The organism is Vibrio sp. SG41-7 (assembly GCF_014164465.1).
Classification (GTDB): Bacteria; Pseudomonadota; Gammaproteobacteria; order Enterobacterales; family Vibrionaceae; genus Vibrio; species Vibrio splendidus.
This window is the reverse complement of the sequence record NZ_JACJFF010000032.1, coordinates 1-48,084: the sequence shown is the minus strand read 5'-3', so window position 1 is coordinate 48,084 and position 48,084 is coordinate 1. Positions and strand designations below refer to the sequence as shown.

Below are 48,084 nucleotides of genomic sequence, written 5' to 3'. Positions count from 1 at the left end.
CTTCAAGGAAGCCATAGACCAATTTTTTACTGTAACTCTTCCAGAGATTGCAGGTTCGTTGACGTCTCGAATCAATGACAATTTTCAGGTGTTTAAGCCTGCATCTTCAAGTTGATTGGGTATATTTTAAACTCCTGTCACCTTTGCTCCACAAAACCACGATTTAAGCAGCTTATTACCTAAGCGTGTTAGTCTCATTAAGAGCAATAAATGATGCCCTTTCTAGCAATTCATCGTACGTTATGATTTCAATGTTTCGAGAATCTCTTCTAAAAAGCTCGAGCGTTTTGCGTTTCATTTTTTTGATTCCAGCAGGCTCAGACACGTCGTCTATTTGATCCCAACTACCAACAATTAGAACAGCTTTAGAGTCATACGCACTTTGATTGATTTCACTATAATCATCGGCATAGAGTTCACGAGTAGTTTCAATTTTCAATATACCGCTCGCTTTTTGCTCCAAAATTTGAGAATAAGCCTCCATCAAATCTTTGGAAAGTTTCCAACTTTGTGCTCTGTTTTTTGTTGTTCCAAAAAGCGGGGTCGTAGGTAACTTTAACTCAACAAAAGTAGTGAACCTATGATCACCCATTAGAAAATCGGCAATGACGCCTTCACTTCCTCCAGCATTAGTATCAGATGCATGGAACTCTTTCTGCAGTACTCCTTGAAATCGATAATCCAAACCATATCCAAAGATCCATTGATTAATGGAAAAAAAGTGCTGCCATGCGGTTTCATCTTTTGTTTCTGGTCTTCCAATATCATGTTTATATTGTGGTAAATAGTTGGAGTAGAGAAGCTTTTTGAATATATCAAGCTGTGCTTTACGATAACCAGTATTAACCAAGTCTTGAGTGGTTATCATACCTTGAGATAATAAATCCCTGACAACCTCCCCTCCATCCGATCCAGAGAGCAATGTGGTGATTTTCTGCTTTGTTTCAGCATCAAGGATATCCATGGAATCTTCAGAAAGCCGAATACGACGCTCTGCTACTCCTTGAAGGTCGAGTTCTTGAATGAAATTGAGAAAAGTTTTTAGCTGCTGCATATTGAATTTCGAAAACTCAATAACTTGCTTTTCTTGCCCACTCACTAACTTACACAGCTTTATTCCCTCGATATCATCTTTATCTTTGAGATACACAACTTTCATCATTGTCCGAGGAGCTAACTGAATGTGAAACTCTCTTTCATCAGAAAAAATTACTTGGAAAAACCGACCTTTTTCAAAAGTATGATTATAGAGCGTCTCTAGCTTCGAGTTTCTAATCACATCTTCTTCTGTTGGTTTAAAACTTGATACGTCAAACACCGATTACCCCCTGATACATAGTCAATTTTGAAGTTGCTAAAGCTCTGAGCAAAAAACCAAATTACACCAAAATAGTTAAATAACATCCAATCTCGCGAACTCTAAACCAGATATGCATATAGAGTCACCAACAGAATGATAAATCTGCATTTCTTTTGTCCAAAAACAAAAAGCCCCGGTTATAGGAACCGGGGAAACAGGGTGGGATGAGTTTGGCGCGTGCCCGAAACCAAACTCTCCCCAAGCCTCACCTAAGACTCATGCTCTTAGGTAAAGGATTCACATCATTATTGCAGCGTAGCGCCTTGCTCTACCCATGTGCCGATGAGTGCGCGTTCTTCGTCGGTCATTTGAGTCATGTTGCCAAGCGGCATCACCTTGGTTGTTACGGTTTGAGCAACAATCCTTGGTACGTTGGCTTTGATCTCTTCTGGAGTATCAAACATCACACCGGCTGGCGCAGCAGCAAAAGCGGCATGGCTCGGGGTTGATGAGTGACACACAGAACAGCGCTCTTGAATGACTTTGTTGATGGTTTCAAAGCTTACGCCTGCGCTAGCCGCTTGCATTGCGTGGTCTGCTGGTGCGGCCTGAGAACTAGTCGTCGTTGACGCGGTGTCGTTTGCAGCAAGTTCTTCTGTCGCCGATTCAGTCGCGCTTACTTGCACTTCTTGAACCACTGGTGCTTGTACAACCGGAGTCATCTGTTTTTTCGCGTAAGGTGAGGTAACAAACGCGAGCGTGATCATACCCAATGCCGCTACAGGTACTGTCCAGGCAAACTTCTGGCTACCATGACGGGTGTTGAAGTAGTGACGCACCAAGATACTGAAGATCGCTAAGCCAGCAAGGATCAGCCAGTTGTATTCCGAGCCATAAGTGCTTGGGAAGTGGTTACTGATCATGATGAACAGCACTGGCAGTGTCATGTAATTGTTGTGACGAGAACGCAGTAAGCCCTTCGCTGGCAGTGCCGGATCCGGTTCGCGCTTCTCTTCAATCGCTTTCACCAGGTTGCGCTGTGCAGGCATGATAACGCGGAATACGTTACCCACCATGATGGTACCAATAATTGCACCAACATGAATGTAAGCACCACGGCCACTGAACACTTGGGTTAGGCCATATGTCGCAGCAACAAGCAGCACGAACAGCACAACGCCAAGCAGCACGGGGGTTTTACCTAATGGTGAGTCACACAGTAAGTCGTAGATAAACCAGCCGGCAACGAATGAACCAATACCAATCGCGATTGCCGTTGTTGAATCAAGGCCAGAGCCCGGTGCAATCAGGTAAATCTCAGCGTTTAGGTAGTAGACCACACCCAGTAGACACACACCGGTGATCCACGTGAAGTAGGCTTCCCATTTAAACCAGTGCAGGTGCTCTGGCATCTCTGGTGGCGCAAGTTTGTACTTCTCTAGGTGATAAATACCACCGCCGTGAATTGCCCATAAGTCGCCTGAAAGGCCCGTTTTTGGGTTTACTCGGTTAAGGTTGTTCTCTAACCAAACAAAGTAAAATGATGCGCCTATCCACGCAACACCAACAATCATGTGAGCCCAGCGTATTGCTAGATTCAACCATTCTGTAATATGCGGATCCATAATAAACTCCTGTATCACAACGCTTTAGCTAAGCGTTGCTCTTCCTTATTGTCGTCCGTTGGCAGATCGTCCAAATGCAATGCCACTCGGTCGCTGTCGAAATAAACTTCATCACAGTTGTGCCCTTCGCCGCCTCTATCGACGATCAAGAACTGGTCTTGATCAGTAAGCGCGAGAACTGGGTGATGCCACACCCCTTTGTGATAGTTCACTCCTTGACGGCCGTTGCTCAAGAAAGCTCGGCTCTTGGCTAATGTTGGATCATCGCCTTTTGGCGCAACAACAATTAAATAGGGTTGACCAAGTAATGGAATGAATGCCTGAGAGCCAAGTGGATGACGCTCTAACATTTTGATGGTCAGTGGGTAGCTCAACGGTGTGGCTTGGAAGATGCTAATGATCGCTTCTCCGTCTTGGTCTTGCACATCCGTTGTCGCTAGCTTGTGGTAGCGACGTGTTGATCCACTGTTGATCATGAAGAAATCACTATTATCGGACTCGATAACATCGCCAAACTCAGCAAAAGCCTGCTTGGTTAACGGTTCGATTGATAAACGACGTATTCCATTACTCATACTCATTTCCTTACCTATTTCGCTTTCGTACCAAACAGACGCAAACGGCTGATACCACCATCTGGGAATATGTTTGCACGTACGTGGGTAATCGCACCAAGGTCGTTTACCTCAGAAATGAATTCGTGAATTTCGTGCGCTTGCAGCTTTTGTGCTGGCAACAGTTCACGCCAGAATAGGCTTTGTGTTTCTACTTGGTCGTCGGTACCACCTTTCACGTAAGCGGCTTGAATTGAACAGCTGTCAGGGTAGTTACCTTTGAAGTGGGCCGTATCAACGACGATGCGTTCGATGTTACCTGGGTGACCTAGTGCCACGATAACCCAGTCGTTACCCGGTGTACGACGACGCGCTGTTTCCCAACCGTCACCCATATTTTCACCGCGGCCAGGACCTAAGATGTTGGCTTTGTTGCCGTAGTGCTCATCGCTACATGCCAATGCTCGGCCACCGTGTTCAACCGATGCTAGGTCAACTTGTTGCTGAGAATCTATTGCTTCCCAATCCACACTTGGTCGGCCATAAACACGTAAGCGCGCTACACCGCCATCTGGATAGATATTCAAACGTAGGTGCGTAAATACTTGGTCACTTTCAATCGCTTCAAGATGATGATGATCACCTTGTAGTGCCATTGAAGGCAGAATTTCTTGCCACTCTGTTGCGTCTGTTGGCTCACCTTGTGGTGAATAACACGCGTCAATTGATGCCGAAGGTGGGAAGTTACCTGTGAAGAATGAGGTATCAATATCAACGCCAGCAATAGTGCCAGCTAGGCCAAGGCGAACGACACAGTAGTCGTAACCTTCACCGCGTTTGCGTCTGCTTTCCCAACCGTCCATCCACTTGCCGTTATCGTCGTATAAGTCGTCTTTCCACTCTGGCGCAGCGTGGCTGAGAAGACGGCTTTTATCGGCGAAAAAATCGTCTGTTGCGAAGATAGCTTCTGCGCCGAGTTTTTCGTCTGCAAGGTTTATGTATTGTTCAAATGTTTGGGTCATGTCCGTGTAATCCTATCCAATTAATCAAGTAATAATAAAATGAGAACTCAGTGGCTTATTCGCTTATAAAGCGTGCTCTTAGCGCACTAAGACTGGGCTGAGATAGCTGTTAACTCCGTTAACTTACATATCCCAGAGACGAAACATCGCGATCTTGTTGATCTCTTGAATCGCCGTAGCAAACTCAGTTTCACTATCATTTCCTAATCGCATCTCGAACGACTCAAGAATTTGGTAACGATTGGCTCCCTTCACCGCCATGATAAAAGGGAAATTGAAGCGACTTTTGTAGCTGTTGTTGTAAGAAGTGAATTTTTCAAATTCTTCGGCGTTGCACTGGTCGATGCCCGCCCCCGCTTGTTCTTTGGTCGACGACTCGGTGAGTTCGCCGTTTACTGCTGCTCGACCGGCTAAATCCGGGTGAGCGTTGATCAAAGCCAACTGTTTGCCTTGGTCTGCACCTAACAAGGTCGATGCCATTTTCAGATGAAGATTCTCGATATGGTCGTCTTCGGCATTCAAACCTTGGTCATACACCACTTCTGCAACCCACGGGCTGTGTTCGTAGACATCAGCAAAGTGAGCGACAAAGGTATCGCGGTCCATGGTTGTTGGTTGGCATGATCGAAATTCAGTCACGTTAAGCCTCCTTGCTTCACTGCTACTTTTGCTGTTGATGATTAGCGTTATTTGGTTGATATGGATGATGTTGGTGCCAATGGTTGGCGATATCGATTCGACGACATAACCACACGCTGTCATGCTGTTTTACGTAATCTAAGAAACGTCTTAATGCAGCAATACGACCGGGGCGACCAATCAGACGACAATGCAGCCCAACCGACATCATTTTCGGTGCGGTTTCGCCTTCCATATAAAGGGTGTCAAACGTGTCTTTCAGGTATTGGAAGAACTGCTCACCAGAGTTAAAGCCTTGCGCTGTTGAAAAACGCATGTCGTTCACATCGAGTGTGTAAGGGATCACCAATTGTGGATGACCGGTTTCGGTGTGCCAATAAGGCAGGTCATCGTCATAGGCATCCGAGTCATAAAGAAAGCCGCCTTCTTCTGCGACTAAGCGACGCGTATTTGGACCCGTTCGACCTGTGTACCAACCTTGCGGGCGCTGACCCGTCACTTGTTGGATGATCTCAATCGCTTTAGTCATGTGGTCGCGCTCTTCAGACTCATCAATGTATTGATAGTCGATCCAGCGATAACCGTGGCTACAAATTTCGTGACCCGCTTCGACCATGGCTTTGGCAACGTCTGGGTGACGCTCAATCGCCATTGCAACCGCAAAGACGGTCAGTGGGATTTCATATTCATCGAACAAGCGAAGAACACGCCATACACCCGCACGGCTACCATATTCATAGATGGACTCCATGCTCATGTGACGTTCGCCTTTGATCGGCTGTGCTGACGGGATCTCTGAAAGAAAGGCTTCAGACTCGTCATCTCCATGTAACAAACAACGCTCACCGCCCTCTTCATAGTTCAATACAAAAGAAACCGCGACGCGCGCATTACCTGGCCATTGAGGGTTTGGAGGGTTAGCTCCGTAACCGATCAAATTTCTTGAATAATCCTTATTCATCCAAGTACTCCTAACATAAGTGGTTGGCTTAGCCGCTCTTTAAGTAAGTCACCAAATGATTCAACCAAATGGATTCTCGATAAACAGAGCAACCTTACCCCTGTACATTTATTGTATACAATTATTTATCTCAATGTAAAGATTTTGTTATTCAAGTTAAATTTATGCACTATTTACAATTAAAAACAAAAACTTAACAAAACAAAAACTCACCAAAAAACGATAATCAAGATCTATAAAGTCAGAAAAAACGACACAATAGTTAACATTTTTCCAACAATTAGCTTTACTAATTGTGTACAGTTCGTACATAGTTAGTGATAACAAAGTGACCAGTTGCATTCTTTGCAAGGTCGAAACAGACAGATAAACCACGGAACAGAGGAGCGCCAAAAGCGCTATTAAAGGACTATGGGAAGATTAACAACACACGTATTAGACACGACTCACGGCTTACCGGGTGCAGAGATCAAGGTAGAGCTTTATAAGGTCAATGAAGACTCAACAGAAAAGTTGGCGACGGTAATTACTAACTCCGATGGCCGAACCGATGCGCCGATTCTGGCAGGGAATGATTTCCGACCGGGGAAATATCAATTGGTGTTTTACGTAGCCGATTACTACAGAAGTAAAGGCGTGGAATTGGATGGCGTGCCTTTCCTAGACGATGTTGTTATTCGCTTTGGTCTAGATGATCCAGAAGCGCATTATCACGTTCCTCTTCTCGTCTCGCCTTACAGTTTCTCAACCTATCGGGGCAGTTAGTCTCGTGACCTAGAGCTTCTAACTAGGCTCACCGACAAATATTAAGCAGATTAGTGCGTGCATCTAAAATGATGCGCGCTCATTAAACACGCTCATATAAAAATACTAATAACGTTATTAGTTAGAGAGTTGATGACTAATCAACTGATAGCTAAAGAAATAGCGGCTAGGAAAAAACCTTAAAACTTAATATTGAAATCTCGCTGTATTCAATAAATGGATCACAACATAAAAGGACTTGCTGACATGAGTGAGAGTAAAACAGAAATACTCAACCAAGATGCGAATAACGGAATTTTAGAGAAACTCTTTAAAATTAAGGCCCACGGAAGCAGTGTGAAAAATGAGTTGGTCGGCGGTGTCACCACCTTCGCAACCATGGCTTACATCATATTCGTTAACCCACAAATTATGGCCGCATCGGGTATGGATGCAGGAGCGGTATTCGTCGCAACTTGTATTGGTGCAGCTATCGGTTGTTTGTTAATGGGGTTATTTGCGAACTGGCCTGTCGGCCTTGCGCCGGGCATGGGCTTGAATGCCTTCTTCTCGTTCACGGTAGTAAGCGAAATGGGCTACAGCTGGGAAGTGGCACTGGGTGCGGTGTTTATCTCAGGTATCTTGTTCGTCGGGATGAGCTTCTACAAAGTTCGCCAATGGATCATTGAAAGTATCCCTGTGAGTTTACGTTACTCCATGACTGCGGGCGTTGGTTTGTTCTTAGGTCTAATTGGTCTTAAAACAGCAGGTATCGTCGTCGAAAACCCAGCAACACTGGTATCATTAGGTGACTTCACTAAACCTGAAGCGCTACTGGCCGCTATCGCGTTCCTTATCATCGCGGTTCTCAGTGAACGCAAAGTGTTTGGTGCGGTGCTAATCGGTATTTTGAGTGTAACTCTGGTCGGCATGATGCTTGGCTTAGTGCATTACAACGGCTTCTTCGCAGCTCCACCAAGCTTAGCGCCTACGTTCCTAAAAATGGACATTATGGGCGCTCTCGATGTTTCAATGATCAGCGTTATCTTAGCTTTCCTTTTTGTAAACATGTTCGATACCGCGGGTACTTTGATGGGCGTGGCCGAGCGTGCAAACCTAACTAACCCTGAAACAGGAAAAATTGAAGGCCTAAGCAAAGCGCTGAAAGCCGACAGTATCTCAAGTGTGGCAGGTGCGTGTGTGGGTTGTCCGCCAGTAACCAGTTACGTAGAAAGTGCAGCGGGCGTTGCAGCAGGCGCACGAACAGGCCTATCTGCGATTGTGGTTGGTGTGTTGTTCTTAGCGGCGATTTTCCTATCTCCACTTGCTGGCATGATCCCCGCTTACGCAACCTCTGGCGCGTTAATTTACGTAGCGTTCGTGATGATGAGCAGCATGCAGCACGTGGATTGGAAAGACTTCACCAACGGTGCTCCCGCAGCCATTACAGCGTTAATGATGCCTCTGACCTTCTCTATCGCGAATGGTATCGCACTGGGTTTCATTACCTACACAGTGCTGAAACTGGCGACAGGTAAAACAAAAGACGTCTCGATTTCGATGTACTTCTTAGCGGCTATTTTTGTCGCGAAGCTCGTGTTCATCGGTTAATCAACCAACGTAACTATCGCTTGGCTTGTTCGCAGGCCGAGCTATCAAGACACATGCTAGAACAACATTTTTAAGAAAAAGCTAATTGTACTAATCAGCGGAACACACAAATATCAGCTCGGTTAGTGCACCTTTTTTATGACCCTACGCAGTTTGTAGAAGTCATTATTTGACCGCCAGTCGCCTGTAAACGGAAACACAGGCAGAGGAATATCAAATGAAACTTCTGTACACCCTAAATGAAAGACCGCCTCACGGCTTAACCTTCCTACTCGCATTACAGCACATGCTCGCCTCGATTGGTGGCATCGTCGCTGTTCCCCTTATTGTCGGCGCGTCAATTGGCCTACCTAACACCGAGATCGTTTCGCTGATCAATGCTGCGCTGCTGGCGTCAGGTATTGTGACCGTCGCTCAATGTCTCGGTTTTGGCCCTGTTGGCATTCGACTGCCCGTGGTGATGGGTTCGAGCTTTGCCTTTTTGGGCGTAGCCATTTCAATCGGTAACGAAGGTGGCGTCGCCGCGATCATGGGCTCAGCGCTTATCGGCTCGTTCGTGGTGATTGGTGCCAGCTTCTATATGGACAAGGTTAGGAAACTGTTCCCAACCGTGGTAAGTGGTGTAGTGGTTACCTTAATCGGCTTAACCATTTTACCGGTTGCCATGAACTGGGTCGGAGACTCTCCTGCCAACACAGAACAATTCGCCACGCTGCCAAAGCTGTTTCTAGCACTGATCTCTTTGGGGATTGTGGTTGGCGTATCGGTTTACTGTAAAGGCGCGGTTGCCGCTTCGGCCATCGTGATTGGTTTAGCGGGCGGTTACATTGTGGCGCTATCACTCGGCATGGTCGACCTTGAGCAAATCAGCTCTGCCGCTTGGGTTGGCGGACCTGAGCCCTTCAAATATGGCTTTACCTTTTCTGCGAGTGCCATCATCAGTATGAGCTTGGTGTACATCGTGGTTATCGCCGAAGCTACGGGTGATTTCATGGCATTAGGCAACAACTGCCAAACCCAAGTCAGCGGTAAAGACTTAAAACGTGGTCTATTGGGCGATGGCCTTGGCAGTACCTTATCTTCGATTTTAACGGCAATGCCACTGGCATCGTTCAGTCAAAACGTCGGCATTGTAGGCATCACAGGGGTAGCAAGTCGCTATGTAGTGGCTGCAACCGGTGGTTTACTAATTTTAGGCGGTTTATTCCCGAAATTAGCCGCTATTGCCGTCACGATTCCGAAACCTGTTCTAGGTGGTGTGGGTTTTGTGATGTTCGGAATGATTGCCTACGCGGGTATCCGCATGTTGATCAAGGCCGCAGACACCAAGCGAAATGCCTTGGTAATCTGTGTTGGTTTAGCGTCTGGCTTAGCCGTCACTTTCGAACCAAGGTTGCTGCAACACTTGCCGCATGACCTTGCGAACTTTCTTCACTCTGGCATTACAACAGGCACCATCATGACGGTTCTTCTAAACCTTGTGTTGCCGAAATCTTCACGCGCAGAAGAGCAAGAAGCGTTAGCCGAGAGCCAAGCGCAAGTTGAGCTAGAAATGAAAGAGCAAGCTGAAGAAGAACGACACTCAGACGAGCAATTAGATATTCAACAAGCAAGCACAGAAGCAGATGTTCAAGCGGCTTCAGAAAAACCTGAGCCCAAAGCGAACTGACTAGCTAACTCTCGAACTAACTGGTTCATTAACTAATGTAAAACCGATTTCCGTAGGGTCAGGGCTGATTAGAGCATTGAACGTTTTAACGCCCTGATTCGAATTTATCTTTCAACAGCAAATACCAATAAAGACCCTCTTCCCTGAAAAGGCTGAGATGGCTAAGGACTACTATGAATGGAAACCATCTGGATTAAGAATCCTCTCGCAATCTACACTGGCTCGCTGGCTGATGCAGAAGGCGGTATTGTCATTAAAGGTAATAAGATCATTGAGCTGGTTGGCAAACACAAAGAACCGACCTTACCCGTAGATTACAGCGTCGACGCCTCTCGTCATGTTGTGACTCCTGGGCTTATCAATGCGCACCACCACTTCTATCAAACCCTAACGCGTGCCTACCCCTGCGCACTGAATAAAGAACTCTTCCATTGGCTACAAAGCCTCTATCCAGTTTGGGCCAACCTCGATTCGGAGATGATGAGCCTTGCCACAGAGTTAGCTCTGGTTGAGTTGATGATGTCGGGCTGTACCACAGCGTCAGACCACCATTACTTGCTGCCAAACGGACTAGAGCACGCCATCGATTTACAAGTCGAGGCGGCAGAGAAACTAGGTGTAAGAGCAATATTTACGCGCGGCTCCATGAGCCTAGGGGAAGATGAAGGTGGGCTACCTCCACGACACACCATTCAAACCGAACAAACCATTATAGATGACAGCCAACGCTTGATTCGCGATTACCACCAGCGCGATGAAGGGGCGATGATTCAAATCGCACTCGCGCCTTGTTCGCCGTTCTCGGTCACCACCGATCTAATGAAAGAGACCGCTAAGATCAGTGAGCGTGAGAACGTGATGATGCACACTCACCTATGCGAAACGCTCGATGAAGAGGACTTCTGTATCGAGAAGTTCGGTCTACGCCCTGTCGATTACCTAGAAGATGTGGGCTGGCTGAATGAACGCACTTGGCTTGCACACGGCATTCACTTCAATCCAGAAGAGATCAAACGATTGGGCAAAGCAGGCATTGGCATCAGCCACTGCCCGACGTCCAACATGATGCTGGCTTCCGGTATTTGTAAGAACAACGACCTTGAAGCCGCTGGCGTTAAAGTCGGGCTAGGTGTTGATGGTTCGGCCTCCAATGACGGCTCGAACATGATTGCAGAAGTGCGCATGGCGATGTACTTACAGCGCCTGCAGTATGGCTCTGCCAACGTTTCACACTTCGACGCACTGCGCTGGGCAACGTCAGGCTCAGCACGCGCAATGGGTAGAACGGATATCGGTACACTAGAAGTCGGAAAACAAGCCGACATCGCGATGTTCAAACTCGATGATATTCGTTTCTCTGGTAGCCACGATCCACTGGCTGCATTACTACTTTGTGGTGCTCAACAAGCGGATAAAGTGATGGTAGCCGGAAAATGGCGAGTTAACGATGGTGCCGTGATTGGCGTAGACATGGAGCAACTGATGCACCGCCACCATGCTGCCGCCATGAAGCTCGGTAAGCTGGCGATGAATAACAACTAACTAAGACACTTGCCCATCAAACACTGCAAGCAGAAGTGAGTGGTTTTGATGGGCAAACACCCAGAACATCCTAAAGATTCGAAAATATCGCAAACATTCTAAAACCCTATGAACATGATGTCCTCTCAACCTACGTATCCATCTATTTCCTTAAATAATTCCAGATTTAATAAATCCAAAACAATGTCATTAATTAAAGAGAATCTAATTTAACTTCATCTAATATAATTTCCACTAATAAAACACTCGCTAATAAAAAGCCACTAACAGAAACTTTCCTTAATATAAAACCCGTACATTATTTGGCACAGATCAAATTTAAAACGCTCGTTCTATTTATATATTCAACAGGTTAATCAACAGATTTAGTAATAATGGAAATCATGAGGATAATTATACTTTTATCACTTATCGCATTTATGAATAGAATAAAAACCTCTCGAGACCTTTCCATACCTAGCCTGACAAAAGGCACAAGAGTAGTGATTTAAATATCATTAAATTCAAGTAACTATTCACCCGCGAGGCCTTGACACTAAAGTTATGTGACCGGGTTAACTTGATCCCACATTCAACTTGAGTGATCTTTTTTCGGTGGCAATCTGGAGGTATGAATAAGAAAACATTACCACCTCCGCCAGATTTCGATTCGCCTGAAGAAGCGAAAGATATCATCCATTTTTTATGGAATAAGTTGGCTGAACTTGAAGACCGACTAAATCAAAATAGTCGAAACTCTTCTGTGCCACCATCACAGCAGCCTTTGCATAATAAAGCTAAGAATACTTCACCTAATCGGAAGAAATCAGGAAAAAAGCAAGGAGCTCAACCAGGTCATAAAGGCCATCGCCGACTGCTTCACCCCGTTGAAGACAGTGCCTCGGTTGAGCAATACTTACCAAACAAGACATGCCATTGCGGTGGCTGTGTTGTTCCAAATCGACATCCCTACAAACGACATCAAATCTTCGATTTGCCTGATATTTCGTACACACTTATTGAGCATCAAGTCTTTAAAGGCGAGTGCTCATGGTGTGGTGATAAGCATCAAGCGGAGCTTTCAGAGTATGTGCCTGATGTTCAAATGGGGCCAAATCTACATAGCTTTATCGCAATCCAAGCAACCCAGCACCACCAAAGCATAGGTAAAATACAATCTATGTTGAAAGATGTCTTCCAACTTAACTTCTCAACAGGTGCAATCTCTGCGGCACAAGGGCGAGTCACGGAATACTTAGCCGGTACGCATGCTCAAATCCATGAAACAGTCAAAGCATCTAAACTGATTATGGCTGATGAGACTTCGCATCAGCGCAATAAGGATAAAAGCTGGATGTGGGCCGCACTAAGCAATGATGTCGCCTTTTTCCAAATTAACAGCGGAAGAAGCCAACATGCTGCCAAACGACTACTTGGTGAAGCGGTTTTACACCTTTTAGTGACGGATCAATATTCTGCCTACAAATATATCGACGAATCTAAGCGGCAATTATGCTGGGCTCACATATTAAGGAACGTCATTGCAATCGAGGAGAGCGTTTGTCCTGAAAACCAAAAAATCGGAGAAAAACTCGCTTTAATCGCTCATAGCGTATTCAGGTGTCACCACCGGTATATCGAAGGAAAAATTACCGAAAGCCAGTATTACCGCCGACTCCGGCGGTTACGAAAGAGCTGGCTTCATTGGCTCAAATTGGGCAGTTATCAATGCTCAAAACGATATCGAGGTAGATGTCGAAACCTCATCGCTGATGACACTATGGTCTGGCGTTTTATGGATGACTCCAAGTGCCCGTTAACAAACAACGCTGCAGAGCGAGTCCTGCGTAATTATATATTGATGAGAAAGTGCTGTTACGTGACTCGCTCATATCGAGGAGATCTGTTCCGTGAGCGAATGTTCTCACTGATAGAAACCGCCAAGCTTCAGAAAATCTCAGCTTATAAGTGGCTGCGTAAAATCGTCGAACACCATATGCTTAAAGAGGATTATCAGACGCCAGTATTCTTAGCATAAACCGACGTCAATAGCTCGCGGGTGAATAGTTACAAATTCAATAGATCAACAATCAATCAATATGAATCCAAATATGTGATCTAAATAGAACTTTTAATTATAAATCTACTATAGATTGACCGAATCTTATAAAAACAAAAAACACATTAAAGGGGTCTATTTTAAAAACAAAAAAATAATTATAAGAATAACAATATAAAACTATTCAATAACCCTTCATAAATATTTAAAAATGCCATCGAATGGTAGGGGGATTATTGTCTTTGTAAAAAGCTAATAACAAATCTAACAGGGCTAAACGATGAAAAAAATCACTAAAACACTCGTACTATCTTCGATTTCAATTGGGCTACTTTCTTCTTTTGCTTTCACTTCTCAAGCAGCGCCAGTTCAAGTTAACCAAGCGTCAGCTGAACAAAACATACCTCAAGTCACCTACGATACGATAATCGGTGAGAATGGCGTCTTTATTGATTTAGATACCGACAACTTTATTCTCAAACAGCAAGAGTGGTATCAGATCCAAGCCTATGTCGAAGGTGCTTTAGCACTGCCTGTGACAGAAGCCAGTATGAAGTCGACTTTAAGTATTCCTAACGACATTCCTTTCTCTAATTTTCAAGCACTGGTCGAGCAATACTCAAACATTCACGATACTGCCTTTTATTGGAAAAAAGACCTTTACCCAAGCATCGTTGGCCTTTCATTGAGCTTGGCCAATTACGCACAAATTAAAGACTACATGCTCACCCCTTTGAGCGATGCTTTGAATGAAATGTTGGCCAAAGCATTCTCGCCACTGCCGGAAGATATAGAAGCAGTAGAACGCAACAGAAAAATGGCGATTGCTTACCTAAAAAGCCTGCAGAACTTTTCGATGAAATACCAACAAGAAGTGTCTGACGTTGGCGGAAGCCTATTGGAATTTTCAGCCACACTGGACACGCAAAAATTGCAGCTAGATGTGTTGGAAGGTACCCATAACGATTATCTAAGCGATGATGGCAGTGCGCTTCAGCAACGAGTGAATGACATCAATGCACGTATCACTCAACTCAACAAAGATTACACTCACTACGTTACGGTCGCCTCTACCGCAGTGACTTATGCTTGGTTCCCTCTGGTTGCAGGGCCAATTATGGGCGTCTACGGCGATAAAGCAGAAAAAGCACGCAAACTTCGTAACGAATTACAAAACGAAGTAAAAGAGCTTCAAGAGCAGTTAACTTACACGCAAAAAATATATAACTCTTATCATCGCTCTTCGGAGAGTATCGAGATAATTTCTCAGCAAATTGAAAATGCGATTCCACATATTAATAAGCTGAAACTGAATTGGCAGAAAATGAATGCCGACTTCACTTCACTGCTCGTTGCACTAGAACAAGCTCAAGATAATGCCGATATCATGAGAGACGATACCATGCTTGGTGCGATAGGCGCTCTTGCGAATACAACAGTTGCAGAAAGTAACTGGAGTAATATTAGTGAGAAAGCAAAAGCGTTCGCAAACAATGCATATATCCAAAAAATGGATTAGTCCCTATACCTATCGAAAAGTAGCGCGACAGATAAAATCGACGCTATATACAGAAACGCTATACACAGCAACGAAACTGCTAAAAATATAACAAGATAGCCAAATTACCTTCCGAATAAGAAGCCTCACCTTAAGCAAATTAAGGTGGCGGCTTCTGCTACCCAAAATTTGGTGACTACTAATTTCGACAGGACATAAATATGAGACTTCTACCTATTATTATTTCTCTTTCATTTCTCCACAGGCTTTTTCTAGCGACTGGCTTGAACTGAACAATTTACCCAATTCAACCGAATACCCAACCTGGGTTCAATCTGCCTATTCCGATGTTGGCGTCTTATCGCGTTCAACATCCGATTTACACATCAACCTAAGTGACTGGATTGCAGAGCAGAACCTCTATGTCACTAAGCCTTCAAAAGTTGTCATTTTTGCAGATACGATTGAGGTTCCAGAAAACTTCAACTTGCTCGTAAATAACCAAAATATCCTGATTTTTGCACGCAAAATCGTTGGTCAAGGCACGCCGACATTTGTGCTAGGACAACAAGGCTCTGCTGCCTCAATTTCTGTGATTGCGGGCGAGATAGAGACACCGATTAATGTGCTCGCTTTCCAAAGCGATGGCAGCATTACACGAGACGCTCTAACAGGGAAAATCGGTGATGGCGAATCCGTTGTCTTAGCAGGAGAGCACTACCGAAGAACCACCATCGACTCGAACATCACAGGGCAAATGAAATTGGCTTCTGAGCCTTTTACAGACATTGTTAATCGTTCTTTTGATATGGCTGCTAGCTTGTTCGATACCAACCCAGAGCTTAGCCTCGACCTCATCAACTGGGTTGAACAGAGCTTACGTTACTCAGGTTCAGTGGTAGAAGAGGATCCAATCCTTTCAGACCTTTACTTGCAAACCGTCGCGTTCAAACAATTCATTAGCTTCAGTACCAAAGAGAGCCACTATGTGCCTTATCTCGATAAGGTGTTGTACCAAGATAAATACGAAGCGTATCTGAAAGCGATGGTCGCGTATCAAGCTCAATGGAACATTATTCAAGATAGAAACACGGTCATTGAAGACAAGATTGAAGCGGCTAAGTTAGCGCTCGCTAACATCGAAGACGTTCTTCGCGCTCAAAGCTCGATTATCACACAAACCCAATCCAACATAGACAAGATAGGCGATAGCCTGACCGAGGTAGATAGCCAATACAAAGCTCAGGAGTTAGTGACTCTCGATGCAAGAACGACTTATCTAGTTGGCGTAGAGAATTGGAAAACCCAGCAGCAACTCAACGCAGCTTTGGCGATTTTCAAAGCAATAGCCGAGATTGGCAGTGCAGTGAGCGGCGTGTTCACAGGCAACCTTTCAGGGGTCAATGACCTAACCGAGCAATTGGCTAAAACCCCAGAAGCATTAGAAAAAGCGAAAAACCTCGTCACCAATATCAAGTCTGTCACGGGCATTATTGATAGCGTCACCAAAACGATTTCTGGTATCTCTCAGCTCACCGCGGATATTAAATCAACCATCAAGTTCCAGAAGATATCCGAAGCGATGGATGGCTTTAACTTCAACATCCCAACCATCAATGAAAGCAACCTAGCGTGGGATCTGATGATCACCGAGATCCGCAGCAACTTAAGATATGCCGATAGCTTAGGCATTAAAGGGACGAGACAGTACTTACTTGAGCTTGAGAAACAGGTGCTTCTGGGTAAGGCAATTAACATCACCCAGCTTAACTTTGCTCAGGAACAAGCAAAGCTGGTCGACTTGTTGTTAACCAATAACATAACCATCAATCAACAGCAAAGACTGAATGATGCAATTGGGGGTTATCAGATAGATACCGACAACTTCGATTCGATTGAACGTGAACTGTCGAGAGTGTTGATGCACTTCAAACGTCCAATGTACGTTGCTTTATCTAACTATGTTCAGGCATACGAATATTGGGCATTGAAGCCAAGCGAGATCACGCCTTCTCTCAACAAAAGCTACTTGGACTACCAATTTGATTTGGCGTCCATCGAAAGTGAGTATGTGAATGCTCTGTCTTCTTTCCAACCCGCGCCACAAGATTTCACCATCGATAACTACACCATTTCCAGCCCAGAACAACTCGAAAGCTTTGCAACAACCGGACAGCTCAACTTCTCTATTCCATTAGAGCAAGTCCAACTCTGTTCGTTTGACCGCGTTAGGCTATCCACGGTACGAGTGTTCTTAGAGGGTGAAAACTTACCTTATGGCAAGCAACTCAACCTGCGTGTCTCCAGCTCAGGCAACTATGCCGATCGATACGAAAATCAAGATTACCAGTTCAGCTCTAACCCCGTGTCACGCGCGTTCTACTATCGCATAGATGATCCAACTACCAACGACATCAGCATCATTAGCGATGGCGCCGTAGCGAATAAGTTCGAATACGCGTACTTCCAGCCCACCCCATTCACTTCATGGAATGTCACGCTTAACAACTTTGATAAAACCGAGCAAGCGAACAACCAGTATCTAAAAGATATCGAACAGATTCGCGTCGAATTCTTAGGTAGCGGTATCCCTAATGGCAATAGTTGCTCTAATTAGTTAAGTGCTACTTTAATTAATCAAGATCTTCTCTAACTAACCAAGTGCAACCTCAATTAACCAAGTGTTGCTGTCATCCAAAGAACTGAGGTTCAAGGAGTAAGGTTCTGGAGAGAGTTCGTAACAAAATAAGGCCGACATGATGTCGGCCTTGTTACTTCTATTCGATTTTGGAATCCGATTTACTTCCTAATCCATCAAGCTCTTAGATTTAATCGCCTTCTTTGAAAGCTCTTTGGCAAACGCTTTGATATCTGTTTCAAACTCATCGACACTTTGGCGGATTTCATCCAGTTGAACCGTCTGCATCACGCGGTTCTCCATCACGACTTGGCCGTTAACGATAGTGGTGTCGATGTTGCTTGGATTCGCTTGGTAAACCAGTGTCGCGTATGGGTCGTAATTAGGCATCATGTTCGCCGATTGTGTTTCTACAATCACGATGTCTGCTTTCTTACCCACTTCAAGAGAACCAATTTGGTCTTCCATGTGTAGGGCTTTCGCGCCACCTAAGGTTGCCATTTCAATCACTTGCTCAGGGATCATAATGGTGCGGTCTGAATGCTTTAAGCGCTGCATGTTAGCTGCGTAACTTAGAGTACGCATGATATCGACTTGGTTTGAGCTCATTGGGCCGTCAGTTCCTAAGCCAATGCGCATGTCGGCACGGTACATCTCCCAAGCAGGTGCAATGCCTGTCGCGCCTTTAGCGTTCGCCATTGGATTGTATGAGATACCCGCGTCAGCTTGTTTCAGTAGCTTTTGGTCGTTTTCTGAAAGGTGGATACCGTGAGCAATCACTACGCGCTCGTCTAGCACACCGATTTCATCCATGTATTCAACTGGCGATGTCGCTTTGGTTTCGTCTTTGATGCGCTTTTCTTCATTCGGGAATTCAGCAACGTGAATCAACACGGGTACATCGTATTGAGCCGACAGTTTATTAATTTCTTGCAGCTTATCTTTACTCACGGTGTACACCGCGTGTGGTGCATAAGCAGGTGTGATTAACTCGTCGCTTTTGTATTGCTCAATAAAGCCTTTGGCATACTCAATCCCACCGTAAGGTTCTTTAGCATCGACCACCGGGAACTTAATCACGGTTTCGCCGAGCACGGCGCGCAAGCCAACTTCTTTGGTCGCCTTGGCCATTTCGTCCATGTGGTAATACATGTCGGCATAAGTGGTTACACCGCTTTGTGCCAATTCGATAGAGCCAAGCTTAGTTGCGTTGTAAATCAGTTCACGGCTTAGCTTTTCGGCTTCTAGAGGGAAGAAGTAAGCGAACAAGCGGTTCGAAATACCCTCTTCCCCTAAGCCACGAAACGCAATCATAGGTAAATGGTTGTGCGCGTTCACCATGCCTGGCATAACGATTCCGTCTTGAGCATCAATCACCTTTTCAGCGCGATATTGAGTGATCAAATCCTCGTTACCAACTGCGATAATCTGGTCGTTTTTCACTACCACAACGCCATCTTCAATCACATCCATTTCAGAGTTGATGGTGAGAACCTGTCCGTTGGTGATGATCAGATCAGCGTTGTATGTTTGCGTCGCGACCGTTGAACCGCAGCCTGCCAGTAGAACTGCGCTGATGGTGCATGCCAAGCTTTTAAGCGTCATTGCTAAACCTATATGTTGTGCGTGTAATAAATATAGAAGTCTAATATTAGCTTCTAGCTTTGATAAAAATGAGGGAATTGAATTTTTGCCGATACTATAACGCTAACTTTAAATAAAATGGCATACCTAACCGAGCCAAATTCAAGATAAATAAGTTATTGCACAACAGGTCACAAAAGTAGCTTTGCACATATGCTCACTCACACGCACAAACAAAAAAGGCCTGCAATCGCAGACCCAAAAAAACGTTCAAATAACGTTAGCTTTTCACACCGCACCCTTTAATCACCAACTGGGTGATGAATTCAGCGGCATCTTCATAGTCTTTATCATCGAGCTGATCTTTCTGCATCACGCTGCAAATCTGCCAGCCAAAATCAGCATAGGTTTGGGTGGCTGCCCAGATGGTGAACATTAAATGATGTGCAGGAACATCGTCCATTAGACCTTGCGCCGACCATGTCGAGAACTTATCAAGAATCATCTGGGATTGCTTATACAGCTCATCGCCAATCTCTTTCGGCAGCACTTTCGCGCCAGACATCACTTCATTGGCAAACACTTTAGAGGCATGTGGATGGTCGCGAGAAATGATCAGCTTGGTTTGAATATATTGAGATAGGGCTTCAACAGGATCGCTGAGCTCTTCAATTGGACGAGACGCTTCCAGTAATGGCTGAGTGACGGTTTCTAAAACGGCATTGTAGAGCTTATCTTTTGAGCTGAAGTAATAGAATACGTTGGGTTTGGGAATGTCGGCCGCTTTCGCGATATCGGCCATTTTTGTTGCGGCATAACCATGAGTAGCGAATTGTTCACACGCGACTTCGATGATTAAATCTTGATTCTTTTGTCTGATCCTAGACATATTGCATCCTTTACAGCTCGTTACTAAAATCATAGTAATCAACGTGCTTCATTAGTCCAGAAGATAATCTCAGAACTCAAGGTCACCGCATTGATAACAATAAAATGGCCGCTCTATTTGTTAAGAAGCGACCATTCCATACCGTGTTTTTGAACTGTTCAAGTTAAAGAATCAATATTGCTCTGAAGTCATTCACATTGGTCAGCGTTGGTCCCGTGGTAAGAAGCACATCGACTTGCTTGAAAAAGTCGTAGCTATTGTTGGCATCGAGGTAGTCTTGCGCCTTAAGCGACAGGCTCGAACCTTGTTGCCATGTTTGAGGCGTGATCCACGCACCTGCATTATCTTCAACACCATCAATCCCGTCAGTATCGGCAGCTAATGCAAATATGTTGTCTTGTCCCTTAAGCTCGTTATACAAGCTCAACAAGAACTCACAGTTACGCCCACCGCGACCATTCCCTTTAACGGTTACTGTGGTTTCGCCACCGGAAAGTATCACGCAAGGCGTCTCAAATGGGTGCTTGTGATTGGCCACTTGCTTAGCCAGCGCTGCATGAACCTTCGCCACTTCTCGCGCTTCTCCCTCTATGCAATCACTCAACACATAAGCCGGAATACCTAAGCCTTCAGCTTCTGCTGCAGCGGATTCCAATGCCGACATCGGGGTGGCGATAATATGGTGCTCCGCGTTCTTCCAACAGGCATCATCTGGCTTAATGGTCTCTGACTCTGGATTATTTAGCCATTCAAATGCCGAGCGTGGTGTTTCTATTTGATAACGTTCTAAAATGGCCATCGCATCAAAACGCGTGGTGGTGTCGGGTACGGTTGGGCCCGATGCAATCACACTGATGTCATCACCCGGCACGTCCGAAATCGCCAGTGACACAACTCTTGCTGGATACGCAGCTTTGGCGAGTCGACCACCTTTTATCGAAGATAGATGTTTGCGCACACAGTTCATCTCATCAATGGCGGCGCCTGATTTAAGCAGCGCCTTATTGATTTGTTGCTTCTCTGCTAGGCTGATGTCACCACCGGGTAAGCTTAATAGTGCAGAGCCGCCACCCGACAATAGACAAATAACCGTGTCGTCAGCGCTCAAGCCACTCACCAATTGCAGCATACGTTGGCTCACTTCTAAGCCCATCGCATCTGGCACGGGGTGCGCAGCTTCAATCACTTCGATATGTTCGCAAGGGGCGGTGTGTTCGTAGCGGGTCACGACTAAGCCTTCAAGATCACGCAGTGCGAGATCTTGCTGTTGTTTAACTTGCCAGACGGCTTCGAGCTCAGCGGCCATCGACGCGGCTGCTTTACCTGCTCCTATAACGACAGTTCGCCCAGCTTGGTTAGCAGAGCGATAAAAAATGTCTTTAGGAAGAAAAGGTTCGATGTGATTTTTAGGTAGCGCCTGATTAACAGCACTTGAGAAAAGGGTTTGCAGAAACTGCTTAGCATCAATGTCCATCAGCCACTCCTTAGTTGACGGAGAAAAAAAGAACCCCGATACAAGGCCAAAGGGTGCCTGCTAAGATCAAGTTGGAAAGGAACAACTTCAACCTCTGCCTCGTATCAGGAACGCGTATAAAAGGAGACGAAACTACGCGATTTATAAACAAACTGTTGGGCTACGCATCGATAGCAGCCCTAATTAATTAACGAATCGAGTGGTCAGAACGTTTCTCAATCGCTTGGATAAGCGCAGAGTGGTCCCAACCTTCACCGCCCATTTCGGCGCACTCGCCAAATAGCTCTTGAGCGTTAGCCGTATTCGGTAGTGCGACACCTAATTCTTGTGCGCCCGTTAGCGCAAGATTCAGGTCTTTCTGGTGAAGTGAGATTCTAAAGCCAGGGTCGAATGTGCCTTCAACCATACGCTCACCGTGCACTTCCAAGATCTTAGAGTTAGCAAAACCGCCTAGTAGCGCCTGACGCACGCGTGCTGGATCAGCGCCTGCTTTCGAAGCAAAGACTAACGCCTCAGACACGGCTTCGATATTCAGAGCAACAATGATTTGGTTTGCGACCTTACAGGTTTGACCCGCACCGTTGTCGCCTACTAGCGTGATGTTCTTACCCATGATTTCGAACAGAGGACGAGCTTTATCAAACGCGTCTTGCTCACCGCCCACCATGATAGTCAGCGCTGCATTAATCGCGCCTACTTCACCGCCCGAAACCGGAGCATCAAGGTATGACGCGCCGCCTTCGTTAATTCGCGCTGCAATTGCTTTGGTCGCGATAGGTGAGATAGAACTCATATCGATAACCAGTTTTCCAGCTGCACCGCCCGCAGTTAGACCTTTCTCGACGCCGTTGTCACCAAACAGGACATCTTCAACTTGTGGTGTATTCGGCACCATTAAGATAACGATATCTGCTGCTTCAGCCGCTTCCGCTGGTGAATGACAGACCGTTGCGCCCGCTGCCACAAGATCGGCAGGTGCTGCATTAAAGTGGTCCGACAGAATCAAATCGTGACCTGCTTTTTGAAGGTTGCTCGCCATAGGTTTACCCATGATGCCAGTTCCGATAAATGCAATTTTAGACATGTTGTTCTCCTTAACGTTTGAGGGTTACCAGACGCAATTAACGGTACTGGTGCAGCCAACCAAGGCCTTCTGTCGTCGTTGTTTTTGGCTTGTATTCGCAGCCAACCCAGCCTTGATAACCAAGCTCATCAAGATAATTGAGCACGAATGGGTAATTGATTTCTCCGGTACCCGGTTCGTGTCGGCCTGGATTATCCGCCAGTTGAACGTGTGCGATTTGACCAATATTTTGTTGCATGGTCGGCGTTAGATCGCCTTCCATAATTTGCATGTGATAAATATCGTATTGGATAGAAAGGTTATCGCTCCCTACCTCTTTAATGATCGCTTTGGCTTGCTCTGTGGTGTTCAAGAAGAAGCCCGGAATATCACGGGTGTTGATCGCTTCTATCACTAAGCTGATTCCTTCTGCTGCTAGCGCGTTCGCCGCGTAATGCAGGTTAATCACAAACGCCGATTGCGCGTCTTGTTGAGTGACACCTTGCGGAACAATCCCCGCCAAGCAATTCACTTGAGTACAACCGAGCGCTTTTGCGTAAGCGATGGCTTTAGGTACACCCGCTTGAAATTCTTCAACTCGTGCTGGGTCGACCGCGATACCACGATCGCCAGCATCCCAATCACCCGCAGGCAGGTTGAATAGCACTTGCTCTAAGTTGTTAGCATCGAGCTTTGCTTTGATTGCCTGAGCATCAAAGGCGTAAGGAAAAAGATATTCCACACCTTGAAAACCCGCTTCTGCGGCGGCTTCAAAGCGATCCATAAAATCAACTTCCGTGAATAACATTGACAAGTTTGCTGCAAATTTTGCCATGACTCTGTCCTTATTCTTTATTTGGTGAAACGATGACTGTCTAGTCAAGCCTCGCTCAATTGCAGGCTTTTCCGTAGAGCTAAACCTCAGCTCTACGGATACACATGACTTAATGATTACTTGTACGCTAGCGCCGTTGGGGCATCGCCGCGACTTTCGGCAAGTGGCTCAAACTCGTTGATGGCATTGATCTCAACGCCCATTGCTATGTTAGTTACTCGCTCAAGAATCAGCTCAACAACCACTGGTACCTTATGCTTGTTCATCAGCTCTTTGGCTTGCTCAAACGCAGCGGCAATTTGGTCTGGTTCACGAACTCGAATTGCCTTACAGCCTAGGCCTTCAACAACGGCAACATGGTCAACACCGTAGCCTTCAAGCTCTGGCGCATTCTGGTTATCAAACGCCAGTTGTACACAATAGTCGATATCAAATTGGCGCTGTGCTTGGCGAATCAAACCTAAGTACGAGTTGTTCACCAACACATGAATGTATGGCAGGTTGAATTGCGCGCCAACGGCCAGTTCTTCGATCATGAATTGGAAATCGTAGTCACCAGAGATAGCAACGATATCGCGATCTGGATCGGCCGCTCGTACACCTAATGCGGCTGGTGTTGTCCAACCCAATGGGCCAGCCTGACCACAGTTGATCCAGTTACGCGGCTTATAAACATGCAGGAACTGAGCGGCAGCGATTTGCGACAAACCAATGGTGCTCACATAGCAAGTGTCACGGCCAAATGCCTTGTTCATCTCTTCATAAACACGCATCGGTTTCATTGGTGCTTCATCGAAATTGGTTTTACGCAGCATGGTCGATTTGCGTTCCTGACACTCGCTTGCCCAAGCATTTCGGTTCGGCAGTTTGCCAGCGTCACGCCACTCTTGCGCCACTTCAACCATCAGCTCTAGCGCTGCTTTCGCATCAGAGACAATGCCTAAATCTGGGCAGAACACGCGACCGATTTGGGTCGGTTCAATATCAACGTGAACAAACTTTCGGCCTTCGGTGTAAACATCGACAGAGCCGGTATGACGGTTTGCCCATCGGTTACCGACACCAAACACAAAGTCAGAGTTGAGCATGGTTTCGTTACCGTAACGGTGGGAAGTTTGTAGCCCTACCATGCCTGCCATTAATTCATGATCATCTGGGATCGAGCCCCAACCCATCAAGGTTGGAATCACAGGAACTCCGGTGATTTCTGCAAACTGTTGGAGCAATTCAGATGCGCCAGCGTTAATCACGCCACCACCCGATACAATCAGCGGTTTTTCAGATTGAGACATCATGGTTAATGCTTTCTCAACCTGCGCGCGGGTTGCTTGCGGTTTGTAAGGTTCTAGCGGTTCATAGGTATCGATATCAAACTCAATCTCAGCCAGCTGAACATCAATCGGTAGATCAATCAGGATTGGACCCGGGCGACCCGAACGCATTAAATGAAAGGCTTTTTGGAATGCGCGTGGCACTTGTGCAGGTTCCAGCACCGTGGTTGCCCATTTAGTGACTGGTTTAGCGATAGATTCAATGTCGACCGCTTGGAAATCTTCTTTATGAAGACGAGCACGGGGCGCTTGGCCTGTGATACATAGAATTGGAATCGAATCAGCAGACGCAGAATAAAGACCCGTGATCATGTCCGTTCCCGCAGGACCAGAAGTACCAATACACACACCTATATTGCCTTGATTAGTACGCGTGTACCCTTCAGCCATATGGGATGCACCCTCTACGTGACGAGCTAAGACGTGGTCGATTCCTCCGAGCTTTTTCATAGCCGCATACATAGGGTTTATTGCTGCGCCGGGAACACCAAATGCGATGTCTACACCTTCACGTTTAAGCACTTCTACCGCTGCTTCAATCGCTTTCATAATTGCCATTCGAACCTCCAGTTCAGATTGTATACAATTAAACTAACTTTTGTGTACTATGAACCATCCTCACTATTTATCAACCCCAGAATGAAACAATTTTGTTACATCAACCCATCACATTAAGTACGCACTTGCCCTGAAAAGCTTACAATTCATTGCTTTACATAAAATATCTTTACGTAAAAATAAATTACAAAAAGATCAAATGATAAATAAATGTTAAATACTGTTTGCTTGTTTACAATTTCTACAATATAAATACCCTTAAAAAGAGCATTTTGTATACAAAGTGACATCGTATTGTTTAAAGGAGACGACAATGATGAATGACGTAAAAGAGAGAGAAGAAGTACAATGTATGCAGGTACTTGGGAATATGGACAACTCCGAGTACAAAGAGATCTTGTCTAAAGATGCATTAAAATTCTTAGAAGCTCTCGTCAATAAGTTTGGAGATCGCCGTCATGCCCTGCTAAGTGACCGCGACGTAAAACAAGCTCAATATGACGAGGGTGAGTTACCCAATTTTAGAAAAGACACCATTTCCATTCGCCAGAATAAAGAGTGGAAAGTGGCGACACCGCCACCAGAGCTGCTCGATCGCCGAGTAGAGATCACCGGGCCTATCGAAAGAAAGATGGTGATCAACGCACTAAACTCAGGCGCGAAAGTCTTCATGTGCTGCTTTGAAGATGCGTCTTCCCCGACTTGGGCCAATATGGTCGAAGGGCAAATCAACCTAAGAGACGCCAACCTTGGCACCATTAGCCATTTCGATGAGAAGAAGCAGAAGCGTTACCAATTAAACGACGATCCCGCACTGCTGATCGCACGCCCGCGAGGGATCCACCTTCCTGAGCAATCCATCCAATTCAACAATCAGCCTATCGGCGGTTGCTTGATGGACTTCGCCTTGTACTTTTTCCACAACTATCAATCACGTGCACAACAAGGTTTAGGCGTTTACTACTACATTCCAAAACTTGAAAGCATGGAAGAAGCACAGTGGTGGGACGATATTTTCAGCTTCACCGAACACTATTTCCATGTGCCCAAAGGCACCATTCGCGCGACAGTATTGATCGAAACGCTACCAGCCGTGTTCCAGATGGAAGAGATCTTGTATGCAATGCGTGATCATATCGTAGCGATGAACTGTGGCCGTTGGGATTACATCTTCAGCTATATCAAAACGCTGAAGAACCATAAAGACCGCATCCTGCCAGATCGTCACGGGATCGGTATGGATCAAGAATTCCTCAACGCCTATAGCCAACTGTTGGTACGCACTTGTCATGCTCGCGGCGCACTAGCAATGGGTGGCATGTCAGCCTTTATTCCAGCGAAAGATCCGCAAGAGATGGCGTGTGTCACCGCCAAGGTTATCGAAGATAAGCAGAGAGAATCTCAAAACGGACACGATGGCACATGGGTTGCGCACCCTGCACTGGTTGATTTGGCAATGTCGATCTTTGATAAGCACCTTGATGGCAAAGTAAACCAAATGGACTTCCAAAGCCCAGAGCATGTGATCAATGCAGACTCGTTGCTAAAACCTTGTGAAGGCAGCCGCGACGAAGCAGGAGTACGTAAAAATATCCGTATTGCACTGTATTACATCGAAGCATGGATTCAAGGCTATGGTTGTGTACCTATCTACGGCCTTATGGAAGATGCCGCGACCGCTGAGATATCGAGAGCCAATATTTGGCAATGGATCCACCACGGGGTAACACTCGATGATGGCCAAACCTTTACCAAATCACTATTCCACTCTTGGCTTTACCAAGAGCTAGACACCATAAAATATGAAGTCGGAGACTCGCGCTATGCAGCAGGTCGATTTGAAGAGACAGCTGATCTTTTCTATCAACTTTCTACAGCCGATGAGTTCGCTGCCTTCCTAACTTTACCCAGCTATGGGCTGTTACAAGAGTCCAGTTAGGACTCTTGTACCGAACTGAATCAGTCAATGATGCTCACCAACAAGAGTCATGATTGGCTGACTTAGCTTGGTACACGGCCCCTTGAAAAACTAGGAGATAACATGGGAAGTTTGACTCTACAACAAGCGTTAACCATCATTGATGGCACCTTACAAGCAGGAAACAAGATCCACACTGAGCCTTTGACGGTCGCCGTCTTAGACAGCGGTGGCAAGCTGATTTCTTTGCAACGTCAAGACGGCTCTAGCATGATGCGACCAGATATCGCGATCGCTAAAGCGTGGGGGGCACTCGCACTGGGTTGTTCCTCTAGAAAACTCGCCCAAGATGCTGACAACCGTCCAGCATTCATCTCCGCCGTAAACGTGCTGGCACACGGAAACATGGTACCAGTTCCAGGGGGGCTACTGATTCGAGATAAGGATAAAACGGTACTTGGTGCAATTGGGGTCAGCGGTGACATTTCAGACATTGATGAAAGCTGCGCCATTAATGGTATTGGCTGCGCAGAACTGTTCAGTGACGAGATGCTGCAAGCTTAATCCGTCACTTAGCACCATATTTAAAACAAACCATACTGAAAACATTACTTTAAATTCTGATTCAGGAACAAAAAAACCGAAGCGATTAGGCTTCGGTTTTTTATTCATAAGTTGCGCCAACAACACTAACGAATAAACTGCGATTGGACAAAAACACTAACGAACAAAAGCCATTAAGCGCGTCCATTTAGCGTCTTCCTTCAGCTTGTTAGACAACCAGTAATCAACACTAAACGACCCTGCGCCAAGTACCGCTAACGCCAGATATCCACCAGCAACTGAGACGTTTTTGTAGAAGTGAATCATTTGCCCCGACGAACTTGGATCGAAGTGAAACATAACACCAGAAACCAAAGAGAAAAACGCAATCGAAAACGCAATCGAAAACGCAGTAAAGCGAGTCATGAATCCAGCTAGAATCGCAAGCCCACCACCAAGTTCAAGTAAGATAACCAAAGGTAATAAGTAAGCGCTGACTCCTTGAGAAGCCATGTATCCCGCCGTTCCTTCATAGCTAAATAGCTTTCCCCAACCCGCTTGAATAAACAAGTAAGCCAATAAAATACGAGCGAAAAAAGTCAGTGTGTCGTTCAATCTAGTGTTCATAGTTCTAAGCCTTGATAAGTTTCATTGCCGATAGGTTATTCGACTTAGCATTAAGATGATAACGAGAAAAATAGAACAACTTGTTTGAAATTTTAGTAGACATACTCGCATACAAATTACTGACTAAATCCGAAGATTGAACAACCTCAATGCTGTTACCATTATCTTAAATTCATTGAAACACTCGCTTTGAAACACTCGCTTTGAAAAAGCTAGAGAAGTGCTGAAGAGCCTCGGCTCAGCCTAAGTCATCTAAATGAGTCAGAGAAATAACCCCGTTTAACAAGCACAAAAAAACCGAAGCTCATCACTTCGGTTTTCAAATCAGTTTGAGTTAACTCAGTTCAATAAATTCAGCAAGCCGATCCAGCCAGTCAATTACTCGTAAGCACTCAGCCATGTTTTAAGCAACTGGTTAGTATTCTTCTTCTGGCTAGTAGACAGTGATTTAACGAGCTTTTTTTGCGTTTCGACATGCTCTGTCATCATTTGATCAATCAGAATAAGACCATCTTTTGTTAACTGAACACTCACGCTGCGTCTGTCTTCTTTGCTGTGCTCACGACTGATCAGCCCTTTGGCTTCTAGCTTATCAAGGCGATTGGTCATCGCGCCTGATGTCAGCATCATCGACCCGATCAGTTCTGACGGAGTCAGTCGGTAAGGCTTTCCAGAACGTCGCAACGTCGCCAGCACATCAAACTCACCCAGCTTCATGTCGTATTTTTTATGAAGCTCGGCAACTTGCGTCTCCATATACTTGGCAATACGCATAATCCGGCCCATCATTGCCATAGGCTCAGTTTCTAGCTCAGGCTTTTCCTTTGCCCATTGCTCTACTACGCGGTCGATAGCATCCATTTGCGATCTCGCTCCGTTATTAGTCTGATTACTTCAAACTAGTTTAACATAAAGATACTTTACAACCACTAGTTCTCAGTATACAGTTCACACAATAGTTATCTTAACGTAAAGATATTTCAGATGAACATATTATTAGCAATGATCCCCGCATTCTTTTGGGGAACAACCTATGCAGTGACGCAATTTACGCTACAGGAGTGGCCACCATTATTATTGGGTGCTTTGCGTGCGTTACCTGCTGGTTTGTTATTGCTAGCGGTAAAACCAACGCTGCCTAAAAAAGGCGAGTGGCAGATCATTTTCACATTGGGCCTTATCAATATTGCGACCTTCTTTGGCTTGATCTTCGTAATGGCGCTAACGCTGCCTTCGGCAATCTCTGGCGTGGGTATGATCTCTGTGCCGGTGTTCGCGATGATCTTCCACTGGGTAGTGAAAAAGCAGCGCCCGCATTTGATTCAAGCTTTGTCTGGTATTGGCTTGATCACCTTAGCGTGGATATTGTTTAATCCAAGTCAGATCGCATTAAACCCGATCGGTTTAGGTGCCATGTTCGCCGCAATCATGTGTATTGTCATCGGCAGCAGCATTACCAAATCACTGGGTAATCGCATGCATTGGTGGAAGGTATTAACGTGGCAGCTAATTTTGGGTGGTACGATTTTGTGTGTCGCTTCTGGCGTTCATGCGTTCATCGACCCGCAGCCTTATGTTAATGCTGTCACTCATTTCGATTATCGTAATGCTATGGGTCTATTGTGGGTGATTGGGCTAAACACAGCGCTGGGTTACGGCATGTATGTGTGGTTGCTACAACGTATGTCGGTGGTTGATTTCACCTTCGGCGGTATTGCAAACCCAGTTGCGGGCATCGTGACGGGCATGGTGTTAATGGGTGAATCATTCACTGCAGTCCAATATTCACTAATGACTGGCATGATCGTGATGTCACTGCTGCCGCAACTTATCCTTGCGGTAAGACAAACCAAACAAGTTAAGCCTGTTACGCAGTAAAAAGATTTAGAGTGTTACTAATAAACCCGCCAAGTGCGGGTTTTATTTTACTGGCATCACACCTATGCGAAATATCTATTTGTCCTAGACCGAACACCATCTTATTATTAAATTACAAATTTATTTCGGTACTCAATATGGCAAAAGACCTATTTTCCAATTTGGATTTAAATCTACTCCGCACTTTTATTATTCTGCATCAAGAACGAAATATGCGGAGAGCCTCCGATCGCCTATTCGTATCTCAACCTGCAATAAGTAAAGCTCTCCAAAGATTACGTGATCATTTCGACGATGAGTTATTTGTCAAAACTCACCACGGTTTGCGCGCAACTGAACACGCAAACATGTTGGCTGAGAGTATTTCTCCAATACTTGATGAACTCTCTTCAGCATTAAACAATAGCAACGAATTCAATCCTGAAGAGCTTGAAGGTATTGTTAAAGTCGCCCTATCTCCATATTTGCTTTCATCCCTTTCAAGTAAACTTTTTAAAGCAATAAGAGCAGAAGCGCCTCAGGTACAAGTTCAACTATTAAATTGGTCAGGCACAACGATGACCGACATCATCAACGATGAAGTACACATCGGATTGAACTATGAGATAAATCACGCGCCGAAAGAGCTACTGCAACAGCCTATCGCAAAAGACACATTTAAAGGCTATGTAAGAGAAGATCACCCATACAAAAACGATTATCTAGAAATAAAAGATGGTGTAAATTTTGAGCTTGCATCTGTGATTGCCGTTGATTGGAACTCCCATCAATCTATTGCGGAGAAGATTCTCAAGATAAAGGGTCATACTGCCAACATTGGTTTTCGCTCAGAACTACCATCCGCTGTCATTGATGTCGTAAGAAACTCAGACATGATTTTTCCTGCTTCTAAGTTTCTGGAGATCGAGCAGAAAACGTCACTTCGAGTAATAAACTTGCTATTCGATAGCACAGACGTTCAACCAACCGTTTGTGCGTATTACCACCATAAAAATCGAAACAGTCCGGTCACATTGTGGCTCAAGAAAAAACTCGAGCTATTGCTCAATGATAACTAACGGTTATCACCCTCTTTACTCTGTTTCATTAATAACTCATCGTTAAGGCCTCTATTCTTTTAAGGGATTAGAGGCTTTTTTGTTCCATCCCTATACTTCTCTCATCGGCTAGGAACTCCACATAACACTGCAAGAAGCAACCTTTGTTCCTATACAATATTTGAGAGTAAACCATGAAACTAAAACTATTAAGCACACTTATCGCAGCCTCTTTCCTAGCGGGTTGTTCTTCTTCTGGTTCAAGTAGCAATCCACCAGCAACTCAAGATGGGATTGCAGATGTTCAACATATTGAAGGAGAGCACTTCAACGTTGCATTAGTAGACGGTGATGAAGGAAACCATAAAGCTAGACTTATGCAAGGGAACAATGGAAATACCATTGTTCTCATTAATGACACTGTTTTCATCACCGATGGCAATGAAGTGAAGAATACAAACGGCGATACCGTTGGTTACATTCAAAAAGAGGGCGATGCTATTGTCTTCCACGGCAACCACGGTGGAGAAGTTGTACTCACCGTTGAAAATGGCCGCTTGATTGCATCCGAAATCAAAACGCCAGTTGACCCAGATTTTGGCAACCCGAACTCTCCAGAGCCGGATCCCGATTACGGTGTTAACCCAAGTGACGTTTGGTTTGTAAGTGAAGATGGCTCAATAAAATTCAACGGCGAAGAAGTTGCTGAAGCTCGCGCAGTTGATGTAAACGAAGATGGTAGTGGCTTATACCAGATTAGAGTTAACGATCAGCTAATTATGGTCGATGTAATAAACTACGGTGGTTACGTCCAAATTAGTTCTATTGATGGTACTAAGTCTGTCGATATTACAATTACTGATGGAGTAATAAAGCGCATCAACTGGGAAGGACCTGAAGCCGATCACCCTATCATTAACGACCCAGGCTTTGACAACGACTCATTGGTAAAAAATGTACACCGTGAAGAAATGAAAAACAGTGTGGTTATTACAATCGAAGGTTTCAATGGTGGTGAGTTGGTCCTAGTAACCGATAAAGATGGAAAAATCATCTGGGGTTCAGTAAACCAAGACCTAAAAGACAACGTAAAAGGTGCACTAGGTATTATCGACAATGGCTTCGATAACATAGACCCAGGCTACGGAATTGATAAAGACCCTCGAGAACTTCGTGAAAAAATTCAATCTCTTTCTCAAGAACAACGTCAACAAATTAAACAAGCAGTAAAAGACCGCGCTAGTCGTAGCTAATAAAAAATAATAAAGATAAAAGCAAAGGAGCCGCTTATTAGCGGCTCCTTTTTATTTGAGAGTTGAGAACACGATGAAACGACTATTGATCACTTTATTGATGCCCTTTGCCATATATGCAAACGACCATCAATTACAAACATTAAGCTACCACGAGCCGAGTTTAAGTTTTCAAACAGCAAAAGCCGGAGACAGCTGGATAGGTACAGTCTCTGGTGTCATTCAAGCAACTGAAGAAATCAACATCAGTGCAGAAATTGACTCGGAAGGTTACCTAGAAATAGGGACTGGTTACGGCTTGATGTTGGGTAACTTTTACACTGAAGCTTTCGTAAGTTATGGCCGAGCAGATCTTATCGATATCTACGACATAGGCCTATTTGGTGGCACAGCTATCACGAGTAACATTATGGTTTTTGCTAATACATCGCATGAATGGCGCGATGTTTCTTTATCCCTCATAGATATGACAGATAGGGAATGGAAGAACACGGTTGGTACCAGTTACTCTCCCACACAGTTTATGAACTTTTCCTATTCATTCAGTCATGACCGCCAATTAACGGGCTCAAAAGGCTATTACAACAGCCAAGACGTCACTTTTACGCTGAAACCCAAATGGGTGGAACCGTATGTGAAATATACATTCGGTCAAAAGCGCGTTAGTCCGGGAGACGTATTCCGTTCTGATGGTAGCGTTGAGCTAGGCTTCAACCTACGTTTTTAGTTTACCGTTTCGTGTGGTAGCTCTCACCCCTTTATAGTCTGATTAAATAAAGGGGCTTTTTGCTTCATATCATGTCTTTCATATCAATTGAGTATACAGAGATCGACTTAAATCAGTTTCGCTGCTTCGGCCTCAATTTCAACTTTCCATCGCTCGTCAAAGAGCCCTTGCACAAACAGTAATGTCGTTGGGAGACCACCAACATCGAAAGGCAATCGCTGCTTTGCGGCTTGATAGTCAGACATATCATTCCGATCCACTAAGTACAGCCTTACACTGATTAAATCTTCGATATCCATTTGGTTTGCCTGAAGCACACTTCTCAGATTTTTCCAAGCCAGTACAATCTGTTGTTCCGCACTTTCAGCCACCATCCCTTCGCAATCAATCCCTAGTTGCCCAGCGATGTGCAACCGCGTTGAACCTGCGGGGATTAACGCACATTGATGATAATTAGCGGCTGGAGCGGGTACTGAAGAAGGGCTCCATATCTTATTCATCATTACCCCTCAGAGGCTGTGACGATTTTTGACATGACGGTGATAATTGGCATATCCGTAAGCATCGCGCCTAAACGGTCAAAATCACCAATATCTTTGCGCCAAGCAATGTATTCATTAAAGTGAGCGGTACTTTCCCATTCTTCACATAAAACCAAGGAATTTTCTGCCAAATCTTTTTGATAAAGCTCCGCAGAAAGGTTGCCGTTAAAAGTACGAGTATCTGGCAATATTTCGTTAAAAAACTCAACGATCTCTGCCGTTTTATCTTCAGTGTGGCTCAAGGTAAATTGCACTAAAATAGTCATCATTCTCTCCGTTTTCTTATCTTGTTAAGGTACGAGGAGAATCTTACTTGTTTGTAAAAATAGATAAATACAGTAAAATTTGAAACATAGTTCGATCTAATGAGACAATAAATCACCATGAAAAACGAATTGCATCGCATGCAAGTGTTCGCTCAAATTGTAGAATCGGGCTCCATAACGAAAGCGGCTGATAAGCTAGATCTCTCAAAATCTGTCGTTAGCCATCACTTACAAGGGCTTGAACAACACCTTGGTGTGAAATTACTCACTCGAACAACACGTCGCCAATCCTTAACCGACGCTGGACAACGTTTTTATCAACGATGCTTAGAAATGCGAAAGTTAATGTCGCTTGCGGAAGAAGAAGTGCGCGAGTCCTGTTCTGATTTTGCAGGCACTATCACCATCACATCCCCACACACAGTGATGACACATCTTATTGGACCTGCAATGTGTGAGTTTATGAAAAGCCACCCTCGTATCGAGCCTCAACTATTGGCCAACGATATGCGCGTAGATCTTATCGAGAAATACATAGACCTGTCGGTCACTGTTGGGGCTCTTCCTGATTCAACGTCTCGTGCACTTAAGCTCGGAGAGCTTCATCAGGTACTGTGTTGTCACCCAGATTATCTTACTAAGGCGCAAATACCGCAGCCAATCACGCCAAGTGACCTCTCCCAATATGACTACATTGCCAATCAGTGGGAAGGAATCAACAGCCAAAGAAGCTTTGAAATTAATAAGGGCAAAGTAAGCACGTATCAATTCAGGGCAAGTCGAATCGGAGATAGCGTTCCGACCATCCGCATGATGGCCTTAAATGGGTTGGGGATTGCCTGTTTACCTAAACAAGCAATTGAAGAAGACCTGAAAAAAGGAACATTGGTAAACATCTTGCCCAAAGATCAAGTTCTTAAAGCCTCTTTCTATGTCGTACATAATTATGGGTTACAGGTGCCAGCCAGAATTCGCGCCTTTATTGAACACCTAAAACAACACGCTGAATCTTATTCTTAATATCTTTCAATCAAATTGCCATACGTCGCTAAACTGGCGATTTATCGACCAAAATTAAACCTCACAAAGAATAATGACTTTGTTTAAATTATCTAAAATGAAATAATTTCCTTCAAAACAACTACATTATAGATTTAATTTCCACAAAAAACTCAAATTAGAGATAAAAAGGCAAAACTTTTCTCCGACTACCTTTCTATACTGTGCCACGTCATTAAGGCGCCACAAGCCTATGATTTAAAATAATTATTAATGAGTAGTCACCATGAATTCGAAGTCGCTAACTATCTTGCTTTTTGTCTCTGTTTGCTTAATTTGGGGAACCACTTGGTTCGCTATGGAAGTGGCATTGCATTCTATCCCACCTATTTTTGCCACTGCGTTACGCTTTTTACTTGCAGCACCTCTGCTTGCGGTATTAGCAAAAGTCTTCAACCAACCTTTGCTTTTCCCTAAAGGTAAACGTCAATGGCTGCTTATTGTGGCACTGATGTATTTTGCTATTCCGTTCACTTTGATGATCTATGGTGAGCAATACATCTCTTCTGGTCTAGCGTCGATCATCTTCGCCAACATGCCAGTCGCTGTCATGCTGATGTCGGGTTTATTCCTAGGCCTACGATTGGCGAAACATCAAATCTTTGGTTTGGTCACAGCTGTTGTGAGCCTATGTTTAATCCTTGGTAATGAAATGCAAATGGGTGGTGATGACTACCTTATTGGCACGGTTTGTTTAGGCCTTGCTGTTGCCATTCACGCAGTGATGTATGTTTTAGTTCAAAAGCACTGCAAAGGAATCGAAGTTCTAACCTACAACGCCGTTCCGAGCTTAATTGCTTCTCTATTCTTGTTCGCAGTTTCTGCAATGGGTGAAAGCGTTAATGTTGAATCCTTCACTTGGGATTCAATCTCAGCTGTCGTGTACCTAGGTTTTGTGGCGAGTGTTGGCGGCATTGTGGCTTACTTTAAATTAGGACAGGTTTCGACGCCGTTCCAAGCGTCTATCTGCTTCCTAATCTTCCCAGTGGTTGCGCTGCTGATCTCTTGCTACATCAATGGTGAGGTTCTATCTGAACAGTCTCTGCTTATGATGATCCCTCTACTTTGTGGCATCTTGCTGACCAAGGCACCTAAGGGAATCTTCAAGCTGCGCTCTTCTTTGAAAACAGTAAGTAGCAACTAAGTTCTATGAATTTACCCTAGAAGCCCGCAATGCGCTTCTAGGGTTCTATTTAGCGACTCAAATCTAAGTTTTAACTCACTCCCCTCTCACACTCCTATCTATTTCACCGCGTCCATTCTTTCACTGCCCATCACTCATTGATAATGGCAAGCGAATGACTTAAAAGTCGCAATCGACTACATTAGAAACGCTGAGAACAACCGACTCTAGTCTTAACTGCACCATCTGTCTTCAACCAAGGAATGTCATGAGAACTCCCATCAAACACATGCGCCTGATTAAAGGTCAACCTTGTAGGGTTGAGGAACTGACTAACAGCGACGACGCATTCTTAGAACCGCACAGACATGAATACTGGGAGTTGGTGTGGTGCGTAGATAGCTTAGGCAGTCAGAGCATTGATTTTGTAGACTATGACAACAAGGTCGGCCGTATTTTTACCATTGCTCCGGGTCAGGTTCACCGATCTGAACTAGTGGGAGAAAGCGCTCGTTTACTGGTGTTTACGCCAGGCTTTGTCAAAACCAACCATCGCAACACACAGCTGGTCGACACCGTTTTTGCCATGCATCAAAGTCGTCCTCCCTACTTAGATTGCAGTGAAGAAGGCAACCGCTACCTACTGCCTATTTTCACTATGATTAAAGAGGAGTGTGCACGAGAAGAGAGCGACTGGGATTTGGTAGAGTCCCTCATGAATAGCTTTTTGCGCTACATATTACGTTTCGCCAGCCAATCATCATTGAAAGGCGAAGTGCGCGACAGCCGAGTAAACCAAGTGGTCGATTTGATTGAGCAACACTACACTACCCACAAACATTGTGAGTTTTATGCGCAAGCGCTATCGATAACTAACAAGCGCATCAATGAGATCGTGAAGGCTGAACGAGGTAAGACGGTCACCCAATTGATCCACGATCGAATCATCTTGGAAGCGAACCGAGAATTGATTTTTTCGACCAAGACAATTAAAACCATCGCCTTTGAACTTGGCTTCGAAGACCCCGCCTATTTCAGCCGTTTTTACCGTGGCCAGATGAATGAGTCACCTGCAGAGTTTCGAACTCGATGTGCAGATAGTGCAACATAACACGCAGATCATCCCTTTTTAGAGCCCAGTTAAGTTCGGATAATGCTCCCTCTTTATTTCATCCACTTTGGTTACATCCAACTTGTTGGGAGCACTCTCGAATGGCCATCAACCTAAAAACCGATCCTATATCTAAATCCTTTTATCAGTACCTTTGGCCAGCGCTAACTGGCATGGTGATCAAGTCTCTCTTCATCATGGGAGACGCATGGTTCGTCGGACGTGGTGTTGGCCCTGATGGGCTTGGTGCTATCGCTTTGACCATCCCTGCTTTCTCGATATTTACCGCTATCGCGATGATGGTTGGCATTGGCGGTGCAGCGCTTATGTCTATCGAAGTTGGCAAAGGAAATTCAGCGTCGGGTCAAACCCTCTTTAGCCAATCAATGCTCAGTACCGCCGTGCTTAGCACCATTTCAGTCAGCATTGCTCTGTATTTTCTAGACGACATGATTGCGTTAATGGGCGCTTCTGGATACATGGCTGAACTGACTCACGATTACCTGGCTGTAATGCTGCCATTCTTTGTGTTGTACTCGTTAGCTTGGGTCATGTCGTGCTTTGTTCGTAACGACACCAACCCAAAACTGGCGACTTACGCGATGTCGATAGGTGCTGTGGTCAATCTAGTGTTGGATTACTTCTTCGTCTTAAAGTGGGGCTGGGGTATGAAAGGGGCAGCATACGGTACAGCCATTGCGCAAGGTGTTATCGCTTGTATTCTATTGAGCCACTTTGTACGTAAACAAGGCACCTTGGAACTGAGCCTAAAAGGAATTGGTTTAGACAAACTGCCAAGCATCCTAAAAATAGGTACACCGACCTTCTTTATTGAGGTAACCGCCGCGATGACAATCTTGCTGTTCAACTACGTGTTGCTGCATCAGTTTGGTGATAATCATATTATCGCCTATGGCTTAACGGCAAATATCGGGGTATTCGCTTTGTTTGTGATGGTCGGAATCGCTCAAGCCTGCCAGCCAATCATCAGCTTCAATCATGGTGCCAATCAGCCAAACCGAATCGAAGCGATTTTTCGCTTAGGTTTAAAAAGTGCAATTGGTAGCGGCTTGGTGTTTATGGTTATTGTGTACCTGCTTGCGCCTCAAATCGCAGCCCTCTATTTGGGTGATTCAAGTGATTTGATTGCACTGTCAGCCACGGCATTAACGTTCTTCTTCTTTGCTGTACCACTAATGGGCATCAACTTAGTGATCGCCAACCTGTTTCAGGCAACGGCCAAACCTAAACAAGCAACACTGATATCTCTTGGCCGCGGCTTTGTGTTCGTCGCATTGGGCATCATGATTTTGCCAAAGCTATTCCCAGAGCAAGGGATTTGGGCGAGTATCCTGTTCGCGGAAACCGTAACAGCCATATTCAGCCTGAGTATGTTACGCAGCTACAAGAAGCGCTTTTCAGGCTCATTAGAAAAACAGGTGGCATAAGAAGTAATCCGTTTAGAACGTCACGCCTTTGACTACCAAATAGCACATACAAAAAAGCTCCAATATCGCTATTGGAGCTTTTTGTCTATCTCATCAGATTGAAACCAACTTAGCGCCAGCTAAATATCCGAACTTCATTGCCCTCTTCAGGCTTCTTAGGGATGTTTAAAGACAGCGCCAAAGAAACTACTGCCATTGCTGCACCAATGTAAAAAACCGTTGCAGGAGACGACAGCCAAATCACACCAAACGCGACTGGAATAACAACCGCTGCAATATGGTTGATGGTGAAAGAGACACCCGCGGTTGAGGCCATGTCAGCAGGATCCGCAATTTTCTGGAAGTAGGTTTTGATCGCCAATGCCAACGCAAAGAACAGATGATCGACCACGTAAAGTGCTGCCGCCCACTCAGCGCTTTGCACCAAGCCATAACCAACAAACACACCAATCAAACCCACATACTCGAAGATAAGCGCCTTACGCTCACCCACTACACCAATAAATTTACCAATGCGTTTTGCGAACAAGAAGTTAAACAGATAGTTGATTAAGAACAGTAGCGTGATGTCAGCAGCCGAGTAACCGAACTTCTCGACCATCAAGAAGCCTGCAAACACCGTGAAGATTTGTCTTCTTGCACCACTCATAAACGTTAGCGCGTAGTAGAGCCAGTAACGCTTTCTCAATACCAATTTCTTATTTTGCTGGGTCTTAGTTTGAAATTCAGGGAAACCAAAAGTCATCACCAATACTAAAACGAAACCGATGCCCCCAGTGATGCCATACACCCATGCAAAATCAAGCTTGAGCTGCTCTAGCATCACCCAAATTGAGCCATAAGTGATTAACGAAGCCAACGCGCCAACGGAGATCATCTTACCTAACATCTCTGGCGCTTCTTCTTTACTCAGCCATTGCAGTGACAGAGACTGCTTCAGCGTTTCAAAATAGTGAAAACCCGTAGACATCAAAACCGTAGTCAGCAACAAGCCTGTGAGTGTAGGAAATAAACCTGTAATCGCCGTGCCTACAGTCAGCATCGCCAGCGATATCAACATAAAGCGTTGCTCTCGAATGAAGGCTAAAACAAACACCACAGTAAACGCTAAGAAGCCCGGGATTTCACGAACACTTTGCAGCAAGCCAATATCAGCACCATCAAAATTCGCTTTCTCAATCACGAAGTTATTAAGCAAAGCCATCCAACTCGAAAACGCAATAGGGACAACAATCGAAATCAGTAATAAGAAGTTTTGCGGCGTTTTCCAGCTCGCGGTTCTATCGAACATTGACGGACTCCTGTTCGTCTAATTGAGTGAGCACTTGTAAAGTCAAATGCTCAGTATACGGGTTTATCTTCCAGTGCTCTGGACTCCAGCCTTTTACAAAACGTTGAAAATCAGCCCACGCCACGTAAAACATTGGCCGCCATGCGGCTTCAACATCATCGAAGGAAAGCTGTGGCTGATAGTACGCCAATGCCTCTTCCAAGTATCGGAAGTAAGTCTCTAACATCTGTGATTCAAGCTCTGCACAATCTTGCGGCCTCACCGCACTACTCATGAACAAGGCGACATCTTTCATCGCACAACCATGACCCACATATTGGAAATCGACCGCAGCAGCGTTTTGGCTTTCTGAATCAAAACAGAAATTGGCAAGCTTGGCGTCGCCATGTACCAAAGTTTGATATGGACATTCTTTGAGTAAACGGTCGATGTGCTTGGCTTGGTTCTTCAATGGTAAATCAACCAACGCATTTAACTCGTCAGGGCGCGTGTCTAAATGCCAGTAAGTACCTATTTTCCATAATGATGCAGACTGCTCTTGGTCGATATGGATATGCTTCGCATGAAAATTAGCAAGCCACTTTAGGCAGGCATCACGTTGTTTTTGCTCGATTGAGGTGTAGGTAGACGCGCATTCGTACGGAGTATCTTTGGTTGCCAGATCGTCAGAAACAGCAAGCACATCAAACTGAGAAACCAACGGAAAGCCGATTTCGGCTAAGTCTTGCATCACAATCAGCCACTCGCTTTCTTGTAGCTCACAATGCAGCCCTGCAGGTACAGGGCAACGCTCATCCCACTGTTGAGTGAACGATTGATACCAAGCCGTTTCCACTTGGTAAGAGTGCACCTTTCGTTGGTGAGAGAGTTTGGTATTCCAACCCTTTGGGTGTTCTGCTTTATCTGGCAACGCGACATGTTTAACAATCACACTTTTCAGTTCAGCATGGCCTTCTTGAGAAAAGACCAAGCGCACTAACTCGCCATATCCACCCCACAGGCGTTGAATCACTTGGACATCAAACCCTTGGTGACAACCCAACGAGGTCGCTATTTTTTGATAAAGCTCATTTTGATAAAACTCTTGTTGATAAAGCTCTGGCTGATTTTGACTTGAACTCGCTTCAGGTTGAGCCCGATTATTTGACGATATTGATTGAGACATATTACTCGTTGCTATGCTTTATCAGATAGAAGATGTGACCACTGTGGCTGCCTATTCATGTAGTGAACGACATAGCTACAAACCGGCACAATTTTGAAGCCTGCTTGTTCAATTTCAGGCAAGACCGACTCCATCATCACCTTGCCAAAGCCCTTACCTTGTAGTTCATCAGGGATTCGTGTCGAGGTGATATGTAGTACATCTCCGTCCTTTTGATACTTAACGACCGCGAACTGGTTGGGTTCTAGTTCAACTGTGATCTGGTTCACTTCTTGATCCCATTTTACTGCCTGCATTCTCAACTCCTGCAAATAATTGATACGACAAACAATAAAAGTTTGAAGTATGAGTTCCTTGTAATAGACTAACGCAAGTGCATATAAATAAAACTAAGTACTTACAAACAAAGTAGTTAATTCAGTGCCATCGGCTTAATATAAAAACAGCAATGATAAAAGGCACTCTATAAATCTATGTGAGTACGCCTACTCAATCTAGCACGTAATAACCCCTTGTTAGCAAGTTACCAATATAACTAACAGACGCATGTTGGCGCATGGAGAATATATAATGAACGCACCACTGAAGAAGCCTTTGGAGCATAATCAGGCACTTCAAGACCCTCGTAACCGCACCGTTTCTACGATAAACAGCACCGATGCACTGGCCATGATTGAGCACGGCAGTGAACTGACATTAAATGTCTCGACTCCAGTTGGCACTAAGTTTCTCGCCACCACCAAGTTTATCGGTACGCACAGTGATAACTGTATTGTGGTTGAGGTTCCCGAGGTATCCAATGAAGATCTGAACTTTTTCTTTCAAGAAGGTTTTTGGATGACCGCTCGTGCCTATTCTCTACGAGGTGAAGGCGCACTTATTCACTTTAGAAGCCAAATTCACCATAAGATTGGTGAACCTTTCCCTATTCTTGTGCTTTCGACACCAAGCACGATGCAAGTCACTCAGCTGCGTAAAGAAACACGCTATGAAGTGAACTTGGCTTCAAGAATTATCTTCAACGACCAACGAGCAAACTGTGAGATAAGAGACTTATCGAAAAGTGGTTGTCGTTTTGTGACCTCACCGACCTCTCGTGCAATTCAGATTGCCGATCGAGTGTCTATCGAGATTACACCTGAAAACTACAATGGCCCTCTTATCCCTCCATTGAGAGGCATCATCTGTAATCTGCAAAAATCGACGCACTACGCTCGATACGGTGTGGAATTTGATGATATTGGCCGCGCTAACGCTAAACACTTGTTGGCAAAATTGAAGTTCGATGGCACCAAGCTCTGCTTACGAAACGGCTAAGATCATTTAACACACTGCGCTCGTCTAATTCGTGAATTGACCAAATACAAACCACTCACTCGCGAGCAAAGTCGCAACCAATAAAAAAGCCATCGACTCTAGAATCGATGGCTTTTGCGTTTTGGCTGTTTTTATCTGTTTATCTGTTTATCTAGGCATAAACTAGCTATACAGCTATACAACTATTTACGCAGTGCGTTCAGTTTAGCTTGAGCGATACCAAAGATAGTATCAATTGGATAGCTACCCTCATCACTTGCCTCACCTGCGGCTTTGCCAGTGAACAGTTCAATCGCCTCTGTGACATGGTCAATCGCCCAGATATTGAACTCACCTTTTTCAACCGCTTTCACGATGTCACCGCGCAGCATTAAGTTATGAACATTCGAACGTGGGATTATCACCCCTTGTTCGTTTGAACGTCCTTTGATTTCACACACATCAAAGAAACCTTCAATTTTCTCGTTCACACCACCAATAGGCTGAGACTCACCGAACTGGTTCATTGAGCCGGTAATCGCAATATCTTGGCGGTTTGGCTGCTTAGAAAACGCAGACACCACCGCACAAAACTCGGCCATACTCGCACTGTCACCATCGACGCCACCATACGATTGTTCGAAGGTGATGTTAGTGGTGAGCGGAACTTTGGCTGTCTTACCAAACACTGAAGAAAGGTAAGCCGACAAGATCATCACCCCTTTCGAGTGAATACTGCCACCTAGGTCTACGTTTCTTTCAATATCAATCACTTCACCATCACCGTAAGCTGTGGTAGCCGTGATTCGGTTCGGCGCACCAAACATATGATCGGTAGTACTGAGTACTGACAGAGCATTCACTTGCCCAACCGCCTGACCATCAACATGGATTAGCGTTGTACCGTTAGTGAAGGTTTCCATTACGCTGTCTTGCAATCGTCCGACACGCATCTGTTGGTTAGATAACGCTTGGTCGACGTGCGTTGCACGAATCAGGTTCGATTTTGAGCCTCTCGCTACGTAGTTTGACTCACGAAGCAGATTCGCAATGTGTGCCGAGTGCAGCGACAACTTACCTTGGTCACCCGCCTGACGAGAACTGTGCTCAATGATGCGAGCAATCGCTTTACGATCACAATGCAGCATGTTGTTGTCATGTACGATGCTCGAAATGAAGCGTGCATAATGCATTTCAGAATCCGCAGTACGCTTCATCTCATCTTCAAAATCGGCCGTCACACGGAACAGTTCACCAAACTCTGCATCGTAATGTTGTAGCAGTTGATAAGTGCGGTAATCACCAAACAAAATGATCTTAACGTCTAATGGAATAGGTTCTGGATCAAGCGATACCGCTCCCGTTAACGTGACCTCTTTTTCTAAGGAAGTGAAGCTCAATTGACGCGAACGTAGCGCGCGCTTCAGGCCTTCCCAAACATAAGGCTGTTCGAGGACTTTAACCGCATCCATCAACAACACACCGCCATTGGCTCTATGTAAACTACCAGCGCGAATCAATGAGAAGTCCGTAAATACAGTGCCTTTAAAAGTTGCCGTCTCGACATAGCCAAACAGAGAGTGATAATTCGGATTCTCTTCAACCACGATCGGCAGCGTCTCCTCCTTCTGGCTCACAATCACGTTAACCTTGTAACGACGTGGCATTTTCTTATCCAAAGAGGCGGTCGCAACTTCTGCTTGCTCTGTGCTCTCTTCCAAGAAAATATCTGCGTTGTCGACAATGTCTTTACGCAGTGCCGTCAGGTACTTTTTGATATCTGCATATTGGCTGTAATCTTGCTTCAACTGCTTGATGAAGTGCGTGATCACATCTCGCGCCGTATCATCATTAAGCTTTTGAATTTTCTCTGTATACGTCTCTTCAAGCTCGGTCAGTTCGCGAGAAATGGTTCGTAGACCCACTTCCAATCCATCAATGGTTTTATCGAACTGGTCTTGCTCTTCTGGCGAAAGCAGATCGAAGCTCTCTTCGGTGTGAAGATCATCCCCATTCATTGCGACAAACTGGTAATCACCCTGAGTGGTAATCGTCAGGTTGATGCCCTTGTCTTTCGCTTCTTGGCTAATTGTTTCGAGTGCAGCTTGTTGCTTCGTGGCCAATTGGTTTTTAAGCCTATCTGCACGGCTAAAGTACATCTCATTGTCGAATGCGAGCGGCATGGCTTTAAGCAATTTACGCATCAGCTTTTCAATGTCTTGCTTTAAGCTGCTGCCCACGCCACGTGGCAACTTGAGTACCTTCGGTGTACGAATATCTTCAAAGTTCGCGATATAACACCAATCAAAAAGCTCTTGGACCTCTTGAGTGTGTCGGTTTAGATAGCGCAAAATCATGGTGCGCTTACCCAAACCATTTCGCCCTATCGCATAAATGTTGTAACCCTTTTCCTTGATTGACATCGCGAACTCAACGGCCTTTTGTGCACGTTCTTGCCCGACGATTTCGTCAATTGGAGCCAGTTCTTTGGTCGACTTACATGGTAGCTTATCGAGTTCCGCTACCTTATACAGCTGTTCTGTATTGAGTCTTTGCATCGCCATCGCCGCCTCCTTAGTCCTTCATTACTTGGGTGTAGATAAAATCAGTGTAGATGTAATTTCCTATAAATTTAGTGACTTACGCAACATCGCTGTTCAACTGAGCAAATAACGCACAATTTGAGCCATTTTTAAGAATAACCGGCCACTTTATTTACCAACTTAACATGTGAATGATTTTAATTTGCATTTGATAATAAATATCATTAACATTTTCAGATATTATAAATTGAGGATGTGGATATGGAAATTGAACGATGCTGGATGCACTACCTAAAAGCTGAACAGTTAATGGAACAAGGTCACTGGCCAGAAGCACAGCGCCTGTATGGTGATGTTCTAACATCTCTTCCTCACCACATCCAAGATGCTGCATACCAAAGCGACATCAAGCCCTGCCAATTTGCCTGTCTACTTGCAGGGCTTAGAGACGCAAGTGTCGCTCAATCAGAGATTTTCAACCGTTTAGGCCATCATCAGCAAGCCTTCGACACCTTGAATCAGTCTTACGCACTGATGCAATTTATCTCTCTCGAAAGCACAGAACTGATCCAACGCACCTATTCACTGCTGGAAAAACAGAGTGAAGATCTACTCAATCATTTGATCGCTTTTTGCAGTGCTCAACGCAGTTCGTATTGGATGCTCGAACTAGAACAAATTCAACGTGCTCATCACCATTTTGGGCAACTTAAAACCACGTCAGAAGTGAAATCTTCACCTAATGTCTTAAATTGATAAGGATATATCATGTCGGACCGGGCCATTCTTAAAGTCAATAACCTCTCCGTTAGCTTCACAACCAATGATGGAATCATTGATGCGGTAAAAAAGGTTAACTTTACCCTTAATTCTAGCGAAACCTTGGCCATTGTTGGTGAATCAGGTTCAGGTAAATCAGTCTCTTCTAACGCACTCATGCGTTTGCTCCCTGATAACGCCATCATTGATGCTCAATCTGAAATAGAATTTGAGGGGCAATCAATACTTGGCAAGACTGAACGAGAAATGCAGTCGATTCGTGGCGACAGAATCGGCATGATCTTTCAGGAACCGATGACCTCTCTCAACCCATACCTGCGCGTGGGCACACAAGTAGCTGAAGCCATTATGTGTCACCGCAATGTATCGAAATCAAAAGCAAAACAGCGTGTGCTAGAGCTTTTCAATCTTGTGCATTTACCAATGCCAGAACAAGCTTACAACAAGTATCCGCATGAGTTTTCAGGCGGTCAGTTGCAGCGCATCATGATTGCGATGGCTTTGATCAACGAGCCCGACATTTTGATTGCCGACGAACCCACCACCGCATTGGATGTGACCGTACAAGCGGAAGTGCTTTCTCTTATCAAAGAAATCCAAAACAAAATGGGCATGGCAATTCTGTTCATCACCCATGACCTTGGCGTAGTAAAACATTTTGCCGACCGTGTTCTGGTGATGTGCAAAGGTGAGCTAGTTGAAGAAGGGATGACTCAAGCCTTATTCGAGAATCCAAGACACGATTACACACGCATGCTGATTAACTCGATTCCTAAAGGCGCCAAGGTTCCTGTTGAGGCGTCAGCCCCAGAGCTATTGTCTGCTGACGACATCCGAGTTCAGTTCTTGGTTAAATCACATTTCATCAAGAGTAAAAGTCAGTACTTCGAAGCCGTAAAAGGCATTTCGTTGAATCTTAAACAAGGCGAAACCTTGGGTATTGTTGGTGAATCCGGATCAGGAAAATCAACACTGGGACGAGCGTTAATCGGCTTGCTGCCAAGTACCGGACGTATTGTTTACAAAGGCCAAGACGTTAGCTTATTAAATGATAAAGAGCGTCACAAGCTCAAGAAAGATGTCCAAATGGTGTTCCAAGATCCTTATGGTTCTTTATCACCACGCATGACAGTTGGGGAAATCATCACCGAAGGCTTAACGGTGCATCAACCTCATCTATCCAAGCAAGAACGTTTAGAAAGAGCGCGCAAAGCATTGATTGAAGTTCGCTTAGAGCCAAATTCAATAAACCGTTATCCGCATGAGTTCTCTGGCGGACAAAGACAACGTATCGCGATTGCTCGCGCACTGATTCTAGAGCCCTCTTTCATTTTGCTGGATGAACCAACTTCAGCACTCGATCGCTCAGTACAACTGACCGTGATTGACCTGCTGAAAGACATTCAAGCCAAGCACAATATCGGCTTCCTGTTCATCAGCCATGATCTCTCGGTAGTGAAAGCACTGTCGGATCGTGTATTGGTGATGCAGAAGGGTGAAGTGATGGAAGAAGGGTCTGCCGAAGATATTTTCAATGCACCGAAAAATGACTACACCAAGAAGTTAATCGCAGCGTCATTCGACTTAGAAAATAAATCGAAAAAAAATGCGGCGTAACGGGAACTAATCAACATTAACAGCGTCTTATAAGTACATTCTGAATAATCTCCTAATGGATTGAAATCTAGAATGGATATAGCAAAACTGGTTTGGCCGCCAAAAGAAAAATGTCGCATGGATGCGACATTTTTCGTTTCTGGCGTATATGAAAAATCAACTGGCTCTTCGACGTTTTGTGTGGATTTGGGTTAAAATATGCACCTCCTAAATAGGCTCCAATACAAGGTCCAGCCACATTGAATTCTTCTGATATTTTTATGCTCGGGTTGGGGCTGCAAGCAC

The 48,084-nt window shown here is 44.9% G+C and carries 40 protein-coding genes and 2 pseudogenes; 21 read left to right on the top strand and 21 right to left on the bottom strand.

Annotated elements, in window-relative coordinates:
* A pseudogene (locus H5300_RS11080) lies at positions 1 to 115 on the top strand (IS630 family transposase); the annotation flags it as partial.
* 60 nt (positions 116 to 175) lie between these two features.
* Here H5300_RS11080 and H5300_RS28330 read toward each other — a convergent pair.
* From H5300_RS28330 to puuE, 6 genes are all read right to left on the bottom strand, one after another.
* Positions 176 to 1,318 (bottom strand): Shedu immune nuclease family protein, encoded by a 1,143-nt coding sequence (locus tag H5300_RS28330; protein WP_081229022.1) that lies wholly within the window; start codon positions 1,316 to 1,318, stop codon positions 176 to 178.
* 287 nt (positions 1,319 to 1,605) lie between these two features.
* Positions 1,606 to 2,925, bottom strand: coding sequence for a urate hydroxylase PuuD (locus H5300_RS11070; RefSeq protein WP_182795984.1), 1,320 nt, complete (start codon positions 2,923 to 2,925; stop codon positions 1,606 to 1,608).
* Between the two features lie 14 nt (positions 2,926 to 2,939).
* Positions 2,940 to 3,500: an ureidoglycolate lyase gene (locus tag H5300_RS11065; protein ID WP_102428165.1), complete on the bottom strand. Its 561-nt coding sequence runs from the start codon at positions 3,498 to 3,500 to the stop codon at positions 2,940 to 2,942.
* Between the two features lie 14 nt (positions 3,501 to 3,514).
* Entirely contained in the window at positions 3,515 to 4,501 is a 987-nt protein-coding gene (alc, locus tag H5300_RS11060; RefSeq protein ID WP_017086623.1) for an allantoicase, read from the bottom strand.
* A 123-nt stretch (positions 4,502 to 4,624) separates the two neighbouring features.
* On the bottom strand, positions 4,625 to 5,140 hold the full coding sequence (gene uraD, locus H5300_RS11055; RefSeq protein ID WP_017086622.1) for a 2-oxo-4-hydroxy-4-carboxy-5-ureidoimidazoline decarboxylase: 516 nt from the start codon (positions 5,138 to 5,140) through the stop codon (positions 4,625 to 4,627).
* Positions 5,141 to 5,162: 22 nt separating this feature from the next.
* A complete protein-coding gene (puuE, locus tag H5300_RS11050) occupies positions 5,163 to 6,101 on the bottom strand; it encodes an allantoinase PuuE (RefSeq protein WP_017083064.1) in 939 nt (312 codons plus the stop codon).
* A gap of 411 nt (positions 6,102 to 6,512) precedes the next feature.
* Here puuE and uraH point away from each other — a divergent pair, with 411 nt between their 5' ends.
* From uraH to H5300_RS11015, 7 genes and pseudogenes are all read left to right on the top strand, one after another.
* Positions 6,513 to 6,866, top strand: a complete 354-nt coding sequence (gene uraH, locus H5300_RS11045; protein ID WP_017083063.1) for a hydroxyisourate hydrolase — start codon at positions 6,513 to 6,515, stop codon at positions 6,864 to 6,866.
* A 246-nt stretch (positions 6,867 to 7,112) separates the two neighbouring features.
* Entirely contained in the window at positions 7,113 to 8,456 is a 1,344-nt protein-coding gene (locus H5300_RS11040) for an NCS2 family permease (RefSeq protein WP_017061593.1), read from the top strand.
* Between the two features lie 217 nt (positions 8,457 to 8,673).
* Positions 8,674 to 10,125, top strand: coding sequence for a nucleobase:cation symporter-2 family protein (locus tag H5300_RS11035; RefSeq protein WP_182795983.1), 1,452 nt, complete (start codon positions 8,674 to 8,676; stop codon positions 10,123 to 10,125).
* 177 nt (positions 10,126 to 10,302) lie between these two features.
* Positions 10,303 to 11,667 carry an 8-oxoguanine deaminase gene (locus H5300_RS11030; protein WP_182795982.1) on the top strand — a complete coding sequence of 455 codons (1,365 nt, stop codon included), beginning with the start codon at positions 10,303 to 10,305 and terminating at the stop codon, positions 11,665 to 11,667.
* Between the two features lie 610 nt (positions 11,668 to 12,277).
* Complete coding sequence (gene tnpC, locus H5300_RS11025) at positions 12,278 to 13,684, top strand: IS66 family transposase (RefSeq protein ID WP_182795981.1); 1,407 nt, start codon at positions 12,278 to 12,280, stop codon at positions 13,682 to 13,684.
* A 301-nt stretch (positions 13,685 to 13,985) separates the two neighbouring features.
* Entirely contained in the window at positions 13,986 to 15,224 is a 1,239-nt protein-coding gene (locus H5300_RS11020) for an alpha-xenorhabdolysin family binary toxin subunit A (protein ID WP_182795980.1), read from the top strand.
* A 200-nt stretch (positions 15,225 to 15,424) separates the two neighbouring features.
* Positions 15,425 to 17,820 (top strand): annotated as a pseudogene (locus tag H5300_RS11015) (hypothetical protein).
* A 189-nt stretch (positions 17,821 to 18,009) separates the two neighbouring features.
* Here H5300_RS11015 and H5300_RS11010 read toward each other — a convergent pair.
* The 6 genes from H5300_RS11010 to gcl form a co-directional block, all read right to left on the bottom strand.
* Positions 18,010 to 19,446, bottom strand: a complete 1,437-nt coding sequence (locus H5300_RS11010; protein WP_182795979.1) for an amidohydrolase — start codon at positions 19,444 to 19,446, stop codon at positions 18,010 to 18,012.
* 259 nt (positions 19,447 to 19,705) lie between these two features.
* Complete coding sequence (locus tag H5300_RS11005; protein WP_019826185.1) at positions 19,706 to 20,314, bottom strand: TetR/AcrR family transcriptional regulator; 609 nt, start codon at positions 20,312 to 20,314, stop codon at positions 19,706 to 19,708.
* 163 nt (positions 20,315 to 20,477) lie between these two features.
* Positions 20,478 to 21,788, bottom strand: a complete 1,311-nt coding sequence (locus H5300_RS11000) for a glycerate kinase (RefSeq protein WP_182795978.1) — start codon at positions 21,786 to 21,788, stop codon at positions 20,478 to 20,480.
* 187 nt (positions 21,789 to 21,975) lie between these two features.
* Positions 21,976 to 22,872: a 2-hydroxy-3-oxopropionate reductase gene (locus tag H5300_RS10995; protein ID WP_017076971.1), complete on the bottom strand. Its 897-nt coding sequence runs from the start codon at positions 22,870 to 22,872 to the stop codon at positions 21,976 to 21,978.
* Between the two features lie 37 nt (positions 22,873 to 22,909).
* Positions 22,910 to 23,686, bottom strand: a complete 777-nt coding sequence (gene hyi, locus H5300_RS10990; protein ID WP_017075254.1) for a hydroxypyruvate isomerase — start codon at positions 23,684 to 23,686, stop codon at positions 22,910 to 22,912.
* Between the two features lie 116 nt (positions 23,687 to 23,802).
* Complete coding sequence (gene gcl, locus H5300_RS10985) at positions 23,803 to 25,575, bottom strand: glyoxylate carboligase (RefSeq protein ID WP_102490995.1); 1,773 nt, start codon at positions 25,573 to 25,575, stop codon at positions 23,803 to 23,805.
* A gap of 313 nt (positions 25,576 to 25,888) precedes the next feature.
* Between gcl and aceB the strand changes: the two genes are divergently transcribed.
* On the top strand, positions 25,889 to 27,514 hold the full coding sequence (aceB, locus tag H5300_RS10980; protein WP_182795977.1) for a malate synthase A: 1,626 nt from the start codon (positions 25,889 to 25,891) through the stop codon (positions 27,512 to 27,514).
* Positions 27,515 to 27,616: 102 nt separating this feature from the next.
* Positions 27,617 to 28,057 (top strand): heme-binding protein, encoded by a 441-nt coding sequence (locus H5300_RS10975; protein WP_004732837.1) that lies wholly within the window; start codon positions 27,617 to 27,619, stop codon positions 28,055 to 28,057.
* A 156-nt stretch (positions 28,058 to 28,213) separates the two neighbouring features.
* On the opposite strand, the gene H5300_RS10970 is transcribed toward H5300_RS10975, so the two are convergent.
* Both H5300_RS10970 and H5300_RS10965 read right to left on the bottom strand, forming a co-directional pair.
* Complete coding sequence (locus H5300_RS10970) at positions 28,214 to 28,663, bottom strand: DoxX family protein (RefSeq protein WP_182795976.1); 450 nt, start codon at positions 28,661 to 28,663, stop codon at positions 28,214 to 28,216.
* Between the two features lie 378 nt (positions 28,664 to 29,041).
* Entirely contained in the window at positions 29,042 to 29,524 is a 483-nt protein-coding gene (locus H5300_RS10965) for a MarR family winged helix-turn-helix transcriptional regulator (RefSeq protein WP_004732835.1), read from the bottom strand.
* A 123-nt stretch (positions 29,525 to 29,647) separates the two neighbouring features.
* Between H5300_RS10965 and H5300_RS10960 the strand changes: the two genes are divergently transcribed.
* The 4 genes from H5300_RS10960 (at position 29,648) to H5300_RS10945 (ending at position 33,558) form a co-directional block, all read left to right on the top strand.
* Complete coding sequence (locus H5300_RS10960; RefSeq protein WP_182795975.1) at positions 29,648 to 30,541, top strand: DMT family transporter; 894 nt, start codon at positions 29,648 to 29,650, stop codon at positions 30,539 to 30,541.
* Between the two features lie 137 nt (positions 30,542 to 30,678).
* Positions 30,679 to 31,599: a LysR family transcriptional regulator gene (locus H5300_RS10955; protein ID WP_019350867.1), complete on the top strand. Its 921-nt coding sequence runs from the start codon at positions 30,679 to 30,681 to the stop codon at positions 31,597 to 31,599.
* Between the two features lie 173 nt (positions 31,600 to 31,772).
* Positions 31,773 to 32,831, top strand: coding sequence for a hypothetical protein (locus H5300_RS10950; RefSeq protein ID WP_102442604.1), 1,059 nt, complete (start codon positions 31,773 to 31,775; stop codon positions 32,829 to 32,831).
* Positions 32,832 to 32,904: 73 nt separating this feature from the next.
* Entirely contained in the window at positions 32,905 to 33,558 is a 654-nt protein-coding gene (locus tag H5300_RS10945; RefSeq protein ID WP_029406111.1) for a hypothetical protein, read from the top strand.
* Between the two features lie 107 nt (positions 33,559 to 33,665).
* On the opposite strand, the gene H5300_RS10940 is transcribed toward H5300_RS10945, so the two are convergent.
* Together H5300_RS10940 and H5300_RS10935 are read right to left on the bottom strand one after the other, a co-directional pair.
* Positions 33,666 to 34,061 (bottom strand): RidA family protein, encoded by a 396-nt coding sequence (locus tag H5300_RS10940; RefSeq protein ID WP_182795974.1) that lies wholly within the window; start codon positions 34,059 to 34,061, stop codon positions 33,666 to 33,668.
* The gene (locus H5300_RS10935) at positions 34,061 to 34,369 is read right to left on the bottom strand and encodes a putative quinol monooxygenase (protein ID WP_017083047.1); all 309 of its coding nucleotides are present in this window, start codon (positions 34,367 to 34,369) and stop codon (positions 34,061 to 34,063) included. The genes H5300_RS10940 and H5300_RS10935 overlap by 1 nt, the downstream gene beginning before the upstream one ends.
* Before the next feature lie 114 nt (positions 34,370 to 34,483).
* Between H5300_RS10935 and H5300_RS10930 the strand changes: the two genes are divergently transcribed.
* From H5300_RS10930 to H5300_RS10915, 4 genes are all read left to right on the top strand, one after another.
* On the top strand, positions 34,484 to 35,386 hold the full coding sequence (locus tag H5300_RS10930; protein WP_182795973.1) for a LysR family transcriptional regulator: 903 nt from the start codon (positions 34,484 to 34,486) through the stop codon (positions 35,384 to 35,386).
* A 265-nt stretch (positions 35,387 to 35,651) separates the two neighbouring features.
* Positions 35,652 to 36,569, top strand: a complete 918-nt coding sequence (locus H5300_RS10925) for a DMT family transporter (RefSeq protein WP_004732827.1) — start codon at positions 35,652 to 35,654, stop codon at positions 36,567 to 36,569.
* A gap of 247 nt (positions 36,570 to 36,816) precedes the next feature.
* Positions 36,817 to 37,659, top strand: a complete 843-nt coding sequence (locus tag H5300_RS10920) for a helix-turn-helix domain-containing protein (RefSeq protein ID WP_017096162.1) — start codon at positions 36,817 to 36,819, stop codon at positions 37,657 to 37,659.
* A 101-nt stretch (positions 37,660 to 37,760) separates the two neighbouring features.
* Entirely contained in the window at positions 37,761 to 39,107 is a 1,347-nt protein-coding gene (locus tag H5300_RS10915; protein ID WP_182795972.1) for an MATE family efflux transporter, read from the top strand.
* A gap of 109 nt (positions 39,108 to 39,216) precedes the next feature.
* Here H5300_RS10915 and H5300_RS10910 read toward each other — a convergent pair whose 3' ends face one another.
* The 3 genes from H5300_RS10910 to H5300_RS10900 are packed head-to-tail and all read right to left on the bottom strand — an operon-like array spanning position 39,217 to position 41,859.
* The gene (locus H5300_RS10910) at positions 39,217 to 40,398 is read right to left on the bottom strand and encodes an MFS transporter (RefSeq protein ID WP_182795971.1); all 1,182 of its coding nucleotides are present in this window, start codon (positions 40,396 to 40,398) and stop codon (positions 39,217 to 39,219) included.
* Positions 40,388 to 41,563 (bottom strand): phosphotransferase, encoded by a 1,176-nt coding sequence (locus H5300_RS10905; protein WP_182795970.1) that lies wholly within the window; start codon positions 41,561 to 41,563, stop codon positions 40,388 to 40,390. Before H5300_RS10905 ends, H5300_RS10910 begins: the two co-directional genes overlap by 11 nt.
* 11 nt (positions 41,564 to 41,574) lie before the next feature.
* Positions 41,575 to 41,859, bottom strand: a complete 285-nt coding sequence (locus H5300_RS10900) for a GNAT family N-acetyltransferase (RefSeq protein WP_004732803.1) — start codon at positions 41,857 to 41,859, stop codon at positions 41,575 to 41,577.
* Between the two features lie 274 nt (positions 41,860 to 42,133).
* On the opposite strand from H5300_RS10900, the gene H5300_RS10895 reads away from it, so the two are divergent.
* Positions 42,134 to 42,880, top strand: a complete 747-nt coding sequence (locus H5300_RS10895; protein ID WP_004732802.1) for a flagellar brake protein — start codon at positions 42,134 to 42,136, stop codon at positions 42,878 to 42,880.
* Positions 42,881 to 43,062: 182 nt separating this feature from the next.
* On the opposite strand, the gene H5300_RS10890 is transcribed toward H5300_RS10895, so the two are convergent.
* Entirely contained in the window at positions 43,063 to 45,423 is a 2,361-nt protein-coding gene (locus tag H5300_RS10890) for a Lon protease family protein (protein WP_017077005.1), read from the bottom strand.
* Between the two features lie 240 nt (positions 45,424 to 45,663).
* On the opposite strand from H5300_RS10890, the gene H5300_RS10885 reads away from it, so the two are divergent.
* On the top strand, positions 45,664 to 46,158 hold the full coding sequence (locus H5300_RS10885; RefSeq protein WP_004732800.1) for a hypothetical protein: 495 nt from the start codon (positions 45,664 to 45,666) through the stop codon (positions 46,156 to 46,158).
* Between the two features lie 12 nt (positions 46,159 to 46,170).
* Complete coding sequence (locus H5300_RS10880; RefSeq protein WP_102490971.1) at positions 46,171 to 47,799, top strand: ABC transporter ATP-binding protein; 1,629 nt, start codon at positions 46,171 to 46,173, stop codon at positions 47,797 to 47,799.
* A 67-nt stretch (positions 47,800 to 47,866) separates the two neighbouring features.
* Here H5300_RS10880 and H5300_RS27710 read toward each other — a convergent pair.
* Positions 47,867 to 48,084: hypothetical protein (locus H5300_RS27710; RefSeq protein WP_220503474.1), on the bottom strand; the 218-nt coding region annotated here is incomplete at its 5' end.

Coding starts and splice junctions, on each gene's coding strand:
- H5300_RS10995 (WP_017076971.1), bottom strand. CDS start 22,872: ATGTCTAAAATTGCATTTATCGGAACTGGCATCATGGGTAAACCTATG.
- H5300_RS10975 (WP_004732837.1), top strand. CDS start 27,617: ATGGGAAGTTTGACTCTACAACAAGCGTTAACCATCATTGATGGCACC.
- H5300_RS11030 (WP_182795982.1), top strand. CDS start 10,303: ATGGAAACCATCTGGATTAAGAATCCTCTCGCAATCTACACTGGCTCG.
- H5300_RS11020 (WP_182795980.1), top strand. CDS start 13,986: ATGAAAAAAATCACTAAAACACTCGTACTATCTTCGATTTCAATTGGG.
- H5300_RS11000 (WP_182795978.1), bottom strand. CDS start 21,788: ATGGACATTGATGCTAAGCAGTTTCTGCAAACCCTTTTCTCAAGTGCT.
- H5300_RS10905 (WP_182795970.1), bottom strand. CDS start 41,563: ATGTCTCAATCAATATCGTCAAATAATCGGGCTCAACCTGAAGCGAGT.
- H5300_RS10970 (WP_182795976.1), bottom strand. CDS start 28,663: ATGAACACTAGATTGAACGACACACTGACTTTTTTCGCTCGTATTTTA.
- tnpC (WP_182795981.1), top strand. CDS start 12,278: ATGAATAAGAAAACATTACCACCTCCGCCAGATTTCGATTCGCCTGAA.
- H5300_RS10880 (WP_102490971.1), top strand. CDS start 46,171: ATGTCGGACCGGGCCATTCTTAAAGTCAATAACCTCTCCGTTAGCTTC.
- H5300_RS10955 (WP_019350867.1), top strand. CDS start 30,679: ATGGCAAAAGACCTATTTTCCAATTTGGATTTAAATCTACTCCGCACT.
- alc (WP_017086623.1), bottom strand. CDS start 4,501: ATGACCCAAACATTTGAACAATACATAAACCTTGCAGACGAAAAACTC.
- H5300_RS10940 (WP_182795974.1), bottom strand. CDS start 34,061: ATGATGAATAAGATATGGAGCCCTTCTTCAGTACCCGCTCCAGCCGCT.
- puuE (WP_017083064.1), bottom strand. CDS start 6,101: ATGAATAAGGATTATTCAAGAAATTTGATCGGTTACGGAGCTAACCCT.
- H5300_RS11010 (WP_182795979.1), bottom strand. CDS start 19,446: ATGACGCTTAAAAGCTTGGCATGCACCATCAGCGCAGTTCTACTGGCA.
- H5300_RS10895 (WP_004732802.1), top strand. CDS start 42,134: ATGAACGCACCACTGAAGAAGCCTTTGGAGCATAATCAGGCACTTCAA.
- H5300_RS10910 (WP_182795971.1), bottom strand. CDS start 40,398: ATGTTCGATAGAACCGCGAGCTGGAAAACGCCGCAAAACTTCTTATTA.
- H5300_RS11040 (WP_017061593.1), top strand. CDS start 7,113: ATGAGTGAGAGTAAAACAGAAATACTCAACCAAGATGCGAATAACGGA.
- H5300_RS10920 (WP_017096162.1), top strand. CDS start 36,817: ATGAGAACTCCCATCAAACACATGCGCCTGATTAAAGGTCAACCTTGT.
- H5300_RS10900 (WP_004732803.1), bottom strand. CDS start 41,859: ATGCAGGCAGTAAAATGGGATCAAGAAGTGAACCAGATCACAGTTGAA.
- gcl (WP_102490995.1), bottom strand. CDS start 25,575: ATGGCAATTATGAAAGCGATTGAAGCAGCGGTAGAAGTGCTTAAACGT.
- H5300_RS11005 (WP_019826185.1), bottom strand. CDS start 20,314: ATGTCTAGGATCAGACAAAAGAATCAAGATTTAATCATCGAAGTCGCG.
- H5300_RS10960 (WP_182795975.1), top strand. CDS start 29,648: ATGAACATATTATTAGCAATGATCCCCGCATTCTTTTGGGGAACAACC.
- H5300_RS10945 (WP_029406111.1), top strand. CDS start 32,905: ATGAAACGACTATTGATCACTTTATTGATGCCCTTTGCCATATATGCA.
- H5300_RS10885 (WP_004732800.1), top strand. CDS start 45,664: ATGGAAATTGAACGATGCTGGATGCACTACCTAAAAGCTGAACAGTTA.
- H5300_RS11065 (WP_102428165.1), bottom strand. CDS start 3,500: ATGAGTAATGGAATACGTCGTTTATCAATCGAACCGTTAACCAAGCAG.
- hyi (WP_017075254.1), bottom strand. CDS start 23,686: ATGGCAAAATTTGCAGCAAACTTGTCAATGTTATTCACGGAAGTTGAT.
- H5300_RS10890 (WP_017077005.1), bottom strand. CDS start 45,423: ATGGCGATGCAAAGACTCAATACAGAACAGCTGTATAAGGTAGCGGAA.
- H5300_RS11070 (WP_182795984.1), bottom strand. CDS start 2,925: ATGGATCCGCATATTACAGAATGGTTGAATCTAGCAATACGCTGGGCT.
- H5300_RS10930 (WP_182795973.1), top strand. CDS start 34,484: ATGAAAAACGAATTGCATCGCATGCAAGTGTTCGCTCAAATTGTAGAA.
- H5300_RS10925 (WP_004732827.1), top strand. CDS start 35,652: ATGAATTCGAAGTCGCTAACTATCTTGCTTTTTGTCTCTGTTTGCTTA.
- H5300_RS10950 (WP_102442604.1), top strand. CDS start 31,773: ATGAAACTAAAACTATTAAGCACACTTATCGCAGCCTCTTTCCTAGCG.
- H5300_RS11035 (WP_182795983.1), top strand. CDS start 8,674: ATGAAACTTCTGTACACCCTAAATGAAAGACCGCCTCACGGCTTAACC.
- H5300_RS10965 (WP_004732835.1), bottom strand. CDS start 29,524: ATGGATGCTATCGACCGCGTAGTAGAGCAATGGGCAAAGGAAAAGCCT.
- H5300_RS10915 (WP_182795972.1), top strand. CDS start 37,761: ATGGCCATCAACCTAAAAACCGATCCTATATCTAAATCCTTTTATCAG.
- H5300_RS10935 (WP_017083047.1), bottom strand. CDS start 34,369: ATGATGACTATTTTAGTGCAATTTACCTTGAGCCACACTGAAGATAAA.
- uraH (WP_017083063.1), top strand. CDS start 6,513: ATGGGAAGATTAACAACACACGTATTAGACACGACTCACGGCTTACCG.
- aceB (WP_182795977.1), top strand. CDS start 25,889: ATGATGAATGACGTAAAAGAGAGAGAAGAAGTACAATGTATGCAGGTA.